Genomic DNA, 43,489 nt, shown 5'->3' with positions numbered 1-43,489 from the left:
ATCCAAATATCCGCGCTGGGCCGCCTCAATTCCTTGCATACACCCAGTCTTAAGGACCACTGCGCGAAGTCCAGCAGGCGCGCCTTAAACCACCCAAATTGTTCAGCGCAGTCCTAGGAAGGGCTGGAGCACGCGTACATCCCCGGTCCGGGCTATGTGGAAACAAGTAGTAAGGACGACCCCATACGTAATCCCTACGCTTTCGTCCACTGCCGCCCGGTGGTAGCGTCTGGATCCTAGATCGCGGAAAGACCTTGCCGGCTGGGGGCAAACCTATTCGCCTGGAAGTTCCTGCCAGGCGTCGAGAGCCGGTGCGCCATGAAAAAGTCCCTTGTGCCAGCAGCCGCATTGATTGCGCTCGCCAGCGCCGCGGTGCTGGCCCCGCCCGCGGCCGCATCCTCGACTCAAACCATTCGCGTCTCGGTTGACAGCCGCTACTGCCCTGAATTCGGTGTGTACGGAATATCGCACGTAAATGTCACCGGTACTGGCGATCTAAGGGCCGACCGGAACTTTATCTGGAACACACAGACCGCCGAGACTCCGATCGGCTCGGTTCCTCCGGAAGGTGCCGTGGCCAACGTTACCGTCACCTACCACTGCAACGTCCAGGTGCTGTGGTGGCACGAAGCGGGCAGCGCCCAGCAGGCGACCGGTACCCGCTGGGTTAACGGCTCGGGCTGGCAGCCCAGCTATACGCTTGTTCCAGACGCTGCCGCCGGTAGCGGGGCTACTGCTGGTAGGTGATGTAGGCCTCGTATTGCACCCGCCATTTGTCCGGGGTCCGGGGATCAGGCACCGTAGTGGTGAGGAACTGGACGCTGGTCACCTGGCCCTTGAGGTATTTCAGCCATTTGGTCACCTCTTCCGCAACGTCCCTGTCGAGCTGGGCGACGTGGTGGACTTGCATTGCCATGGGAGCCTCCTTAGGCCGGTGGGGAGACTTTACTACCACCGCCCCGTGACAGCCACCACTCCGGCGGACTACTGCCCCGCGCCGGCACTTTCACCAGCCCCGCCGGGACTCCCGGTAGCGCCGCCGGAAGTACCGGAGGCAAGCGAGCCGCCGTCGGGCGGAGTACTGCTCACCCCGACAATCACTGCCAGCACGCCGAGGCCGGCGTGGGCCGCCAGCACGGCAGGGAGGGCGCTGATCTGGGCCGGCGGGGACTCGGGCAACAGCACCGCAAGCCGTGCCGCGAGCTGTTCGGCTTCTGCCGGGTTGCCGAAATGGTGGACGGCGAGGCGCGCCTGGCCCGGCGGACGGGACGCGGCGTCGGCGGCGACAATCTCCTCCAGCCGCGCAATGGCCTTCGCCGCGGACCGGATGCGCTCCAGCGGCACGATCCTGCCGCCGTCAACGGCCAGGAGGGGTTTGATGGAGAACATCGTGCCCCAGAGCGAAGCTGCCGCGCCGATCCGGCCGCCACGGCGCAGCTGCTCAAGGCTGGGGACATAGAAGTACACCTTGGTGCGGGCGAGCCGTTCCTCGGCGAACGTCCTGACTTCCTGCGCGTTCCGGCCGTCAGCCGCGGCGACGACGGCGCTCTGCACCCCCATGCCCTGGGCCATTCCCACGGTGCGGGAGTCGAGCACCTCTACCGGGATGCCGACGCGGCCGGCAGCGAGGCGGGCGGAGTCGGCGGTGCCGGAGAGGTCCCCGGAAATATGGATCGACACGACGGAGTCGAAGCCCCGTTTCAGGGCCGCGAGATAGGCCTGTTCGAACTGCCCCGGCGAGGGCCGGGAGGTCTTGACGGGCGTGCCGCTGGCGAGGGCGACCGCGATCCTGGCCGTGATGTCGTCCTCGCCTTCACCGTAGATCTCCGCGCCCACCATGACGGGCATGGGGACAACGGTCAGCCTCCCGTCGGCGGTGAAGGCCCGCACCCAGTCGGCGGGCAGGGCGGCGGCGGAGTCCGTGACCACGGCGGTGCGCACGACGGCGGCAGGCGCCGCCTCGAGGACGGCGCCGGGGCGCGTGGCCTGGCGGAGCCGGACGAGGCGCTCCCGCAGCCATGGCCAGCCGGGCGGCTCGCGGTCTGGCACCAAGGGCCTCCTGCCGGCCGGTTTTTCAGATGGACCTGCCCGGCTAGGCCGGGACGATGTTGACCAGTTTAGGGGCACGGACGATCACGGTGCGGATGCCGCGGCCGTCGAGGGCCCGCTGGACATTCTCCGAGGCCAGCGCCAGTTCGCGCAGCCCGTCCTCGCCGATGTCCGGGGAAACCTCCAGCCGGTCGCGTACCTTGCCCTGGACCTGGACGACGGCGGTGACCGTGTCCTGCACGAGCAGGGCCGGATCGTGCGTGGGCCAGCCGGAGTCGGCTACCGACGCGGGGTGACCCAGCGCGTTCCACAGGTCCTCGGCCGTGTAGGGCGCGAAGAGGCTCAGGATGACCGCGACCGCCTCGACGGCCTCGCGCACTGCCGGGTCCGCCCCTCCCGCCCCGGTGTCGATGGTCTTGCGGGTGGCGTTGACGAGCTCCATCAGTTTGGCCACGACCACGTTGAACTTGTTGTGGTCCAGGAGCGCTTCGGCATCGGCGATGGTGCGGTGCGTGACGGTGCGCAGGGCGCGGTCGCCGGCGGCGAAGTCGACGCCGGGGGCGCTCGTGACGTCCTGCGCGAGCCGCCAGGCCCGCGCGAGGAACTTCGCGGAGCCGGACGGCGAGACGTCCGCCCAGTCGACGTCGTCCTCCGGCGGGGAGGCGAAGATCATGGTCAGGCGCACGGCGTCGACGCCGAACTTGTCCAGCTGCTCGCCCAGGTCAACACCGTTGCCCAGGGACTTGCTCATGGCCTTCCCGCCGTTGAGGACCTGGCCCTGGTTCAGGAGCGCGCTGAAGGGTTCGTCGGCGTCGATCATGCCCATGTCATGGATGACCTTGGTGAAGAACCGGGCGTAGAGCAGGTGCAGGATGGCATGCTCGACTCCGCCGACGTACTGGCCGACCGGCATCCAGTCGTTGATCTTCGCGGGATCGAACGGGCCTTCGGTGTACTCCGGGGAGACGAAGCGCAGGAAGTACCAGGAGGAATCCACGAAGGTGTCCATCGTGTCCGTGTCCCGCTTGGCGGCTCCGTGGCAGGCGGGGCACTGGACGTTGACCCAGCTTTCGACGGCGGCCAGCGGTGACGTGCCCTTCGGGGACAGGTCCTCGCCGCGCAGGTCGGCCGGCAGGGTGACCGGCAGCTGATCGTCGGGGACCGGGACTTCGCCGCAGGCCGGGCAGTGGATGATCGGGATCGGGGTGCCCCAGAAGCGCTGCCGGCTGAGCAGCCAGTCGCGCAGCCGGAAGTTCACGAACTTCTCCCCCGTGCCCTGCTGCCGCAGGATTTCGATGGCGGCCGGAATGGCTTCCGCCTTGGGCAGCCCGTCCAGGGCGCCGGAGTTGATCAGGGTGCCCTCGCCCGTGGTCGCCGTGCCGGTGACCGCGGGATCTTCCTCGCCGGTGTCCAGGACCGCCCGGACCGGCAGGTTGAACGTGCGGGCGAAGTCGAGGTCGCGCTGGTCATGCGCGGGGACGGCCATGATCGCGCCGGTGCCGTAGTCGGCCAGGACGTAGTCGGCCGCCCAGACGGGCAGCTTCTCACCGTTGAGCGGGTTGACGGCGTAGCGGCCGGTGAAGACGCCCGTCTTCTCGCGTTCGGTGGACTGGCGTTCGATTTCGGAGAGCGCCTTGACCTGTTCGCGGTAGGCGTCCAGGGCCGCGGCGTGTTCGTCGGTGACCAGTTCGACGGCGATCGGCGCGTCGGCGGCAACGACGAAGAACGTCGCTCCGTACAGGGTGTCCGGGCGGGTGGTGAAGACCGTGACGTCCTTGGCGGGCTTGCCGCCGTCGGCCTCGATCACGAAGTTGACGTGCGCACCCTCGGAACGGCCGATCCAGTTCTTCTGCATCGCCAGGACGCGCTCGGGCCAGTGGCCGCGCAGCTCGTCCATGTCATCCAGGAGCCGGTCGGCGTAGTCGGTGATCTTGAAGTACCACTGGTTCAGGGACTTCTTGGTGACCGGGGTGCCGCACCGCTCGCAGGCGCCGTTGACAACCTGTTCGTTGGCCAGCACGGTCTGGTCCTTGGGGCACCAGTTGACCGGCGAATCCTTGCGGTAGGCCAGGCCACGCTCATAGAAGCGCTTGAACAGCCACTGGGTCCAGCGGTAATACTCCGGATCAGAGGTCTGGATGCGGCGGGACCAGTCGGCGGAGATGGCGTAGCGCTTGAAGGACTCGGCCTGGGTCTCGATGTTGGCGTAGGTCCACTCGCTGGGGTGCGCATTCCGCTTGATGGCGGCGTTTTCAGCCGGCAGTCCGAAGGAATCCCAGCCGATCGGGTGCAGCACGTCGAAGCCCTGCTGGCGCAGGTAGCGCGCCACGACGTCGCCCATCGCGAACGCTTCGGCGTGGCCCATGTGCAGGTCGCCTGACGGATACGGGAACATGTCCAGCACATAGCGGCGTTCCCTGGAGCCGTCATCGAGCGGCGTGAAGACCTTCAGGTCCTCCCAGACCTGCGGCCACTTGGCTTCCATCGCTGCGAAACTGTAGGCGCCCTCCTCGGGCGCTTCCGTCGCGGCTGGTGCTGCTGTTCCGGTCTCTGTCTCCGGCTGAACGCTCACTGCTGGCCTCTTCTGTTCTGTCAAGCCTGGGTACCGTCACGTCTGTACCGTCACGTCTGTATTGTCAAGGCTACTTGTTCTGCCCTGGCCATCTGTTTTTGCGCTGTTCTCCGCCGGCGGCCCGGATGGACCCCGGACACACAAAAGCCCCTCGCCATGGAGGGGCCGCCGCTCGGCAATCCGAGTTCGCTTCGGGATGCCGGGCGGCTAGCTAAGCAGGATGATCGCACGCATGGAACCACTTTAGCGTCTCCGGCCGGTCCACGGCGAAACACCGGGCAGCTGAACGACGCCGGGCCGCAGCACCGCCGGCGGCGGCAGCGACGGGGCCGCCTCCCCAAGGAACATCCCATAAACGAAAACCATGGTCCAGAAATCAAATCGTTATAATCAGGGCCGGCCTGAAGGATGGGTAATTGATCCTCGTTCAAGCCCTTGCGCGCACGTAGCCAGGATCCGGAACCAGGTAATTATCGGGTAAATGCAGGTATTCGGCAGAAATGCAACGGGTGTCCGCGCGGGCGCTTCCGGGTAGTCCGCCTGGAAACCGCCATTCCGGCGATTCTCACACCCCGGCCTAGGAGAATGCTGGGAATAGACTGGCCGCGGGCTGGGCAATCCAATCCTTGCCAAACGCATCAAAGAGGAACACTATTCTCTCAAGATCGCCGATCTCTAACGATCTTATGGGGGGCCGCAAAAGGTCTCGGGTTGAGGAGCCTGGTATGAGCAATTTGCGTAATTCTGCCCTGCAAAAAAACAATCACCTGACCGACCGCTGCCGTGCCGGCCACCCGGAAATGGGCTAGCCATGTTTGGCTGGGTTACCCGTTTCAGTCTGCAGTTCCGAATCCTCGTGCTTGCCCTCGCTGCCGGAGTCATTTCCTTCGGCGTGGTGAACGTCCCGAACATTGCCGTGGACAGCATGCCCGAATTTTCCCCCGCGCACATCGAGATCCAGACTGAAGCCCTGGGTCTGTCCGCCGTCGAGGTCGAGCAGCTCATTACCTCCCCGATGGAAGCCGACCTCCTCAACGGGGTCGCGTGGCTCGACGAGATCCGCTCAAAATCAGTCCCGGGCCTGTCATCAATCGACCTCGTGTTCGAGCCGGGCACGGACCTGCTGCGTGCCCGCCAGCTGGTGGCCGAGCGGATGACCCAGGCGGTGGCGCTGCCCAACGTTTCGGCACCGCCCCTGATCATGCAGCCGACGTCATCGACCAGCCGCGTGCTGATGGTCCGGATGAACTCCAAACAGCTCTCCGGCATCGAAATGTCGGTGCTGGCCCGGTGGAAGATCAAGCCCCGCCTGATCGGCATTCCAGGCGTGGCCAACGTGTCCATCTGGGGCCAGCGTGAGCAGCAGCTGCAGGTCGAGGTCAAGCCGACCCAGCTGCAGGAAAAGGGCATAACCCTGGAGCAGGTCATCAAGACGACCGGCAACGCCGTATGGGTGTCCCCCCTGAGCTTCCTCGAGGCATCGACGCCGGGCACCGGCGGCTTCGTGGAGTCGCCCAGCCAGCGCCTCGGCATCCAGCATGTCCTTCCGATCCGCACGCCGGCGGACCTGGCCAAGGTCAGCGTCGAAGACACAAATCCGCAGCTGCTCCTGGGTGATATCGCCCAGGTCAAGGAAGACCACCAACCCCTGATCGGCGACGCCGTTGTGGGACAGGACGCCGGCCTCCTCCTGGTCGTTGAAAAGTTCCCGGGGACCAGCGCCCTGCAGGTGACGAAGGACATCGAGGCCGCCCTCAAGGACCTGGAACCCGGGCTCACGGGCATCCAGATGGACACCTCCGTCTTCCGGCCCGCCTCCTTCCTCCAGAACGCGGTGGACGGGCTCGGGCTCGGGCTGCTGTTCAGCCTGCTGGCCGCCGTCGCGCTCTTCTGGCTGCTGTTCCGCTCCTGGCGTGCCGCGGTCGTTGCCCTCGTGGCAATCGTGACCACCGTCGCGGCCGCGGCGGTGGTCCTTTACCTCCGGGACGCCACCCTCAACATCACGGTGCTGGCAGGGATCATGCTGGCGATCTCCGTGATCGTGGGCGACATCGTGGAAGACGTCCAGGCACAACGGCGGCGTCCCACGGCGCCAGCGGACCCTGATGCCAGGTCCCGCGCTGCCGTCAAACCCTGGCGGAGCGTCAGGACACCGCTGTTCCATGCGTCCCTGATCATGGTGATAGCCCTCGTTCCGGCCCTCTTCGTCACCGGGATCGGCGGATCTTTCTTCCAGCCGTTGTTCTGGTCGCTCATGCTGGCCCTGCTGGCCGCGTTGCTCGTCGGCCTGTCTGTCACGCCGGTACTGGCACGCCTCCTCCTGCCGCGCGAGACCGTCACCAGGAATGAACTTCCCGGGGCCGGCCGCGCCAAGGCCTACTACGAACGGGCCCTCGCCGGCGCCCGCTCCCGGACGGCGCTGGGCGTTGCGGCCATCGCGGTCGTCGGCGTTCTGGGCGTTGCCGCCGGATCACAGCTGGTCACCAATGTGCCGGTCGTGCCAACCGTGCCGGAGCGGACCCTGCTGGTCCAGTGGGACTCCATGGCCGGGACCTCCAACGACGAGGTCCGCAGGATCGCCTCCAAGGCCTCCGACGAACTGCGTGCCCTGCCGGGCGTGTCGGGGGTCGGCGGACACATCGGCCGGGCCATTTCCTCCGACCAGGTCGTCGGAAACAGCTCCGCCGAGCTGTGGGTTTCAATCGCAGCCGACGCCGACTTCAGCAACACCGAGCAGGCCGTCCGGGACGTGGTCCAGGGCTACCCGGGGATCGCAAACAACGTGCTGAACTATTCGCAGCAGAAGATCGGCGAACTCCGCAGCAGCCTGGAGCCGGGCTTCGCAGTCCGGGTCTACGGCACGGAACTGCCGGTGCTGCGCGAAAAGGCGGAAGAGGTCCGCAAGGCCCTCGCGAACATCGACGGCGTATCGAATCCAAGGATCAACGCCACGGCCAAGACACCCATCGTGGAAGTTGAAGTCAACCTCGAGGCCGCCCAGAAGGTCGGCATCAAGCCCGGCGACGCCAGGCGCGCCGCCGCGACCCTGATGCAGGGAATCGTCGTCGGCAACCTCTTTGAACAGCAGAAGGTTTTCGAGGTCGTCGTACGCGGCGCGCTCGACGTCAGGGACGACCTGACCAGCATCCGCGAGCTGCTCCTCGATACCCCCGGCGGGGGCCACGTCCAGCTCGGCCAGATCGCCGCCGTCCGCCTCGTGCCCAACGAGGTCGTCATCCTGCACGACGACACCTCGCGGCGGATCGACGTCGTAGCCGACATCGGGTCCCGGCCGCTGGCCGATATCCAGCGCGATATTGACGCCGCCGTGAAGCAGATCCGGTTCCCGCTGGAATATCACGCCGAAATACCGGCCAAATACAGTGAGCTGCAGGCCGCCGACACCCTGGTCCTCTGGCTGGGCGCGGCCGCACTCCTGGCGGTGCTGATCCTGCTGCAGACAGCCCTCCGCAGCTGGAATCTCGCGTTCGCCGTCTTCCTGGCCCTTCCGGCCGCGCTGGCCGGCGGTGCGGTCGCCGCATGGATCAGCGGCGCCCCCATGTCATGGATGGCGCTGGCGGCATTTGCTGCCGTCCTCGCCATTGCCGCCCGCAACGCAGCCCTGCTGTCGGCCCGTGCCGATGAGCTGTGGAGGGAAGCCCCGCAGGAGTCCTACGCCGGCGTCGTCCTGATGGCGGCCCGTGACCGGGTGTCGCCGATTCTCAAGACGGCCATCGTCACCGCGCTCATCCTGATCCCCCCGGAAGTATTTGGCGGCACCATCGGCGAGTCCGTCCTCGGCCCGATGGCGCTCATCGTAGGCGGCGGACTCGTCACCACGACTCTCGTCGGACTGTTCGCTCTCCCTCTGCTCATGCTTGGGTTCGGTCCCCGCACGGCTCCCGAAGAGTGGTCATCCGTCTACGAATCCGAAGTTCCCGTCATGCCCGTTACGCAGGAAAAGGTGGAAGTATCATGACCAGCCAAAAGCCCCTGCGGCGCCTGCCCCTGGCGGCCGCTGTCTGTGCAGCAGTTCTGTTCTCCCTCCCGGCCTGCGCGCAGTCGCCGGGGGCGGCCCCGGCGGTAGTAGCCGCCAACGAGCCCGCCAGGGTTGAAAAGAACACCACCACCGGAATTGCCAGGATCACTCTGACCGAACGGGGACTGGAGCGGCTCGAGCTGAAAACCGACACCGTCAAGCCGGGTGCCGGCGGAACGGATGTCCTCCTGGCGTACTCCGCGCTGTTGTACGACTCGAGCGGAAAGACGTGGGTCTACACCAACCCGGCCCCGCGGGTGTATGAGCGGCAGGCAGTCACGGTCGCGAAGGTGGAAGCCGGCGTGGTGACCGCCAACGCCGGCCCCCCGGCCGGGACCGCTGTCGTGACGGTCGGCGCGGCTGAGTTGTTCGGCGCCGAGTTCGACACGGCGCGCTGACATGCGCCGGATTATCGCAGCAAGCCTGAGGTTCCGCTCCGTCATCATAGCGATGGCGGCGGCCCTCATGATCGTCGGCGGTACGCAACTGAGCAATGCTTCGGTGGATGTCTTTCCGGAGTTTGCACCGCCGCGGGTTGAGGTCCAGACGGCTTGTCTGGGCCTCACGGCCTCTGAAGTCGAGGAACTTGTCACAGTTCCGATGGAAGAGGCCTTCAACGGCATCGACGGCCTGGACCAGATGCGGTCCAAGTCGGTGTCCCAACTTTCATCGATTGTGATGGAGTTCAAGGCCGGCACCGATCTGCTCGCGGCCAGGCAACTGGTGTCCGAGCGGATGGCAACAGTCATCCCGACGCTGCCGACCTGGGCGGCGCCCCCGCTGATGCTTCAGCCGCTGTCCTCCACGAGCCGCGTCATGAAGATCGGCCTCTCCTCCGACACCCGCTCCCTCATCGAGATGTCCATGCTTTCCTACTGGAACATCAGGGCACACCTGCTCAGGGTCCCGGGGGTCGCGAACGTCGCGATCTGGGGGGAGCGGCTCCAGATGCTGCAGGTGCAGGTGGACCCGGCCAAGCTGGCCGCCCACAACGTCACGCTGGAGAACGTGATGAGCTCCACCTCCGATGCCCTGGACGCGGGCCTGCTCAAGTACTCCCCCGGGGCCTTGATCGGTACCGGAGGTGCGCTCGAAACACCCAGCCAGACCATGAGCATCAGGCACGTACAGCCCATCACCTCACCGGCGGAACTCGCCCAGGTTGCTGTGGAGCGCGAACAGGGCGAGCCTCCGCTGCGGCTCGCCGACGTCGCGAACGTGGTGGAGGACCATCAGCAGCTGATCGGTGACGCGGTCATCAACGGCGGGCCCGGGCTGATGCTCATAGTGGAGAAGCTGCCGTGGGGCAACACCCTCGAGGTGACCCGTGGAGTCGAAGAGGCCCTGAAGGAGCTCCAGCCCGGGCTAACCGGGATCAGCGTGGACACCACGTTGTTCCGGCCGGCGTCGTTCATTGAGGAATCCCTCGGCAACCTCAGCGTCGCTCTCCTGCTGGGCTGCCTCCTGGTGGTCCTGGTGCTGAGCCTCTTCCTCTTCCAGTGGCGGACCGCGCTGGTCAGCGTCGTGGCCATCCCGTTGTCGCTGGTTGCCGCTGCCCTGGTGCTCTACTGGACAGGGGGCACGGTTAACACGATGGTGCTTGCGGGCCTGGTGATCGCCGTCGGGGTGGTGGTGGACGATGCCATCATCGACGTCGAAAACATCGTCCGAAGGCTGCGCCAGCACCGGGCAAGCGGCGGAACGGAAAGCACCGCCCGGGTGGTCGTCAACGCCTCGCTGGAGGTCCGCGGCCCGATTGTGTACGCCACCCTGATTATCGTGGCCGCCACGGTGCCGATCTTCTTCCTGGACGGCCTCACCGGGGCCTTCTTCCGTCCGCTCGCCACGTCCTACACGCTGGCGGTGATGGCGTCCATGCTCGTGGCACTCACGGTGACCCCGGCCATGGCCTACATCTTCCTTCGGAATGCGAAGCTGGAGGACCGGGACCCGCCGCTGGTCAGGGTCCTCAAACGCTGGTACAGGGCTGTACTGAGGCCCAGTGTCCGCCGGCCGGTCCCCGGCTACCTCGCCGTGGCGGCCCTCGGCGTCGTGGGCATTGTGGCGGCACCGCTGCTGGGACAGTCCCTGCTGCCTTCCTTCAAGGAACGGGATTTCCTGATGCACTGGGTCACCCAGCCCGGCACGTCCAATTCCGAAGAAGTGCGCGTCAGCCAGCTGGCCTGCAAGGAACTGATGACGGTACCCGGCGTGAACAACTGCGGCTCCCACATCGGGCAGGCTTTCGCGGCCGACGAGGTGGTGGGCGTCAACTTCGGTGAAAACTGGATCAGCATCGACCCCTCGGTGGACTACGACGAAACGCTCGCGTCCGTCCAGGAAATCGTGGACGGATATCCCGGAATCCACCGGGACGTCCAAACCTACCTCAAGGAACGTGTCCGCGAAGTGCTGACGGGCACCGGCTACTCCATCGTCGTCCGGGTGTACGGGGACGATCTTCCGGTGCTGCGCCAGCAGGCGGACAAGGTCAAGAAGGTCCTCGGCGGAATCGAGGGCGCGATTGGCGCCAAGGTTGCCCTGCAGGTCAACGTGCCGCAGGTCGATGTTGAGGTGGACCTGCCCGCGGCCAACCGCTACGGCCTGAAACCGGGCGACGTCCGGCGCGCCGCGGCCACGCTCGTTGCCGGCGAAGAAGTGGGCGATGTCTACCGGGGCGGCAAGGCCTACGACGTCCAGGTGTGGAGCCCGCCGGAAATCCGGACCAGTGTCTCGAGCATCGAGAACCTCCCCCTGGATACCCCGGGCGGGGAGAAAATCAGGATGGCAGATGTCGCCAGGATCTCGGTGAAGCCGACACCGAACGTGATCGAACGCTCGGAGGGGTCCCGGCGTCTCGATGTCAGTGCCAACGTCAAGGAAGGCGACCTGGCCAAGGTCGTGGAAAAGCTGGAGGCCGATCTCCAGTCGGTGGAATTCCCCGTCGGTTACAGCGTGGACATCCTTGGCGAATATGCGGAGCGGCAGGCGGCGGCACAGCGCCTGCTCGTCTACAGCATCGGCGCGGTCCTCGTCGTCTTCCTCCTGCTCCAGGCAGCATTCCGGAGCTGGCGGCTGGCCACACTGGCCATCCTGACGTTGCCCGTTGCCCTGGTGGGGGGAGTCCTGGCCGCCCATCTCAGCGGCGGGATCCTCTCCCTGGGCTCGCTCGTGGGCTTCCTGACGGTCATGGGTATCGCAGCCCGTAACGGCATCCTGCTCATCAACCACTGCCAGCACCTGGAAAAGTACGAGGGCATGGCCTTCGGCCCGGCACTGGTGTTGCGTGGTGCTGCCGAGCGGTTGTCGCCGATCCTGATGACCACCCTGGCCACCGCCCTCGCCCTGGTTCCGCTCGTGGTCATGGGCAATATTCCCGGTCACGAGATCGAACACCCCATGGCGGTGGTGATCCTGGGCGGCCTTGTCACCTCGACCCTGGTCAACCTGTTCATCGTCCCGTCGCTCTACCTGCGGTTCGCCAAACGGCGTCCTGCCCGTGAGCGCCGGCCCCGTCAGGCCGAGCCGGCCCCGGCCGTCTAGCCGCAACCAACCCACCACTAGGAGAGGCTAAAACAGATGTCGAAGCGAAGAACACGATTCACGGCGTACGGCTCCGCAGTTCTGCTCGTGCTGGGTACGCTGACGGTGACGTCGGCAGCCACGGCGACGGCGGCGGCTACCAATCCCCAGGACCTCTGCGGAACAGGCACGGCGATCAGATTAGACCGCTCAGCCTTCCCGCGCACCCCGGAGATTGAGAACAAGTGGTTCCCGCTCGAGCCCGGCATGCAGTTCACCACGACCGGCACAGTGTTCTCCAAGACGGAGGGCACGACGAAAGAGCGCACGGTCATCTCCACGGTGACCGGTCTGACCAAGAAGATCGACGGCGTCAACACCGTCGTGGTGTGGGACCGGGACTTCACCGACGGTGAGCTCGCGGAATCAGAACTGGCCCTCTTCGCCGAGACGAAGAAAGGGACCGTGTGGCTGTTCGGCGAGTATCCCGAAGAGTATGAAAACGGGGAGCTCGCAGGCGCGCCAAGCACCTTCATCAGCGGAATCGACAAGGCCCAGGCGGGAATCGCCATGCTGGACCACCCCCGCCCGAAGTCCCCCGCTTATCCCCAGGCCTTCGCTCCCAGCGTGGACTTCCTGGACTGCGCGAAGGTCCTGAAAAAGGACCAACGCGTCTGCGTCCCGACAGGTTGCTACGACGATGTGGTGGAGATCGTTGAATCCAACCCGCGGGAGCCGCAAAGCGTCGCCGGCACCCAGCACAAGTTCTATTCAAAGAAGACAGGTCTGATCCAGGTCACGCCCGACGGCGGGGACGACCAGGAGACTATGGCCCTGGTCAAGATCAAGAAACTCAGCAGCCGGGAGCTGGAAAGCGTCAACGAGCAGGCGTTGCAGCAGGACCGGCGGGGGTACACGGTCAGCAAGGACGTCTACGCCAAGACGCCCCACGCGGTCGTTTCAACCCCCTCCGGTGGCGCGTCCTGACCGGACGCCGGACAGGCACCATAAACAACAGGGCAGAAAAGAGCTCCGGCCAGGTTTACCTGGCCGGAGCTCCCGTTGTGTGCAGGTTGTGCGCTGGCTTACCTGACGTCGTCGTCGACCCAGTCCATGGACTTGGTGATGGCCTTCTTCCAAAGGCGCATCTGGCGGTCCCGCTCGCCCGGCTCCATCGACGGTTCCCACCGCTTGTCCTCGGACCAGTTGGCCGAGCACTCGCCCAGGTCCTTCCAGAAGCCGACGGCGAGGCCGGCCGCGTAGGCGGCCCCCAGCGCCGTGGTTTCCACGACCTTCGGCCGGATCACCGGAACGCCGAGGATGTCCGCCTGGAACTGCATCAGGGCGTCGTTGGCGACCATGCCGCCGTCGACCTTCAGCTCGGTCAGCGGCACGCCGGAGTCCGCGTTGACGGCGTCGAGCACCTCGCGGGTCTGGAAGGCGGTGGCCTCCAGCGCGGCCCGCGCGATGTGGCTCTTGTTCACGAACCGGGTCAGGCCGACTATCGCGCCGCGGGCGTCGGAGCGCCAGTACGGGGCGAACAGGCCGGAGAACGCCGGAACAATGTACACGCCGCCGTTGTCCTTCACCGAGGCCGCGAGCGTCTCCACTTCCGGGGCGCTGCTGATCATGCCGAGGTTGTCCCGCAGCCACTGGACCAGGGCGCCCGTGATCGCGATCGAGCCCTCCAGGGCGTAGTGCGGCGCCGCGTCGCCGAGCTTGTAGCCCACCGTGGTCAACAGCCCGTTCTTCGAGTGGACGATTTCCTCACCCGTGTTGAAGATGAGGAAGCAGCCCGTGCCGTAGGTGTTCTTGGCTTCCCCGGCCTCGAACGCCGCCTGGCCGAACGTCGCCGCCTGCTGGTCGCCCAGGATGCCCGAAACGGGCACCTCGCGCAGCAGCTGGGAGGTGTGCACCGTGCCGTAGACCTCCGAGGAGGACTTGATGGCCGGCATCATGGAGGCCGGAACGCCGAAGGCAGCCAGGATTTCCTCGTCCCAGGACAGCGTCTCGAGATCCATGAACATGGTCCGTGACGCGTTGGTCACGTCGGTGACGTGCACGCCGCCGTCCGTCCCGCCGGTCAGGTTCCAGAGCACCCAGCAGTCCGTGTTTCCGAACACCAGGTCGCCGGCTTCCGCCTTGGCCCGCGCGCCCTCGACGTTGTCCAGGATCCACTTGATCTTGGTGCCGGAGAAGTAGGTCGCGAGCGGCAGGCCCACCTTCTGCTTGAAGCGTTCCACTCCCCCGTCCTTCGCCAGTTCATCCACGATCGGCTGCGTGCGGGTGTCCTGCCACACGATCGCGTTGTACACGGGCTCGCCGGTGGTCTTGTCCCACACGACGGCGGTTTCGCGCTGGTTGGTGATGCCGACGGCGGCGATGTCGTGCCGGGTCAGGTTCGCCTTGGACAGGGCCGAGCCGATGACCTCGCGGGTGTTGTTCCAGATCTCGACGGGGTTGTGCTCCACCCAGCCGGCCTGCGGGAAGATCTGCTCGTGTTCCATCTGCCCTGAGGAGACGATGTGGCCGCTGTGGTCGAACACGATGGCGCGGCTTGACGTGGTGCCCTGGTCAATGGCAATTACATACTGAGACATCGTTGTTTCTTTCTGTAGGAACGGATGCAGGAAATCTTGACGCGGGGACTACTTGACGACTATCGGAACCCACTGGGACATCAGGCCGCCCAGCACGCCGCCGATGATCGGTCCGACAATCGGCACCCAGGAGTAGGCCCAGTCGCTGGACCCCTTGCCCTTGATGGGAAGCAGGGCGTGGGCGATGCGCGGGCCCACGTCACGGGCGGGGTTGATGGCGTAGCCGGTCGGCCCGCCGAGGGAAGCGCCGATGCCCACAACCAACAAGGCAACCGGCAGCGGGCCAAGGCTGGCGGCGCTCTTGCCGAACATCAGGATCACGAAGACCAGCACGAAGGTTCCAATGATTTCCGTGACAACGTTCCAGCCATAGCTGCGCAGGGCCGGACCGGTGGAGAACACCGCCAGCTTGCTGGCGGCCAGCGGCTCCTCGTCGAAGTGCTGCTTGTAGGCCAGCCAGCAGACCACGGCACCGATGAAGGCACCCACCAGTTCCCCGCCAAAGTAGGTAAAGATCGATGCGGCATCAACGGGAATGCCGGGGACAAATTCCTTAGCACCGCTGGACACGATGCCCAGAGTCACGGCGGGGTTCAGATGGGCCCCGGACTTGGCAGCAACAAACACACCAGCCATGACCGCGAGGCCCCAGCCCCAGTTCACCAGGTGGAAACCACCAGCGTTGCCCTTCGTGCCCTTCAGCGCAACGTTGGCCACCACGCCGCAACCCAGCAGGGTGAGCATCATGGTTCCGAATACTTCAGACAGGAAAACTAATCCAAGAGACATCTTTGACTCTCCTCTATTTTCTGTTGTCGGCCCTTCGCGGGTTTGAAGGGCCGTGCTGCCGGCCTTGCGTTGGCGCCGCCGGCCGGCCACTGCGCCGGCCGCCGGGGCGGACCGTGCAGTCCTTGCTCCCGGGCTTCCCTGCCCGGTCCCGCAAGTCGTGTCAGGCGACCAGGCTGTGGACCCGGACGCCGTGGAACCGCTGGAGCACCTCCTGGGCGTGGCTGATTTCCCAGGCCCGCGTTGCCGCGTCCCAGCCGAGCGGGCCGGACAGGAGACCGGCAACTTCGTTGAGCAGTTCGCCGGTCACCAGGCCGCGGAAAGCAAGCGGGGTGCGGCGGATCAGGACGTCGATCAGGTGCCCGATCTGCTCGTTCTGCGCCATGAACTCCAGTTCGCGGACGCTGAGTTCACGGGTGGAGTGCAGGAGCCGGTCCGGCGCACTGTTCCCGTCGCTGTCCGGCGCGCCGTCGAGGAAGGCGATGACGTCCGCGGCACGGGTCCCGTACCGGACCAGCAGCCCGGCGGTGCGGTCGGCACCGCGGCCTGCTGCCATGTGCGCCTTGATCCAGCGCTGGATGCCGTCCTCAGTGTCCGGGAAGCCCGCGCCGCCGCCGATGGGGAGCTTCGCCGTCGAGACCTTCCGTTCCATGCCGAGTTCGGCGAGGATGTCATTGCTCAGGTGTTCGGCCAGGGCCCGGAAGGTGGTCCATTTGCCGCCCACGAGGCTGAGGACGACGGCGCCGCCGGCTGCCGCCGCGCCCGTTGCGCCGCCGGCGGACCCGGCGCGGCGTTCGATCCGGTAGTCCCGGCTGACGAAGCCGGGCTGGGTGGCGTCGTGCTTCGGCAGGGGGCGCACGCCCGCGAAGGAATAGACGATCTGCCCGCGGCCCACCGCCACCTCCGGGAACACCTGGCCGATCAGGTCAAAGAAGTAGTCGATCTCGGCTTCGGTGCAGACGGCGTCCTCGGCCAGGTCCGCCTCCACGTCGGTGGTGCCCACGAGGACCCGGTCCCCCATCGGGTAGATCAGCACGATCCGGCCGTCGGCGTGTTCGAAGTAGATCTCCCGTCCGTTGCACGCCGCCAGCAGTTCCGGGTGGTCCAGCACAATGTGCGAGCCCTTGGTGCCGCCCATGAACGACGAGGCCGCGCCCATGGCCTGGTTGGTCAGGTCGACCCAGGCACCGGTGGTGTTCACGATGACGTCCGCAGTGAAGTCGAAGTCCTCCCCGGTGAGCTCATCGCGGAGCCTGACGGTACCGCCCGTTCCGGCCCCGGTTCCCGTTCCGGCCCCGGTTCCCGTTCCGGCTCCGCCGGCCGGCCCGGAAACTAGCGAGACGTAGTTGCTGGCGCGGGCCGTGCCGCCTGCCGCGCCGGCCTTTTCACCGTCCTGCAGCACGTCGAGGGTCAGCCGCTCCGGGTTGTGCACCGAGGCGTCGAAGTACGTTGCGGTGTACTTCACGCCCGGGTGCAGCCGTGGCAGCTCGGCGAGGGAATGCCGGCGGCCGCGGAACTGGTGCCGCGGCACCGGGCCGCCGTCGCGGGAGAAGAAGTCGTACAGGCCCAGGCCGAGTTTGATCAGGAAGGCTCCGCGCTCCCGGGGTGTGCCCTGTCGCCTGTGGGTCAGGAAGCGCAGCGGTGCGGCGAGGACGCCGGAGAAGGTGCTGAAAATGGGAATGGTGGTCTGCAGCGGTTTTACATAGTGGGGAGCGATGCGCAGGAGGCGGTTGCGCTCGACCACGGACTCCCGCACGAGGCGGAATTCGCCGTTTTCGAGGTACCGGATGCCGCCATGGATCATGTGCGAGGAGGCGCCGCTGGCGCCCTGGCAATAGTCGCCGCGTTCGACGAGGGCCACGTCCACACCTTGCAGTGCCAGGTCCCGGAAGGTGCCCACCCCGTTGATGCCGCCACCGATGATGAGCACCTGCGCGTGCCGCCGCGTCCGCAGCTTCTGCACCGCTGCGCGGCCGCCGGCGGGGGCCGGGATGCGGGATGAATCCTTGTGTCCCAATACTGCTCCTTGGGTTTGGCCAGATGCGCCGAGCCCTAGGGCGCGGCGCCGTTCAACACTATTGTTTGGAGTAATGGAAAATGGAGTCAAGCTCTATGCACAAACGTGCAGGACGGAAAAGTAATGACACCCTCGCGCCACTCCGACGCCCTCCGCGCGGCCCAGCTGTATTACCTTCAGGACCTGACCATGGACGCGATCGCCCGCGAACTCCGGACGTCCCGGTCCACGGTTTCGCGGCTCCTGTCGGCGGCCCGCGAATCCGGTCTCGTGCAGATCCAGATCCGCAGCCCGCTGGACACCGGGCCCGAACTGGAGAGCATGATCCGGGCCGACTACAAGGTGGATGTGCACGTTGTTCCCGTCGTGGACACGCTCAATGAGGCGGAAACACTGGACCGCGTGGCCATGCAGGCAGCCCGGACGATCGGCCCGCTGGTGGACTCCAACGCCATCATCGGGGTGGCGTGGGGCTCCACCCTGAGCGCCGTGAGCCGGCACCTGACGCGGAAGATCACCCACGACAGCGTGGTCGTCCAGCTCAACGGCGCCGGGAACATGCAGACCACGGGCATCACGTACGCCTCGGACATCATGCGGCGCTTCGGCCGCGCGTACGATGCACGGGTGGAGCAGTTCCCGGTCCCGGCGTTCTTCGACCACGCCGCGACCAAAACGGCCATGTGGAATGAGCGCAGTGTTCAACGGGTCCTGAAGCTGCAGTCACGAATGAGCATCGCGATTTTCGGTGTCGGATCGGTCGACGCCGACTACCCGAGCCATGTCTATGCCGGCGGCTACCTGGACGAGGATGACCTGTCCGTGCTGGCCCGTTCCGACGTTGTGGGGGACGTCGCCACGGTCTTCTTCCGGGCGGACGGCTCCACGGACGGGATCACCCTCAACGAACGCTCCACGGGCCCGGACCTCGCCCAGCTCCGCCAGGTGCGGCGTCGTATCTGTGTGGTGTCCGGTGCCTCCAAGATCAACGGGCTGCGCGGCGCGCTGGCCGCGGGCCTGGCCACCGACCTGATCCTGGACGAGGCCAGCGCCCGGCGCCTGGTCAGGTTCGACGGGCTGTCCTGATCGTGCCGGGACGGCCTGTCCCTTGGGGCGGCAGGCCGCGGAGTCGGTAAAGTCAATGCTATGAAACCCTCGCCCCGGCTCGGCCTCAACAATGGCGTCCTCATCGACCAGTTGGGAATCGGGCTCTACAAGGTTCCCCCGGCGGAGGCCGCCGGAATCGTCACGATGGCCCTGGAAGCCGGCTACCGGCACTTCGACACCGCCGCCATGTACGGCAACGAAACCGGCGTCGGCAGGGGCATCGGGGCGCTGTCCGGATTCTCCGCCAGCGATGACGCCCGGGGAGGTTCAGGCGAAGCCTTTCCGGCGCTCTCGCGCGAGGACCTGTTCGTCACGACCAAGGTGTGGAACGACGACCAGGGCTACGATGCCACCCTGCGCGCCTTCGACACCACGATCTCCAACCTCGGCCTGGAATACGTGGACCTGTACCTGATCCACTGGCCGTGCGCCGCGCGCGGGCTCTACACGGAGAGCTACCGGGCCCTGGAAACGCTGTACCGCGAGGGCAAGGTGCGGGCGATCGGCGTCTCCAATTTCCAGCCCGCCCACCTGGACCATCTGCTGGAATCCGCGGAGGTGGTCCCCGCCGTGAACCAGGTCGAGCTCCATCCCTGGCTCCAGCAGGAGGAGCTGCGGTCCCTGCACCGCAAGCTCGGCATCACCACCGAGGCATGGAGCCCGCTCGGCCGCGGCCGGGTCCTGCAGGACCCGGTGGTGCTGGAGCTTGCTGCGGCGCACGGCCGGACCGCGGCGCAGATCATCCTCCGGTGGCACGTCCAGCTGGGCAATGCCGTCATCCCGAAGGCGAGCTCCTACGCGCGGCTCCGGGAGAACCTGGACGTCTTCGGCTTCGCCCTCGATGCGGCGGATATGGAAGCCCTTGCCGCCCTGGAGCGTGGCGTCCGCACCGGCTCCCACCCCGACACCGTCAACTAGGATCCGAACGAATGGAACACGTGGACACTGTGCCCACCCCCGCGCCCCTTTTCAGTGCTGAGCTCGCCGCCCGCACCCGGGCAGCGGCGGTGGACCTCGACGGGGGCAGGGTCGCCTACTGGAGCTACGAGCCCGTCGTCGTGACCCCGGAGACCAGGACCATCCTGGTCATCCACGGTTTCCGCGGCGACCACCACGGCCTGCTCCGGGTGGCCGACCAGCTGCCGGACATGCGCCTCATCATGCCTGACCTCCCCGGGTTCGGCAGCTCCGCCGCGTTCGAGGGCGGCGGACACAGTGTCGACCGCTACGGCCGGTTCATCGGCGGTTTCATGGCTGCCCTGGGCCTGGGCCCGGAGACGGTGCTGCTGGGACATTCCTTCGGCTCGATCGTCGCGGGCCACTTCGTGGCGGCCAACCCCGGCGCAGTCTCGGAGCTGATCCTGATCAACCCGATTGCGGCCCCCGCCCTCGAGGGGCCCAAAGGCGTCATGACCAAGCTTGCCGTGCTGTATTACGAGGCCGCCGCACGCCTCCCTGCGCGGCTCGGACTCGCGCTGCTCCGCAGCCAGCTGATCGTCCGGGCGATGAGCGAGGCCATGGCCAAGACCAGGGACAGGGACCTCCGGCGGTTTGTCCACGCCCAGCACAGCGCCTACTTCGCCGCCTTCGCCGACAGGGACAGCCTGCTGGAGGCCTTCAAGGCCTCCGTCGGCAGCAATGTGTCCGAGGTGGCCCGCGCCCTGACGCTTCCCGTGCTGCTGATCGCCGGGGAAAAGGACGAGATCGCCATGCTCCCCGACCAGCACAAGCTCGTGGCGCTGCTCCCGGACGGGACCCTGGAAGTCATTCCGGGCGTCGGGCATCTGATCCACTACGAAACCCCGGAACCTGCCGCGGGCTTCATCCGGCGCTTCCTGAAGGACCACACCGCGTGAAAATTCTGATCGATGCCCGCTTCACCAGGCTGGACCAGCACGACGGCATCAGCCGCTACGGCGCCAGCCTCATCGCGGCGGCGGCAAGGATCGCGGATGTCTCCATGCTCATCAGCGACGTCCGCCAGCTGGCGCTCCTGCCCGATGTGCCGTACACCCTGATCAACAGCCCGCTCTCCCCCGCCGAGCTGTTCGTGGCGGCGAGGGTCAACAGGCTCGGCGCCGACGTCGTGGTCTGCCCCATGCAGACGATGGGGACCTGGGGCCGGAAGTACGCCCTGGTGCTGACGCTGCACGATCTGATCTACTACGAGCACCCGGCGCCGCCCGGGTTCCTGCCGGCCCCGGTCCGGGTTCTCTGGCGCCTGTACCACAAGGCCTTCTGGCCGCAGCGCCTCCTGCTGAACCGGGCCGACGTCGTCGCAACGATCAGCTCCACCACCGCGGCCCTGATCGCGAAGTACCGGCTCACGAAGCGGCCCGTCCGGATCGTGGGCAACGCCCCGCAGCACGGCCATACGCCCCGGGACCCCGGGGCGGGCGCGGACAAGACGCTGCTCTACATGGGTTCGTTCATGCCCTATAAGAACGTCGAGACCATGATCAGGGGCATGGCGGAACTGCCGGACATGACCCTGCACCTGCTGAGCCGGATCAGCCCGGAGCGCCGCGCCGAGCTGGAGCAGCTGGCCCCGGACGGCGCGAGGATCGTGTTCCACAACGGCGTCACCGACGCCGAGTACGAGGCCATGCTGGCCCGCACCACCGCCCTGATCAGCCTGTCCAGGGCGGAGGGCTACGGGCTCCCGCTCGTGGAGGCCATGTCCCACGGCACCCCCGTCATCGCCAGCGACATCCCGATCTTCCGGGAAGTGGGCGGAGACGCCGCCAGCTACGTGCACCCGGACTCACCCCCGGAGTTCGCCCAGGCCGTGCGGACGCTGGAGCAGCCGGAGTTGTGGAAGGCCCGCTCGCGGCTTTCGGTGGAGCGTGCCGCCGGCTTCAGCTGGGACGAATCGGCGCGCCGGCTAGTGGACGCGGCCGCAGAGGCCGTGGCGATGCGGGGCCGCAAGCGTGCTCCGGGAACACTTTCCTAGAGGACGTCGACGCCGTCGAGCCGCAGTTGCACAGGATCGTCGCTGCGTTTGGCGGCAGCGGCGGCCTTGACCGCACGCATCACCCTGGTGGCCTCCGTGGCCTGGGCGTAGGGGATGAACATCAGCGTCCGGACGTCCTCGCCGGCCTCCCGCGGTGGCTGCCGCGCCGCCGCCGGGCTGCCGGCGCTGGCCGCTGGGGCCCCTGCGAGCACCAGCGGTGCGGGCCCTGCCGTCCGCAGCATGATCCCCTGCGCGCCCAGCCGCTGTTCGATGGCCTGGGTGAAATGCCCGACGGCGGTCCGGCCGCCGGTGACGGACGCGATCCGCACGGCCGGTGGAAGCTGGAGCTCCTGCCGCAGGTCCAGCTCCCGGCGGGCATAGCCGGCGGGATCCCAGCGCAGCAGGGCACCGACGCCGGCGGCGTCGTCGGCGGTGATGACCACGAGGCCGCCGTCCGGTGCCGGGCGGACGAGGGCGGCGGCGTTGAACCAGCGGCGGACGGCGTCTTCCCCGGCGCGGAGGTTTTCCCGGCGCAGCAGCGAGTCACCGTCCAGCAGCAGGGCCGCGGCGTAGCCTCCGGCGGCGACCGGCTCGGCCCCTACCGTCGCCACGACAAGCGCCGTGGTGTCAGGAACGCCGGCCAGGACGCGGTCCCCGGAGGACGTGACGACCGGCTGTCCGGGAAAGGCCCGGCCCAGTTCCTCGGCGGTCCGGAGCGCCCCCGTGGCGCCCCGCCGGAGCCTGGTGCCGTTGCAGGTGCCGCAGCGCCAGGCGGGGGCGGGGGTGGAGCACCAGCGGCATTGCGGCACCGCGGAGCTGCCGCTGGACCCGGCGATGGCCAGCGGGCCTCTGCAGGCGGTGCAGCGTGCCGGTTCACGGCAGTTTTCGCAGGCCAGCGAGGGGGCGTAGCCGGACCGGGCCACCTGGACGAGCACGGGGCCCCGTTCCAGGCCCTCCTTGGCGGCACGCCAGGCGGCGCCCGGCAGCCGGGCGACCCGGGCCAGCGGATCATGCTCCAGCTCGAAGCTGTCGGCCGTGTTGAGCACCCGCGGGACGGTGCGCCGCACGACGGTCCGTTCCGCCTCGACGGGCCAGGCCCAGCCGGACTCGACGAGCCGCTGCGTCTCGGTGCTGCGCGCGTGGCCGGCAAGCAGGCACGCGGCACCCTCCTGGCCGGCACGGAGCAGCAGCACCTCGCGGGTGTGGGCGTACGGGGAGCGTTGCTCGATGTGGAGGTCGTCGCCATCGTCCCAGCAGATGACGAGCCCGAGCCGGTGGACCGGCGCGTACGCGGCGGAGCGGGTGCCGACGGCGACGCCGGCGGCGCCGCTGAGCAGCCGCAGGAAGCTCCGGTAGCGGGGCGTCTGGCCGTCATCCGCGGCGAGGCGGGCGATGTCGCCGGCGGGAAGGAGTTCGAGGAGCGCGGCCTCCACCCGCTCCAGGTCGCGGTAGTCGGGTACCACGACGACTGCGCCGCGGCCGGACAGGCGGACGGCGGCGACGGCCTGCGCCACCAGGTGCGGCCAGCCTGCCGGGCCGAAGCCCTGCAGCGGGCTCAGCACGGCGCGCGGGGACTCCCCCGCAGCCAGGTGCTGGAGGAAGGCCGGGCCGTTGCGGTAGGCGGACCAGCCCGCGGCCGGTGCTGCCGCGGTCTCTGCCGCAGTTTCAGGAGCGGTTCCGGCCGCGAACAGTGCCGGGTCCAGGCGCCCGCCGGGCGCGAACTCCTTTTCCAGTTTGGCCATCCGGGGCGGCACGGCGACGCGCAGGACGTCGCTGACCGTTCCGGCGTACCGCGCGGCGACCCGGCCGGCGAGTTCAAGGACGGCCGGCGTGAGCACCGGTACGGGCGAGACGACGTTGTGCAGCGGCACCAGGGTGTGTCCGGCGTCGGATTCCGCAGTCCTGTCCACGAGGTAGCCGGGAAGCTCCTGGCCGTTGAACTTCACCTTGACCCGGGTGCCGGGCTGCGCCGCGGCATCAAGGCTGGCCGGGACGCTGTAGTCGAACGGCCGGTCCAGGTGCGGGAGGGAGGATTCGAGCAGCACCCGCGCCACCGGCAGTTCCGCCGCGAGGACGGGGCCGGCGGCAGGCATGCGGGCCGGCGGGAAGCCGTGGAGCAGGGACAGCTGGAGGGGTTCATCCGGCGCGGTCGCGCCGCCATGGACCGGCGTCATGGCACCTCCCTCCCTTCAGCAGCGGTTCAACAGCTTCTGCGCTGCTCAATAAATCTGCGCTGCTCAATAAAGAAGCGGCTCAATAAAGAGTAGCCAGGCCCCCGGATCGGGGCCTGGCTACAGCACATCACACAGCAGTGACATTTAAGGCAGTGACATCTGACGCAGTGACATTAAAAGCACCGGCAGTAACGCCTCAGGCGTTGAAGAATGCCTTGAGGTCATCCACCCGGTCCAGCCGTTCCCAGGTGAAATCGGGATCTTCGCGGCCGAAGTGGCCGTGGGCGGCGGTCTTGGCATAGATCGGGCGCTTGAGGTCGAGGGCGTCGATGATGGCCCGGGGGCGCAGGTCGAAGATCTCGGCGATCGCGGCGCTGATCCGGGCCGGGTCCACGGTTTCGGTCCCGAAGGTCTCCACGTAGGTTCCCACCGGGCGGGCCTGGCCGATCGCGTAGGCGATCTGGATTTCGGCGCGCTTGGCGAGTCCTGCGGCCACGACGTTCTTCGCGACCCAGCGCATCGCGTAGGCCGCCGAGCGGTCCACCTTGGACGGATCCTTGCCGGAGAAGGCGCCGCCGCCGTGGCGGGCCATGCCGCCGTAGGTGTCGACGATGATCTTGCGGCCGGTGAGGCCGGCGTCGCCGACCGGTCCGCCGATGACGAACGCCCCGGCGGGGTTGAGGATATTTTTGGTCCGCGAGATGTCCAGGTTGGACAGCGCCATGACGGGATCGACCACGTACTCGGCCAGGTCGGCGCGGAGCTGCTCGAGGCTGGCGCCTTCGGCGTGCTGGCTGGAGATGACGACGGTCTCGACGGAGACCGGCCGGTCGCCGTCGTAACCCACTGTTACCTGGGTCTTGCCGTCCGGGCGGAGGTAGCCGAGGAGGCCGTTCTTGCGGACCTCGGTGAGCCGCTCGGAGAGCCGGTGCGCGAGCCAGATCGGGACGGGCATGTAGGAGGGGGTCTCGTCGCTGGCGTAGCCGAACATGAGGCCCTGGTCGCCCGCGCCCTGGAGGTCGTAATCGTCCTCCTGGCGTCCTTCGCGTGCTTCGAGGGAGTTGAACACGCCGCCGGCGATGTCGTTGGACTGCTGGCCGATGGAGACGGACACGCCGCAGCGGGCGCCGTCGAAGCCGTTCGCCGAGGAGTCGTAGCCGATGCCGAGGATGGTCTCCCGGACGATCTGGGGGATCTCGACGTAGGCGTCCGTGGTGACCTCGCCGGCGACGTGGACCAGGCCGGTGGTGGCCAGGGTCTCCACGGCAACGCGGGATTCGGGGTCCTTGGCCAGCAGCGCGTCGAGGATCGCATCGCTGATCTGGTCACAGATCTTGTCGGGATGCCCCTCGGTCACCGACTCTGACGTGAACAGCCGGAGCGAGGCGGGCGTGGACCCGTGGAAATCAGGGATGTGCAGCGGTAAAGTCACTCAACTACCTTACTGGTTGGAAAACGGACGTCCGGCGGCGTGTGTCCCTGTGCTACGGAGACGTTGCTTACGCCGGCCTCAGGCGGGCGGGACAACCCGGCTCAGTTCGGCGCTGATGCGGTCCAGCACGGCCGCCGCAACGTCGGCCTTGGAACCGGCCGCCTCCTGGGGTTCGGAGCCGGACCGGGAAAGGATGACCACGGAGTTGCTGTCCTGCCCGAAGACCTTGCCCTGGCCCACGTGGTTGACCACCAGCAGGTCGCAGGCCTTGCGGCGCAGCTTGGCCGCGGCGTACTCGAGGACGTCGCCCTCGGCGTCGCCGGTTTCGGCGGCGAAACCGACGATCAGCTGGTGGCGGGAGGCGGCGTCGCGGACTTCGACGAGTTCCTGCAGGATGTCCGGGTTCCGCACCAGTGAGATGACCGGATCGGCGACGCCGTCGCGCTTCTTGATCTTGGTCCCGGAGACATCCGCCGGACGGAAGTCCGCCACGGCGGCGGCCATGATGACGACGTCGGAGTCTGCGGCGGCGTGCAGCGCCGCCTTGCGCAGTTCCAGGGCAGTCTCCACTTCCACCAGTTCGACGCCGTCCGGTGCGGGGACTTCCATGTGGGCGGCCAGCAGCCGGACGCGGGCGCCGGCGTCGCGGGCGGCAATGGCCAGGGCCACGCCCTGCTTGCCGGAGGACCGGTTGCCCAGGAACCGCACGGGATCCAGCGGCTCTCGGGTGCCGCCGGCGCTGATGGTGACGGTGAAGCCCGCGAGGGGCTGGCTGGCAGACGGCGGGGGAAAGGCAGACGGCACGGGGAAGGAAGCCGACGCCGGGAGCGTGCCGGGTACGGCCGGGGCGCCGGCCAGGGCCAGGGCGGCCTCGAAGATGGCCTCGGGTTCGGGCAGGCGGCCGGGGCCGGAGTCCGCGCCGGTCAGCCGGCCGCTGGCGGGCTCAAGGACCGTGATGCCGCGGCTGCGCAGGGTTTCGACGTTGGCCTGGGTTGCCGGGTGGCGCCACATTTCGGTGTGCATGGCCGGTGCCATCAGCACCGGGCCGCGGGCCATCAGCAGGGTGGTGCCCAGCAGGTCGCCGGCCTGGCCGGTGGCGGCGCGCGCCAGCAGGTCCGCGGTGGCCGGGGCCACCACGATCAGCTCGGCCTCGTGGCCCAGCCGGACGTGGTTGACGGTGGGGACCTCGTCGAAGACGCTGCTGGTGACGGGGTGTCCGGACAGGGCTTCCCAGGTGGCGACGCCGACGAACCGGCTGGCCGCCTCCGTGGGGATGACCGTCACGTCATGCCCGGCTTCAGTAAAAAGCCGGAGGAGGGACGCGGCCTTGTAGGCCGCTATCCCTCCCCCGACTCCGAGGACTATGCGCACGTGATCTCCGTCAGCGTCTGCGGATTTACTCTGCCGCTTCGACCGGCGTGGAAACGAGCTTGCCTTCGTTGATCTCGCGCAGGGCGATGGACAGCGACTTCTCGTTCAGCTTGGTGTCGACCAGCGGGCCGACGTACTCGAACAGGCCCTCGTGCAGCTGGGCGTAGTAGGCGTTGATCTGCCGTGCGCGCTTGGCACCGAAAATCACCAGTCCGTACTTCGAGTCGGCAGCCTTCAGCAGCTCGTCGATCGGCGGGTTGATGATGCCTTCAAGGTTCGTGGACACGAATTCTCCAAATTCTAACGGGCCGATACGTCCCGGCGCCTAGCGCGGGTTCGGGGTCAACCCCATGAGTGAAACAAGCTCGTCCGCTGCCCGTCGAACGTCATCATTGATGACGCTGTGGTCAAACTCCGGTTCAGCGGCAAGTTCTAGTTTAGCGGTTTCCAGCCTGCGCTGCTGTTCCTCCACTGATTCCGTGCCGCGGCCCACCAGGCGGCGGACCATTTCGTCCCAGCTCGGCGGCTTCAGGAACACGAACTGGGCGTCGGGGACTGCCTCCTTGACCTGCCGGGCACCCTGCAGGTCGATTTCCAGCAGCACGGCCCGGCCCTCGGCGATCGCGGCGTCCACCGTACTGCGGAGCGTGCCGTAGCGGTTCCGGCCGTGGACCACGGCCCACTCGAGGAGGGCGCCGTCTGCCACGAGGGAATCGAATTCCTCGGCCGACTTGAAGAAGTAGTGGACGCCGTCCAGCTCCCCCGGCCGGGGCGGACGCGTCGTCGCCGAGACGGAGAGCCAGACGCCGGGGTAGTTGTCCCGGATGTAGGTGGACACGGTGCCTTTGCCAACAGCCGTCGGGCCGGCGAGGACTGTCAGTCCCGGTTTCTTGCTCACATATTCCTTTGGGGCGCTGTCTGACTCTGATTGGTCTGAATCTGGTCAGTCTGGATCGGGTCAGTCTGAATCTGGCGGGGAACGTCTACTTGTTACCTATGAAATCTACCAGCGCCCGGCGCTGGTGGATTCCCAGCCCACGGACCCGGCGGGACGCCGCGATGCCGAGCTGCTTCATGATCGCCGCGGCGCGGACCTGTCCGATTCCCGGCAGCGCCTCCAGCAGCTCCACGATCCGCATCCTGGCGATGGCCTCGTCGGACTCGCCGGAGCTGATGACCTCGGCGATGGTCAGCTCCCCCGATTTGAGCCGCTCCTTGGCGGTGGCACGGGCGGTCCTGGCGGCGGCCGCCTTGTGCAAAGCGTCGGCACGCTCCTGCGGGGTGAGGGGTCGCAAGCTCACTGAAGTCCTCCTGCGGGCACAGCTCCCCACGCCGATGCCGTGGGTCGTGTCCTGAACCTACCGCCTCGGCGAGGCAGAAATCAATGGAGCGCGTCGACTCATAGAAACCTCCGCGTAGCCGGATACGTTGCCTCAGATGGAAACCTCCGCGTAGAGGCGTGGTTCACGACGTCGGCAGCGCTGCTCTCCACCATTGAGGCGCCGACACTCATCACAGGATGCGGACCTCCACCTGATGGATCGCGTTGTTGCCGTAGCCCAGGCGGTTCCACTCGGCCCGTTCCGGCTGGGTTCGGCCGGCAAGGTCGGTCGCGCGGGCCTGCACTGTCAGCATTCCGGGCTCCAGGACGCTGATGATCAGCTCCCACGGCTGCCAGCTGTGCCGCCTGCGTTCGCCGACGAGACGGGCCTGCTGCCACCCTCCGCCGCCCACGCTGACCTCGACCCGGTCGATCGCAGCTGCTCCGGACCAGGCCACGCCGCGGATGGCAACGTCGCCGCGCGGGGTCTGGTGTTCGGGCGCTGGCTCGGTGATCAGGGCCCGTACCCGTTGCAGCGTCGCCGGCTCGCGGACGGGTTCGCCGTCGCGTTCCCATTCGTACCAGTACTTGTCGTGTTGGTAGTGGCCACGGAACGGCCGGTCGAGGAGCTCGATGCCGGTCAACCATTTAACGGATGCCACGGCATACCAGTCGGGAACGACCAGGCGCAGTGGATAGCCGTGCTGCAGGGGCAGCGGTTCGCCGTTCATCGCATATGCCAGCAGCAGGTCGGCGTCGCGGCACTGGTCGAGCCGGAGGCTGCGCTCGAAGCATACCGGTCCCGAGTGGCCCGCGACAGTCCCGCCGTCCGCGCCGCGGAACAGGACCTCCCGCCCACTCGGCCGCACACCGGCCCGATCCAGCACTTCCATCAGCGGCACACCTGTCCATTCCGCGGTGCTCACCGCGCCCAGGTTCCACTTCTCGCCCTCGATCGGTGGCTCGAAGAGTGCGCGGCCGTTGCCGGCGCACTCGAGCGTGACAGTGAGGGTCTGCGAGGGCAGGTTGTGCAGATCGTCCACGCTGAGGCTGAGCTCCCGTTCCACGAGCCCGCCGACCTCGAGCCGGAAGACAGACGGGTCAAGGTTGGGGATCTGAAAGTGATTACGCACGTAAAAGTGGGCGTTGGGCACCGCGGCGCCGCCGATCAGCGCGGGAATCGGTGTCTCGCAGTTGAGCGGATGCGCACGCTGAACCACCAGGCCGGCCTCCATAGCCTGCTGGCAGGCATCCGCGGGATCGATCGCCGGCGCGGACCCGCTCATGGGCATCGGCGTGGCGCAGCCACCGCCGGCGACCACGCGGGCACACGTCGAGGCCGGGTAGACGTCAAGGCTGCCCACCTCTTGGAACGCCTGCATGAACTCACGCAGGCGGTTCTCGTCACCGGCCTCCGCGATGAAGTACAGCGTGTGCTCACCCTGCACAACGGCTTCGCCCTGGATCTCCACGCCGTACTGTCTGGCGTTCGGGCGGCTCAGGTGATTCAAGAGCATGGCCCCCATGTAGGGGTCCTGCGTGGGACATCGGTCAGCTGAATGCTGATGATGCACAACGAACAGAGCCATGGTCACTCCTTCGGGTGCCGCCGATTCTACCACCCGCCGCCCCCTGGTTGGGCTCCGTGCTGCAGCACTTCGGTGGCACGGGCGTCACGGCCGCTTCCTGCGGCAGGGCAACCAGAACCTGGACGTGAAGATCAGCCAGACCGGTTCAAGTCCGGTCGACAAGCTGTGACTTTCAGTTCGAAATGGCGGCTCCATGACGCGACCCGGGGGTGCCCCTTTGCGGCATTTCTGTTGCCGCCGCCCTGTCGGGGGCCACTGTAACCGCGAGCGTTGCGAAATAGTGGGGAAACGAAGTTCATGCAGGAGGCTCGGCCAGCCGGGGGCCACTGGCGCAGCAGGGCGACCCGCCGCCAGCATTCTTCCCCGAGCGCGCCGGGTACCGAGGGAGAGGACTTCCCGGGTGACCGGATCATTCCGCGAGCAACGACGGCAGATCCCGCCGTCTTCCGCATGCCCCTTGTCCGCCGACGGCTGGGTTCGCCGGGGCGCCAACGCAGTATAGTGGTTCTGTGACGGATGACACGGATGACGTCGCGGCCCCTTTTGCGATCGAGCTCCTCGGCGGGTTCCGCATCCGGGTCGGGCAGGCCCGGATCTCCGAGGACGACTGGCCGCAGCGCCGCCCGCAGGCCATCGTGAAGCTGCTGGCGCTGGCGCCGGGCCACCGCATGCACCGGGAGCAGATCGCCGATGCCCTCTGGCCCGAGCTCGACGCGGCCTCCGCTGGCAGAAATCTGCGCAAAGCCCTGCACCGTGCCCGCACAGCCCTCCGGGGAAGGTTCCCCGCCGGCGACGACCTGGTTGTCGCGCATGGCGATCTCCTTGCTCTTCCCGCCGGGGCATGGGTCGACGTCGCGGAGTTCGAGGCCGAGGTCGCGCAGGCGCGTGCCACGAAGGATCTCGGATGCTATCGGCGAGCCCTGTCTTTGTGGCACGGTGACCTCCTTCCTGGCGACCTCTACGAGGAGTGGGCAGCTCCCCGCCGGGACATTCTCCACCGCATTGCCCTGTCCGTGCACCTCGAGCTATCCGCCGCTCTCGAGGCCCGCGCGGAGCTCGACGAGGCGGCGGGACTGCTCCGTACGGCCTGCGCGTTGGACCCCACAGATGAGGAAGCGGCGCGGGCGTTGCTCCGCGTCCTGGCGGCGTCGGGTCGACGGGCCGAGGCGCGGGTGGTCTACGAGTCGCTGTGCGGCAGCCTCGAGCGGGAATTGGGCGTGGCTCCGGACGTCGAGACCGTGGAGCTCCACGAGGAGATCGAACAGGGCTCGGAGTCTGCCCCCGCCCGGGCCGGCCAGCATTGGGAACGCATAGGCGACCTGCGGATGGTGGCTGGTGACGCCCCGGGCGCCGTGCACGCGTACGGGTCGGCGCTGGTTGCCGGCCCGGTCGGCGTGCGCGTGGCGCGGTTGGAGCGCAAGGTGGCGCAGGCCCTGCTCGGGACCCACATGACCGACTCAGCCGGCGAACACCTCGACCGGGCCGAGGCTGCACTCGCGCGAAACGGCGAGCCGTCCGAGACGGCCTACGTGCGCGCTGCGCGGGCCCTCTGGCTGTGCGAGGTGGGCAGCTTCGAGGCGGCGTCGGCGGCCGTTGACGAGTCGCTCAGGCTGGCCGAGCTGTCGGGCAGAAGGGACGCCCTCGTCGCGGCATACGAGGCCGCTGCCATAGTCTGCCACTATCGGGGCGTCTGGCGGGAGGGCCTTCTTCAGGAGGTCTCCCGGATCTCCGCCGAGCAGGACGACGACGAGATGTCACCAGTGTTCGACTTCCATCACTGCATCGGCCAGTACCACCTGTACGGCGACGGCCTCATGGACAGCGTGGAGGAGTATGCGCGCAAGGTGCTTGAGGTGGCAGGCCGCCGGTCCGCCCGGCGCGCCGAGGCCTTCGGATGGTGCCTCCTCGGCGAGGCACTGCTCCTCCGCGGCCGCTTGGACGAGGCGACCGGCTGCCTCACACGCAGCACCGACATCCACACCGAGCTGGGAGGACGGTCCGGCGGCCTGCCGTGGCAACGGCTCGGCGAGGCGGCGGCGATCCGTGGTGACTTTGACGCGGCCAAGGCTGCAGTGACCCGGGGCATGGCCGTCGCCATGGTCTCCGGGATGGCCCGTCACCTCTGGGGTCGGCTGTACGCCACCTCGGCGTTCATCGCGCTCGAGCGGGGCGCCCCCGCGGAGGCGATCGCCGCCGTAGCCGGTGCCGAGGCTGCGGCCGCCCGGTACGGGGACTGCCCGACATGCAGCGCACTCCTGCACCCTGTCGCTGCCGAGGCGTATGCCGCGGTCGGGGACGCGGCCGGGGCGCGGCGGCACGCGGTCGTGGCCGAGGCGACGGCGGCGTCGTTCCAGAGCTCGGCGTGGTCGGCGATGGCCGAGTCCGCCAAGGGCGACCTCGCCTTGGCCGAGGGCGACGTTCCCGCGGCGGCCCGTCACCTCGCCGCGGCTGCCGGCCTGTTCGACCGGGCGTCGCAGACGCTATGGGCCGAACGGTCGCGCCGGCGCGCCGCCTCGATCAGCGGCCGCTGACCGATCCGCACGCATCAGTCGAGGGAACGCCCGGGGAACGCGGCGGGTGTTGCATGGAATTAACGCCGGCATCCGGCCGACACCGTCAAGAAGAAGCGACACCATGAGCACCACCGAGACCACCGCATGGACGTCCGGGAGCTGGACCTTGACCCCCGGCAACGAGGATGCCTTCGTCGCGCGGTGGGAGGAGTTCCTGCAGTGGACCCGCAACGACGCGGCCGGGTTCGTCACTGCGTACCTGCTCTCCGACCGCGCGAACCCACAGCACTACGTCTCCTTCGCCCGGTGGGAGTCGTTCGAGTCCACGCAGGCCTGGCGGACCCTCCCGGGCTTCATGCCGCACTTCACTGCCTGCCGGGAGCTGTGCGACGACCTGTCCGCGGGCGACTACGCCGGCGAAGTAGCGATCTGAGAGGAGAAGGAACCATGAACATCCGTCTGGGCGACGTCGCGCCCAACTTCCACGCCGAGACCACCCAGGGCCCGATCGAGTTCTACGATTGGAAGGGCAGGAGCTGGGCCGTCCTGTTTTCCCACCCGAAGGACTTCACCCCGGTGTGCACCACTGAACTGGGGTACACGGCCCGCCTCAAGGACGAGTTCGAGCGGCGCGGGGTCAAGGTGATCGGCCTCAGCGTGGACCCCGTCTCCGAGCACCAGCGATGGGCCGCTGACATCGAGGAGACGCAGGGAATCGCCCCCAACTTTCCGATCATCGGCGACGAGGACCGGGCCGTGTCGCTGCTCTACGACATGATCCACCCCAACGCCGACGCCACCGCGACGGTGCGTTCGGTCTTCGTCATCGGACCGGACAACACCGTCAAGCTGACGCTCACTTACCCCGCCAGCACCGGCCGCAACTTCGACGAGATCCTCCGAGTCATTGACTCGCTCCAGCTCACGCTTCGGCACAAGGTGGCCACGCCCGTGAACTGGCAACCCGGGGAGGACTGCATCATCGTGCCAGCCGTCGGCGACGACGAGGCAGCCACGATGTTCCCGGAGGGCTGGGTCACGATCCGGCCGTACCTGCGGCTCGTCCCCCAGCCGGAGCCGAGCCTGTGAGCGGAGGGCACGGTGAGACCGCCGGATGGTCCGGCGTCGTCCTCTGGGCCTGGTGCGGCGGGCTCGAGGCTACCGCCCGGCTCTCCGAGGAGCTCGGCATCGACGTCGACGTCGACCTGGGTCGAGACCTCAGCCGGCCCAGCCCCACTCACACAAGGAAGGGGACTGCCCCGGGTTTCGTTGACTCGAGTGTCAATCAAACCTTCAGCTGTCCCCAACCGTGCTCTTTGTTTGCTGGGGACTCTCGGACAACCGCCTGAGAATTGCCCGGCCCGACAGGGCTAGTCCGCGAGGAGTTCGTCGAGGGTGCGCCGTGCCGCGTCGCGCAGGTCCTGGTTCCGGGGTCCCGCGCCGAGGATGTCCCGGCTGGAGGTGCCCAGCACCTGCGGGTAGGCACGGCCGAAGGTCCGGCGCAGGTCTGCCGCCGTTGCCCCCTGCGCGCCCAGTCCCGGGGCAAGGATCGGCCCCCGGACCGCCGCGAGATCCAGGTCCAGCTCCGTCAACGCCGAGCCGACTGTCGCCCCGACCACCAGGCCCACCGAGCCCAGCCCAGGCGTCCCCGGCTCCCCCGGTCCCGCGAAATACCGCCGGTTTTCCCCGGCTGCGGCCTGGACGATGCGGCGGGCCACGGAGTCCGCGCCGCCGACATGCTGCACGGAGGCGCCCTCCGGGTTGGAGGTCAGCGCGAGTACGAACACGCCGCGCCCGTACTCAGCGGCCATGTCCAGGGCGGGCCGCAGCGACTCGAAGCCCAGGTACGGGCTCAACGTCACCGAATCCGCGGCCAGCGCGGAGCCGTCCCGCAGCCAGGCATCCGCGTAGGCCGCCATCGTCGAGCCGATGTCGCCGCGCTTGGCATCGGCGATGGTCAACACCGAGGCTTCCGCCGCGGCGGCCAGGGTGCGTTCCAGGACGGCCATCCCGGCGGAGCCGTGGCGCTCATACAGCGCCACCTGCGGTTTCACCGCGGCAGCGAGGGAAGCCACGGCCTCCAGGACGGTGAGGGAAAAGCGTTCCAGCCCGGCGACGTCGTCCGCCAGTCCCCAGCGCTGCAGCAGCGCCGGGTGCGGATCGATGCCGACGCAGAGCGGGCCGCGGTCCGCCATGGCCCGGCCCAGCCGGGAGCCGAAGGGCTCCCGGCCGGCCGCTGGTGCAGCTTCAGGCTCAGGCATGCTGGGAGGCTGCGTTCTGCGATGCTCGTTCTTGGGAAGCTGCGTTCTGCGATGCCGCGAGTGCGGCGGCGTGCTCCTGCAGGCTCGTGACGGACCATTCGTAGGTGCGCAGCGCCTCGATGGCCTGGACTGCGGCGTTGAATTCGGCCACCGTGGTGATGCACGGGATGCCGATCGACGTCGCCGCGGCGCGCAGTTCGTAGCCGTCGCTGCGGGCCGCGCCGCCCGAGGGGGTGTTGAAGACCATATCGATCTGCCCGGCGATGATGAGGTCCGCAATGGTCCCCTCGCCTTCGGCGCTGGAGCCTTCGGCGACCTTCCGGACCGGGGTGGCCTGGATGCCGTTGCGGCGCAGGACGTCGGCCGTCCCGCCGGTGGAGACGATCTCGAAGCCGAGGTCGGAGAGGCGCTTGACGCCCATGATCACCGAGCGCTTGTCCCGGTTGGCCACGGAGACGAAGATCTTGCCTTCGGTGGGCAGCGCGTTGTTGGCGGCGGCCTGGCTCTTGGCGAAGGCGGTGTCGAAGTGCTTGTCGATGCCCATGACCTCGCCTGTGGACCGCATTTCCGGGCCGAGCAGGGAGTCGACGACCTTGCCCTCGGGGGTGCGGAAGCGGCTGAACGGCAGCACGGCTTCCTTGACCGAGACGGGCGCGTCCAGCGGCAGGGTGGAGCCGTCGCCGGTTTCGGGCAGCATCTTGTAGGCGCTGCGGAGCTGGCTGATGGTCACGCCGGTGCCGATCAGGGCCGCCGCCTTGGCCATCTGCACGCCGGTCGCCTTGGAGACGAACGGGACGGTGCGGGAGGCCCGCGGGTTGGCTTCCAGGACGTAGAGCACGTCGGAGGCCAGGGCGAACTGGATGTTGATCAGGCCGCGGACGCCGACGCCCTCGGCGATGGCCAGCGTGGCGGTCCGGACGCGTTCCAGCACGTTGTTGCCCAGGGTGATGGGCGGCAGCACGCAGGCCGAGTCGCCGGAGTGGATGCCGGCCTCCTCGATGTGCTCCATGATGCCGCCGAGGTACATGTCGGTGCCGTCGTAGAGGGCGTCGACGTCGATCTCGACGGCGTCCTCGAGGAACCGGTCGATCAGCACCGGGTGCTCCGGGGTGATCTCGGTGGCGTTGGCGATGTAGCGCGAGAGGTTGGGCTCGTCGTAGACGATCTCCATGCCGCGGCCGCCCAGGACGTAGGACGGGCGGACCAGCACGGGGTAGGCGATCTCGTCGGCGATCTTCTTGGCGTCCTCGAAGGACACCGCGGTGCCGTTCTTCGGCGAGATGAGGCCGGCCTGGTCCAGCACGCGGGAGAAGGCGCCGCGGTGCTCGGCGAGGTCGATCGCTTCCGGCGAGGTGCCCAGGATCGGCACGCCGGCGTCGGCGAGCTGCTGCGCGAGCTTGAGCGGGGTCTGGCCGCCGAGCTGGACGAAGACGCCCATCACGCCGCCGGTGCGTTCCTCAGCCGCGATGACCTCGAGGACGTCCTCGAGGGTGAGCGGCTCGAAGTACAGCCGGGTGGAGACGTCGTAGTCCGTGGAGACGGTTTCCGGGTTGCAGTTGACCATGACGGTCTCGTAGCCGGCCTTGCGCAGCGCCATGGAGGCGTGGACGCAGGAGTAGTCGAACTCGATGCCCTGGCCGATCCGGTTGGGCCCGGAGCCGAGGATGATGATGGACGGCTTGGCGTGCAGCGCGACCTCGTCCTCCTCGTCATAGGAGGAGTAGTGGTACGGGGTGTAGGCGGCGAACTCGGCGGCGCAGGTGTCCACGGTCTTGTAGACCGGGCGGATGCCCAGTGCCTGCCGGACGCCGCGGACGACGTCCTCGGAATTGTGCGTCAGCGCGCCGATCTGCTCGTCGGAGAAACCGTGGCGCTTGGCGCGCTTGAGCATCTCCGGCGTCAGGGCGGCGGCCTTGCGGATCTCCAGCGAGATCTCGTTGAGCAGCTGGAGCTGGTCCAGGTACCAGGGGTCGATCTTGGTGGCCGCGAAGAGCTGCTCCACGGTGGCGCCGCCGAGCAGGGCGCGCTGGACCTGGTGCAGCCGGTCGGTGGTGGGCCGCTTGGACTTCTCAATCAGCTCCGGGACTTCCCATTCGGGGACGGAGCTGAAGTCCAGCTGCGAGCCCTTCTGCTCGAGGGACCGGAGGGCCTTCTGCAGCGCCTCGGTGAAGTTCCGGCCCATGGCCATGGCCTCGCCCACCGACTTCATGGTGGTGGTCAGGGTGGGGTCCGCCGCCGGGAACTTCTCGAACGCGAAACGCGGGACCTTCACCACGACGTAGTCCAGGGTCGGCTCGAACGACGCCGGGGTCTTCTGGGTGATGTCGTTGGGGATCTCGTCCAGGGTGTAGCCCAGGGACAGCTTGGTGGCGATCTTGGCGATCGCGAAGCCGGTGGCCTTGGAGGCGAGGGCCGAGGAGCGGGAGACGCGCGGGTTCATCTCGATCACGACGACGCGGCCGGTGTCCGGCTCGACGGCGAACTGGATGTTGCAGCCGCCGGTGTCGACGCCGACCTCGCGGATCACGGCGATGGAGATGTCCCGCAGGCGCTGGTACTCGCGGTCCGTCAGGGTCAGGGCCGGGGCCACGGTGATGGAGTCGCCGGTGTGCACGCCGACGGGATCGAAGTTCTCGATGGAGCAGACGACCACGACGTTGTCGTTCTTGTCCCGCATCATCTCGAGCTCGTATTCCTTCCAGCCCAGGATGCTCTCTTCGAGGAGCACCTCGCTGGTGGGGCTGTACTGCAGGCCCTGCCCGACGATCCGGCGGAGGTCCTTTTCGTCGTAGGCCAGGCCGGAGCCGAGGCCGCCCATCGTGAAGGAGGGCCGGACGACCATCGGGTAACCGAGGTCCCCGGCGGCGGTGAGGGCCTCGTCGATGGTGTGGATGATGTGGCTGCGGGCGGACTCGGCGCCGCAGCGCTCCACGACGCCCTTGAACTTCTCGCGGTCCTCGCCGAGCTCGATCGCGGCGATGTTGGCGCCGATCAGCTCCACGTTGTACTTCTCCAGGACGCCGTTCTTGTCCAGGGCGATGGCCGTGTTGAGGGCGGTCTGCCCGCCCAGGGTCGGCAGGATCGCATCCGGGCGTTCCTTGGCGATGATCTTCTCGACCACCTCGGGAGTGATCGGCTCGATGTACGTGGCGTCCGCGAACTCGGGGTCGGTCATGATGGTGGCCGGGTTGGAGTTGACGAGGATGACCCGCAGGCCTTCCTCCTTGAGGACGCGCAGTGCCTGGGTGCCGGAGTAGTCGAATTCGGCCGCCTGGCCGATCACGATCGGGCCGGAACCGATGACCAGAACGCTCTTAAGGTCAGTTCTCTTGGGCATTACTTCTTGTCCTCAGTCTTGGAATCGGTGGCAGTCTTTGCGTCGGTCTCTGTCTTTGAAGAAGCGTCCGCCATCAGCGTGATGAAGCGGTCGAAGAGGTAGGCGGCGTCGTGCGGGCCGGCCGCGGCTTCGGGGTGGTACTGCACCGAGAAGGCCGGGATGTCCAGGCAGGCGAGGCCTTCGACGACGTCGTCGTTGAGGCTCACGTGGCTGACCTCGACGCGGCCGTACCGCTCCTCGGGGGCCTGGGTGGCGCCCTTGAGGGGGGCGTCGACGGCGAAGCCGTGGTTCTGCGAGGTGATTTCGACCTTGCCGGTGCGGCGGTCCAGCACGGGCTGGTTGATGCCGCGGTGGCCATAGCGCAGCTTGTAGGTGCCGAAGCCGAGGGCGCGGCCCAGGATCTGGTTGCCGAAGCAGATGCCGAAGTACGGGATCTTCGCATCGAGCACCGAGCGCAGCAGTTTGACCTGGGTGTCGGCCGTGGCGGGGTCGCCGGGGCCGTTGGACATGAAGACGCCGTCCGGGTTGACCGCGTTGATCTCCTCGATGGTCGCGGTGGCGGGCAGCACGTGCACGCGGACGCCGCGCTCGGCGAAGCGGATGGGGGTCATCCGCTTGATGCCGAGGTCGATCGCGGCGATGCTGAACCGCGGCTCGCCCTTCCAGCCGAAGTCCTTGGGCTCGACCGTGTAGGCCGTCCCGACGCTGACTTCCTCGGCCAGCCGGGAGCCTTCCATCGGCGCGCTGGCCAGGACGGTGTCCACGAGCTCCCGGTCCGTGGCGCGGGCTGCGGCGCCGGAGAAGATGCCGGCGCGCATGGTCTTGTGTTCGCGCAGGTGGCGGGTGATGGCGCGGGTGTCCACGCCTTGGATGCCGACGATCCCCTGCTCGACGAGTTCTTCGTCCAGGCTGCGTTCGGAGCGCCAGTTGGAGGGGCGCCGGGCGGCGTCGCGGACGACGTAGCCGGCCACCCAGATGCGCCGGGACTCGGCGTCGTCCTTGTTCACGCCGGTGTTGCCGATGTGCGGCGCCGTCTGGACAACGAGCTGGCGGGCGTAGGAGGGATCGGTGATGGTCTCCTGGTAGCCGGTCATTCCGGTGGCGAACACCGCCTCGCCCAGGGCGGTTCCGGTGGCGCCGTAGCTGGTGCCGCGGAACATCCGTCCGTCCTCGAGCACGAGGACTGCCGGGGCGGGCGCTGTTGCTGTCACTGCTGGAGCTGTCACTGCTGTTGCTTCCACTGCTGTTGCTTGGTTGGGGTCCGTCACGTCGTTACTTTCCACTATCGGCTTCTGCCTGAGGGGCTGCGGAGATCAAATCTTGAAGGGTGTTGAGGAGGATGGTCTTGTCTTCGGCGTGCCGGGTGCGGAACCCGGTGTCCAGTTCGCGGGCGCCGAGCCTCCAGCTGAGCACCAGCAGTCCGTCCTTTTCGACGAACTTTCCGGCCATGCCGCTTTCCAGCCGGACCCCGGTGAGCCGTCCGGCCGGGATGAACACGGGTCCGGCGCCGGCGCGGTCGAACAGCGCCCCTTCGGGGTACACGCTGAGCCCGGCGTTGGTGCGGAGGCCCAGGTGGTGGACGGCGATGCGGTCCAGCCAGTCACCGGCCGTGGTGGAGGCGACGTACTGGCCGTCGGCAGCGGCCAGCGGGGCGCCGAGTTCCCCGGGAACTCCGGGCAGCGGGTCGACGTCGGACTGGCGGCGCAGGCGGTTCCGCCAGCCGATGGCCAACAGGACGAAAGCGACGACGACGAGGGCCAGCGTGGCCAGGCCGAGGACGAGGAGCCTGTCCATCAGTTGCGGCCCGCCGGTGCGGCGCCGGGCATCTCTGTGTTCTCCGGGAGCCACCGGTACGGGGTGTTGAGCTTGCCGGCCAGGACTGTGGGGTGGCCCCTGAAGAACGTCGCCACCACCTTGCCGGGAAGTTCGCGGCCGGCAAACGGAGAGTTACGGCCCATGGTTGCCATTTTAGAAGGGTCCACGGTCCAGCGCGCAGCCGGGTCCACGAGTATGACGTTGGCCGGTTCGCCCGTTTCGAGGGGGCGGCCCTGGTCTTCCAGCCGGCCGATGGCGGCCGGCGCGGTGGAGGTGACGCGGGCGAAATCCGCCCAGCCCATCAGCCCGGTCTCGATCATGGTGTGCTGCACCACGGAGAGCGCGGTTTCCAGGCCGGTCATGCCCATGGCCGCCTGCGCCCATTCGCATTCCTTGTGTTCGCTCGGGTGCGGCGCGTGGTCGGTGCCGACGACGTCGATCGTGCCGTCGGCCAGCGCGGCGCGCAGGGCCTGGACATCGGCGTCGGTGCGCAGCGGCGGGTTGACCTTGTAGACGGGGTCGTAGCTGCGGACCAGCTCGTCGGTGAGCCAGAGGTGGTGGGGCGTGACCTCGGCCGTGACGTTGACGCCGCGTGATTTCGCCCAGCGCACGATCTCCACGGAACCTGCGGTGGAGACGTGGCAGACGTGCAGCCGGGAGCCGACATGCTGGGCCAGAAGCACGTCGCGGGCGATGATGCTTTCCTCGGCGACGGCGGGCCAGCCGGTGAGGCCGAGGACGGCGGAGACCTCGCCCTCGTTCATCTGGGCGCCGGCGGTGAGGCGGGGTTCCTGCGCGTGCTGGGCCACGACGCCGTCGAACGCCTTCACGTACTCGAGGGCGCGGCGCATCAGGACGGGATCGTGGACGCAGATGCCGTCGTCCGAGAAGACGCGGACCCGGGCCCGTGAGTCGGCCATCGCGCCGAGCTCGGCGAGCTGCTCCCCCGCGAGCCCGACAGTGACGGCGCCGACCGGGCGGACGTCCACCCAGCCGGCGGCCCGGCCGAGGGTGAGGACCTGCTCCACCACGCCGGCGGTGTCCGCCACCGGCGTGGAGTTGGCCATCGCGTGGACGGCGGTGTAGCCGCCCAGGGCGGCAGCGCGGGTGCCGGTTTCCACGGTTTCCGCGTCCTCGCGGCCGGGTTCGCGCAGGTGGGTGTGGATGTCCACCATGCCGGGCAGGGCGACCAGGCCGGCGGCTTCGATCACGGTGGCGCCGTCGGCGGCGAGGTCCCGCCCGCGCCCGGCGATGACGCCGTCGCGGATCAGCAGGTCTTCGGGGGCCCCGCCGAGGATCGCGGCGCCCCGGATGAGGTAGGCGCCGCTGTTGTCCTGGTGCAGTTCGGCCATCAGTGGCTCTCCTTTGAGTGGGCGGCGGTGGGGGCGGCTGCCGTGGGGGCGGCTGCCGTGGGGGCGGCTGCCGGTTCGCGGGTGTCCCCGGACAGCAGCAGGTACAGGGCCGCCATGCGGATGGACACGCCGTTGCGCACCTGCGCCAGCACGGTGGAGCGGGGCGAGTCGGCCGCGGCGGCGGAAATTTCCAGGCCCCGGTTCATCGGCCCGGGATGCATGATGATGGTGTCCTTCAGGCCGAGGCCGTCGAGGGCACGGAGCCGGTTGTCGTCGAGCCCCCAGCGCCGCGAGTACTCGCGCGTCGTCGGGAAGAAGGACGCGTTCATCCGTTCCCCCTGCACACGGAGCATCATGATGGCGTCCACGCCCTTGCAGAGGGTTTCATCGAGGTCGTAGCTGACGGTGCAGGGCCATTTTTCGACGCCGATGGGCAGCAGCGTGGGCGGCGCCACGAGGGTGACTTCGGCGCCCAGGGTGCGGAGCAGCCAGACGTTGGACCGTGCCACCCGGGAGTGCAGCACGTCCCCGGCGATGGCGACCCGCATGCCCGCCAGGTCTGCCCCGGCGGACGGGGTGCCGGCCAGCCTGGACCAGTGCCGGCGCATGGTGAACGCGTCCAGGAGGGCCTGGGTGGGGTGTTCGTGGGTGCCGTCGCCGGCGTTGATGACGGCGGCGTCGATCCAGTCCGTGGCGGCCAGCCGGTGCGGGGCACCGGAGGCCCAGTGCCGGATCACGACGGCGTCCGCGCCCATCGCGGCCAGCGTCTGCGCCGTGTCCTTGAGGGACTCGCCCTTGGAGACGGAGGAGCCTTTCGCGGCGAAGTTGATGACATCGGCCGAAAGCCGCTTGGCGGCGGCTTCAAAGGAGATGCGGGTCCGGGTGGAGTCCTCGAAAAACAGGTTGACCACGGTGCGGCCGCGCAGGGCGGGCAGCTTCTTGACCTCCCGCTCCCCCACGGCCGCCATTTCTTCGGCGGTGTCCAGGATGCGGGTGGCGTCGGCCAGGCTTAGGTCTTCGGTGGAGAGCAGGTGCTTCATGCGACCGCCTCGATGACGACCTCGTTGACGGGGGCGCCGTCGATGGAGTCTGTTTCCTCGAGCCGGACCCGGACTTTTTCGGCGGAGGAGGTGGGGAGGTTCTTGCCGACGTGGTCCGCGCGGATGGGCAGTTCCCGGTGGCCGCGGTCGATCAGCACGGCCAGGCGGACAATGCGCGGGCGGCCCAGGTCGACGATGGCGTCCAGGGCGGCCCGGATGGTCCGTCCCGAGTACAGGACGTCGTCGATCAGCACGACAACCTTGTTGTCGATCCCGGTGCGCGGCAGCTGCGTCGGGTACGGGGGCCGGGTGGGCTGGTGCGAAAGGTCATCGCGGAACATGGTCACATCCAGCTGGCCGACGATCGCGGCGGCGTCCACGGCGGGATCGGCGGCGGCTATCTTGGCGGCGAGGCGGACGGCGAGGGGATAGCCCCGGCGCGGGATGCCGAGCAGGACGAGGTCCTGGGAGCCCTTGTTGGCCTCGAGAATTTCGTGGGCGATCCGAGTGAGTGCGCGGTCAATGTCGGCCTGGTTGAGTACAACCCTGGTGAGGACAACCCTGGCCGGAACCGGTGATTCTGGAACAGCAGTCACAGCTCGTCTCCCCTTTCCCCGCCTCACGGGACGGAATTAAAAAAGGATTATTTGCTCTTTCAAATTACCACACGGGCCGCCGCGGAGCCGCCCCGGTGCGGCCGTTGAGAGGCGGTGTGCGTCACAGCGGCACCGCCCGCGGGGCGGTACATCGGCATGACTGTTACTGAAGGACAGGATCAGTTGGAGAGAACCCCTCGCCGCGACTCTGGCCGGCGGCAAGACCCGTCGCGGCAAGGACCAGGTCCAGGTCGCGGTCGCTAAAATCCTCCGCCCCCGCTGGGTCAGCCGGGTCATCAGCACGACCCCGGCCGGGAACACTCCTGCCGCATTCCGCCTCCGCTGGTCCGAGCAAGAGATCCGCGTCCGTGCCTTCCAGCGCGTCGCGGCCTTGGCCGTCGCAACTGACGCGCCGCCAGGCCGAACAGGCCGGGATCCGGCTCAGCGTGCGCGAACTGCCCGCCTCCCTGGGAACCATCGAAGAGACCGTGCTGTTCTACCCCTCCACCGGCGGCCGCCCCAAAGCGCGCCCGCATACACACCGACCACGACGAAACCGCCGCCAAACCCGGCCGGCCTCTACGGAATTGCAGCCTACGCCGCCATGTCTTAGGTCATACACATACGGGACCGAAACCCCTTGCTGACCAGGACAAACGTCACTGCCCCCGCCACAGCCCGGGAACTCCCGCTGGATCTGGCCAGCGCGAACAGACGGCGACGACCAGTTTTCGCCGTCGCCGCCTCTAAATGTCGGTGCCTCCTGAGATGCTGTGGGTGTGGACAGCAGAGCAGCGTGGAGTGCCGGAAGCAGGGAGGCCCTGGAGGCCGTCGCCGCGTCCGCTGCTGTGCTGGCTGCCTTCACCGGCGCCGGCGCGGACCGCCCGGATCCGCCCGGCGCCGACCCGCTGCGAAACGCCGACCCGCTGCGGAGTCTGGCGGATGATTGCCTGGACGGACTCGCCGATGTGGCGCGGCTGGAAGCCCGGACCGCGGCGCTGAAGGTGAGGCTGGCCGCGGACTACATGCACGCAACCAGGGCC

32 protein-coding genes and 1 pseudogene are annotated in these 43,489 nt (G+C 68.1%); 13 read left to right on the top strand and 20 right to left on the bottom strand.

Annotated elements, in window-relative coordinates; genetic code table 11:
- The first annotated feature begins 318 nt into the window (after window positions 1-318).
- On the top strand, window positions 319-747 hold the full coding sequence (locus J9611_RS14145) for a hypothetical protein (protein WP_211881037.1): 429 nt from the start codon (window positions 319-321) through the stop codon (window positions 745-747).
- Here the strand turns inward: J9611_RS14145 and J9611_RS14140 are convergent.
- The 3 genes from J9611_RS14140 to leuS all read right to left on the bottom strand — a co-directional run bounded on the left by J9611_RS14140 (window position 731) and on the right by leuS (window position 4,621).
- A complete protein-coding gene (locus J9611_RS14140; RefSeq protein ID WP_211881036.1) occupies window positions 731-916 on the bottom strand; it encodes a hypothetical protein in 186 nt (61 codons plus the stop codon). The two genes, J9611_RS14145 and J9611_RS14140, sit on opposite strands and share 17 nt — an antisense overlap.
- 68 nt (window positions 917-984) lie before the next feature.
- Entirely contained in the window at window positions 985-2,049 is a 1,065-nt protein-coding gene (locus J9611_RS14135; protein ID WP_211881034.1) for a DegV family protein, read from the bottom strand.
- 43 nt (window positions 2,050-2,092) lie between these two features.
- Window positions 2,093-4,621 carry a leucine--tRNA ligase gene (gene leuS / locus J9611_RS14130; RefSeq protein ID WP_211881033.1) on the bottom strand — a complete coding sequence of 843 codons (2,529 nt, stop codon included), beginning with the start codon at window positions 4,619-4,621 and terminating at the stop codon, window positions 2,093-2,095.
- 811 nt (window positions 4,622-5,432) lie between these two features.
- Between leuS and J9611_RS14125 the strand changes: the two genes are divergently transcribed.
- The 4 genes from J9611_RS14125 to J9611_RS14110 are packed head-to-tail and all read left to right on the top strand — an operon-like array spanning window position 5,433 to window position 13,169.
- Window positions 5,433-8,600 (top strand): efflux RND transporter permease subunit, encoded by a 3,168-nt coding sequence (locus J9611_RS14125; protein WP_211881031.1) that lies wholly within the window; start codon window positions 5,433-5,435, stop codon window positions 8,598-8,600.
- Window positions 8,597-9,058, top strand: coding sequence for a hypothetical protein (locus J9611_RS14120; protein WP_211881029.1), 462 nt, complete (start codon window positions 8,597-8,599; stop codon window positions 9,056-9,058). The genes J9611_RS14125 and J9611_RS14120 overlap by 4 nt, the downstream gene beginning before the upstream one ends.
- A gap of 1 nt (window position 9,059) precedes the next feature.
- Window positions 9,060-12,203, top strand: coding sequence for an efflux RND transporter permease subunit (locus tag J9611_RS14115; RefSeq protein ID WP_211881027.1), 3,144 nt, complete (start codon window positions 9,060-9,062; stop codon window positions 12,201-12,203).
- Between the two features lie 36 nt (window positions 12,204-12,239).
- Entirely contained in the window at window positions 12,240-13,169 is a 930-nt protein-coding gene (locus tag J9611_RS14110) for a hypothetical protein (RefSeq protein ID WP_211881025.1), read from the top strand.
- A gap of 98 nt (window positions 13,170-13,267) precedes the next feature.
- Here J9611_RS14110 and glpK read toward each other — a convergent pair whose 3' ends face one another.
- The 3 genes from glpK to J9611_RS14095 all read right to left on the bottom strand — a co-directional run bounded on the left by glpK (window position 13,268) and on the right by J9611_RS14095 (window position 17,585).
- Window positions 13,268-14,782, bottom strand: coding sequence for a glycerol kinase GlpK (gene glpK, locus J9611_RS14105; RefSeq protein WP_211881023.1), 1,515 nt, complete (start codon window positions 14,780-14,782; stop codon window positions 13,268-13,270).
- 48 nt (window positions 14,783-14,830) lie between these two features.
- Complete coding sequence (locus J9611_RS14100; protein ID WP_211881021.1) at window positions 14,831-15,571, bottom strand: MIP/aquaporin family protein; 741 nt, start codon at window positions 15,569-15,571, stop codon at window positions 14,831-14,833.
- A 160-nt stretch (window positions 15,572-15,731) separates the two neighbouring features.
- Window positions 15,732-17,585, bottom strand: coding sequence for a glycerol-3-phosphate dehydrogenase/oxidase (locus J9611_RS14095; RefSeq protein WP_372447792.1), 1,854 nt, complete (start codon window positions 17,583-17,585; stop codon window positions 15,732-15,734).
- Window positions 17,586-17,708: 123 nt separating this feature from the next.
- Here J9611_RS14095 and J9611_RS14090 point away from each other — a divergent pair, with 123 nt between their 5' ends.
- The 4 genes from J9611_RS14090 to J9611_RS14075 are packed head-to-tail and all read left to right on the top strand — an operon-like array spanning window position 17,709 to window position 21,645.
- Entirely contained in the window at window positions 17,709-18,671 is a 963-nt protein-coding gene (locus tag J9611_RS14090; protein WP_211881019.1) for a sugar-binding transcriptional regulator, read from the top strand.
- A 60-nt stretch (window positions 18,672-18,731) separates the two neighbouring features.
- Window positions 18,732-19,610, top strand: a complete 879-nt coding sequence (locus tag J9611_RS14085; protein WP_211881017.1) for an aldo/keto reductase — start codon at window positions 18,732-18,734, stop codon at window positions 19,608-19,610.
- 11 nt (window positions 19,611-19,621) lie between these two features.
- Window positions 19,622-20,548: an alpha/beta fold hydrolase gene (locus tag J9611_RS14080; protein ID WP_211881015.1), complete on the top strand. Its 927-nt coding sequence runs from the start codon at window positions 19,622-19,624 to the stop codon at window positions 20,546-20,548.
- Window positions 20,545-21,645, top strand: a complete 1,101-nt coding sequence (locus J9611_RS14075) for a glycosyltransferase family 4 protein (protein WP_211881013.1) — start codon at window positions 20,545-20,547, stop codon at window positions 21,643-21,645. The genes J9611_RS14080 and J9611_RS14075 overlap by 4 nt, the downstream gene beginning before the upstream one ends.
- Here the strand turns inward: J9611_RS14075 and J9611_RS14070 are convergent.
- The 7 genes from J9611_RS14070 to J9611_RS14040 form a co-directional block, all read right to left on the bottom strand.
- On the bottom strand, window positions 21,642-23,819 hold the full coding sequence (locus tag J9611_RS14070; protein ID WP_211881012.1) for a primosomal protein N': 2,178 nt from the start codon (window positions 23,817-23,819) through the stop codon (window positions 21,642-21,644). The genes J9611_RS14075 and J9611_RS14070 overlap by 4 nt on opposite strands.
- A gap of 196 nt (window positions 23,820-24,015) precedes the next feature.
- Window positions 24,016-25,251 carry a methionine adenosyltransferase gene (gene metK, locus J9611_RS14065; protein WP_211881010.1) on the bottom strand — a complete coding sequence of 412 codons (1,236 nt, stop codon included), beginning with the start codon at window positions 25,249-25,251 and terminating at the stop codon, window positions 24,016-24,018.
- Window positions 25,252-25,329: 78 nt separating this feature from the next.
- Window positions 25,330-26,622, bottom strand: coding sequence for a bifunctional phosphopantothenoylcysteine decarboxylase/phosphopantothenate synthase (locus J9611_RS14060; RefSeq protein ID WP_211881008.1), 1,293 nt, complete (start codon window positions 26,620-26,622; stop codon window positions 25,330-25,332).
- A 25-nt stretch (window positions 26,623-26,647) separates the two neighbouring features.
- Window positions 26,648-26,908 (bottom strand): DNA-directed RNA polymerase subunit omega, encoded by a 261-nt coding sequence (gene rpoZ / locus J9611_RS14055; RefSeq protein WP_211881006.1) that lies wholly within the window; start codon window positions 26,906-26,908, stop codon window positions 26,648-26,650.
- A gap of 39 nt (window positions 26,909-26,947) precedes the next feature.
- On the bottom strand, window positions 26,948-27,520 hold the full coding sequence (gene gmk, locus J9611_RS14050) for a guanylate kinase (protein WP_211881004.1): 573 nt from the start codon (window positions 27,518-27,520) through the stop codon (window positions 26,948-26,950).
- Between the two features lie 85 nt (window positions 27,521-27,605).
- Window positions 27,606-27,923: an integration host factor, actinobacterial type gene (gene mihF, locus J9611_RS14045; protein WP_211881002.1), complete on the bottom strand. Its 318-nt coding sequence runs from the start codon at window positions 27,921-27,923 to the stop codon at window positions 27,606-27,608.
- A gap of 211 nt (window positions 27,924-28,134) precedes the next feature.
- On the bottom strand, window positions 28,135-29,532 hold the full coding sequence (locus J9611_RS14040; protein ID WP_211881000.1) for a sulfite oxidase: 1,398 nt from the start codon (window positions 29,530-29,532) through the stop codon (window positions 28,135-28,137).
- Between the two features lie 509 nt (window positions 29,533-30,041).
- Between J9611_RS14040 and J9611_RS14035 the strand changes: the two genes are divergently transcribed.
- The 3 genes from J9611_RS14035 (at window position 30,042) to J9611_RS14025 (ending at window position 33,134) form a co-directional block, all read left to right on the top strand.
- Window positions 30,042-32,063 (top strand): AfsR/SARP family transcriptional regulator, encoded by a 2,022-nt coding sequence (locus tag J9611_RS14035; RefSeq protein ID WP_211880998.1) that lies wholly within the window; start codon window positions 30,042-30,044, stop codon window positions 32,061-32,063.
- Between the two features lie 103 nt (window positions 32,064-32,166).
- Window positions 32,167-32,478: an antibiotic biosynthesis monooxygenase family protein gene (locus J9611_RS14030; RefSeq protein WP_211880996.1), complete on the top strand. Its 312-nt coding sequence runs from the start codon at window positions 32,167-32,169 to the stop codon at window positions 32,476-32,478.
- Between the two features lie 14 nt (window positions 32,479-32,492).
- A complete protein-coding gene (locus J9611_RS14025) occupies window positions 32,493-33,134 on the top strand; it encodes a peroxiredoxin (protein ID WP_211880994.1) in 642 nt (213 codons plus the stop codon).
- Window positions 33,135-33,415: 281 nt separating this feature from the next.
- Here J9611_RS14025 and pyrF read toward each other — a convergent pair whose 3' ends face one another.
- The 7 genes from pyrF to pyrR form a co-directional block, all read right to left on the bottom strand.
- Window positions 33,416-34,306 carry an orotidine-5'-phosphate decarboxylase gene (pyrF, locus tag J9611_RS14020; protein WP_211880992.1) on the bottom strand — a complete coding sequence of 297 codons (891 nt, stop codon included), beginning with the start codon at window positions 34,304-34,306 and terminating at the stop codon, window positions 33,416-33,418.
- A complete protein-coding gene (carB, locus tag J9611_RS14015; protein WP_211880990.1) occupies window positions 34,299-37,643 on the bottom strand; it encodes a carbamoyl-phosphate synthase large subunit in 3,345 nt (1,114 codons plus the stop codon). The genes pyrF and carB overlap by 8 nt, the downstream gene beginning before the upstream one ends.
- Window positions 37,643-38,803, bottom strand: a complete 1,161-nt coding sequence (gene carA, locus J9611_RS14010) for a glutamine-hydrolyzing carbamoyl-phosphate synthase small subunit (RefSeq protein ID WP_246527814.1) — start codon at window positions 38,801-38,803, stop codon at window positions 37,643-37,645. The genes carB and carA overlap by 1 nt, the downstream gene beginning before the upstream one ends.
- A 112-nt stretch (window positions 38,804-38,915) precedes the next feature.
- Entirely contained in the window at window positions 38,916-39,437 is a 522-nt protein-coding gene (locus J9611_RS14005; protein WP_211880988.1) for a PH-like domain-containing protein, read from the bottom strand.
- The gene (locus tag J9611_RS14000; protein ID WP_211880986.1) at window positions 39,437-40,810 is read right to left on the bottom strand and encodes a dihydroorotase; all 1,374 of its coding nucleotides are present in this window, start codon (window positions 40,808-40,810) and stop codon (window positions 39,437-39,439) included. The genes J9611_RS14005 and J9611_RS14000 overlap by 1 nt, the downstream gene beginning before the upstream one ends.
- A complete protein-coding gene (locus tag J9611_RS13995; RefSeq protein WP_211880985.1) occupies window positions 40,810-41,850 on the bottom strand; it encodes an aspartate carbamoyltransferase catalytic subunit in 1,041 nt (346 codons plus the stop codon). Before J9611_RS13995 ends, J9611_RS14000 begins: the two co-directional genes overlap by 1 nt.
- Window positions 41,847-42,446 carry a bifunctional pyr operon transcriptional regulator/uracil phosphoribosyltransferase PyrR gene (gene pyrR, locus J9611_RS13990; protein ID WP_211880984.1) on the bottom strand — a complete coding sequence of 200 codons (600 nt, stop codon included), beginning with the start codon at window positions 42,444-42,446 and terminating at the stop codon, window positions 41,847-41,849. Before pyrR ends, J9611_RS13995 begins: the two co-directional genes overlap by 4 nt.
- A gap of 779 nt (window positions 42,447-43,225) precedes the next feature.
- On the opposite strand from pyrR, the pseudogene J9611_RS13985 reads away from it, so the two are divergent.
- A pseudogene (locus tag J9611_RS13985) lies at window positions 43,226-43,489 on the top strand (HNH endonuclease signature motif containing protein); the annotation flags it as partial.

It is taken from the genome of Pseudarthrobacter albicanus (assembly GCF_018224015.1).
In the GTDB taxonomy this organism is placed as follows: Bacteria; Actinomycetota; Actinomycetes; order Actinomycetales; family Micrococcaceae; genus Arthrobacter; species Arthrobacter albicanus.
The sequence above is the reverse complement of the archived record's forward strand: the minus strand, read 5'-3'. Positions and strand labels throughout refer to the sequence as shown.

Coding starts and splice junctions, on each gene's coding strand:
- J9611_RS14145 (WP_211881037.1), top strand. CDS start 319: ATGAAAAAGTCCCTTGTGCCAGCAGCCGCATTGATTGCGCTCGCCAGC.
- J9611_RS14140 (WP_211881036.1), bottom strand. CDS start 916: ATGGCAATGCAAGTCCACCACGTCGCCCAGCTCGACAGGGACGTTGCG.
- J9611_RS14125 (WP_211881031.1), top strand. CDS start 5,433: ATGTTTGGCTGGGTTACCCGTTTCAGTCTGCAGTTCCGAATCCTCGTG.
- J9611_RS14120 (WP_211881029.1), top strand. CDS start 8,597: ATGACCAGCCAAAAGCCCCTGCGGCGCCTGCCCCTGGCGGCCGCTGTC.
- J9611_RS14115 (WP_211881027.1), top strand. CDS start 9,060: ATGCGCCGGATTATCGCAGCAAGCCTGAGGTTCCGCTCCGTCATCATA.
- J9611_RS14110 (WP_211881025.1), top strand. CDS start 12,240: ATGTCGAAGCGAAGAACACGATTCACGGCGTACGGCTCCGCAGTTCTG.
- glpK (WP_211881023.1), bottom strand. CDS start 14,782: ATGTCTCAGTATGTAATTGCCATTGACCAGGGCACCACGTCAAGCCGC.
- J9611_RS14100 (WP_211881021.1), bottom strand. CDS start 15,571: ATGTCTCTTGGATTAGTTTTCCTGTCTGAAGTATTCGGAACCATGATG.
- J9611_RS14090 (WP_211881019.1), top strand. CDS start 17,709: ATGACACCCTCGCGCCACTCCGACGCCCTCCGCGCGGCCCAGCTGTAT.
- J9611_RS14085 (WP_211881017.1), top strand. CDS start 18,732: ATGAAACCCTCGCCCCGGCTCGGCCTCAACAATGGCGTCCTCATCGAC.
- J9611_RS14080 (WP_211881015.1), top strand. CDS start 19,622: ATGGAACACGTGGACACTGTGCCCACCCCCGCGCCCCTTTTCAGTGCT.
- J9611_RS14070 (WP_211881012.1), bottom strand. CDS start 23,819: ATGACGCCGGTCCATGGCGGCGCGACCGCGCCGGATGAACCCCTCCAG.
- J9611_RS14040 (WP_211881000.1), bottom strand. CDS start 29,532: ATGGCTCTGTTCGTTGTGCATCATCAGCATTCAGCTGACCGATGTCCC.
- J9611_RS14030 (WP_211880996.1), top strand. CDS start 32,167: ATGAGCACCACCGAGACCACCGCATGGACGTCCGGGAGCTGGACCTTG.
- J9611_RS14025 (WP_211880994.1), top strand. CDS start 32,493: ATGAACATCCGTCTGGGCGACGTCGCGCCCAACTTCCACGCCGAGACC.
- pyrF (WP_211880992.1), bottom strand. CDS start 34,306: ATGCCTGAGCCTGAAGCTGCACCAGCGGCCGGCCGGGAGCCCTTCGGC.
- carB (WP_211880990.1), bottom strand. CDS start 37,643: ATGCCCAAGAGAACTGACCTTAAGAGCGTTCTGGTCATCGGTTCCGGC.
- carA (WP_246527814.1), bottom strand. CDS start 38,803: ATGTTCCGCGGCACCAGCTACGGCGCCACCGGAACCGCCCTGGGCGAG.
- J9611_RS14005 (WP_211880988.1), bottom strand. CDS start 39,437: ATGGACAGGCTCCTCGTCCTCGGCCTGGCCACGCTGGCCCTCGTCGTC.
- J9611_RS14000 (WP_211880986.1), bottom strand. CDS start 40,810: ATGGCCGAACTGCACCAGGACAACAGCGGCGCCTACCTCATCCGGGGC.
- J9611_RS13995 (WP_211880985.1), bottom strand. CDS start 41,850: ATGAAGCACCTGCTCTCCACCGAAGACCTAAGCCTGGCCGACGCCACC.